This window comes from Pseudochrobactrum sp. sp1633, from assembly GCF_030376605.1.
Classification (GTDB): Bacteria; Pseudomonadota; Alphaproteobacteria; order Rhizobiales; family Rhizobiaceae; genus Pseudochrobactrum.
Genome location: NZ_JARRAE010000001.1, coordinates 346,028 through 403,698, shown reverse-complemented (window position 1 = coordinate 403,698; position 57,671 = coordinate 346,028). Strand labels below are relative to the sequence as shown.

52 protein-coding genes, 1 tRNA gene, 1 pseudogene and 1 riboswitch (2 of these 55 running past the window's edge) are annotated in these 57,671 nt (G+C 50.6%); of the genes and pseudogenes, 21 read left to right on the top strand and 33 right to left on the bottom strand.

Translation table 11 applies throughout. The annotated features are described in order from the left end of the window. From kdpA to P8H26_RS01860, 7 genes are all read right to left on the bottom strand, one after another. A protein-coding gene (gene kdpA, locus P8H26_RS01890) for a potassium-transporting ATPase subunit KdpA (RefSeq protein WP_289631153.1) crosses the window boundary here: on the bottom strand, nt 1–837 show its 5' end (the start). The gene continues 861 nt to the left of window position 1, outside the view; the window shows 837 of its 1,698 coding nt (coding positions 1–837); it begins with the start codon at nt 835–837; its stop codon lies beyond the left edge, outside the window. A gap of 83 nt (nt 838–920) precedes the next feature. Further along, a complete protein-coding gene (locus P8H26_RS01885) occupies nt 921–1,010 on the bottom strand; it encodes a potassium-transporting ATPase subunit F (protein ID WP_022711895.1) in 90 nt (29 codons plus the stop codon). A gap of 382 nt (nt 1,011–1,392) precedes the next feature. After that, nucleotides 1,393–2,529, bottom strand: coding sequence for an aldo/keto reductase (locus P8H26_RS01880; RefSeq protein ID WP_289631152.1), 1,137 nt, complete (start codon nt 2,527–2,529; stop codon nt 1,393–1,395). A 58-nt stretch (nt 2,530–2,587) separates the two neighbouring features. Then, entirely contained in the window at nt 2,588–3,427 is an 840-nt protein-coding gene (locus tag P8H26_RS01875; protein WP_289631151.1) for an ABC transporter substrate-binding protein, read from the bottom strand. 36 nt (nt 3,428–3,463) lie between these two features. Then, a complete protein-coding gene (locus P8H26_RS01870) occupies nt 3,464–4,126 on the bottom strand; it encodes an amino acid ABC transporter permease (protein ID WP_289631150.1) in 663 nt (220 codons plus the stop codon). After that, nucleotides 4,123–4,764, bottom strand: a complete 642-nt coding sequence (locus P8H26_RS01865) for an amino acid ABC transporter permease (protein WP_289631149.1) — start codon at nt 4,762–4,764, stop codon at nt 4,123–4,125. Before P8H26_RS01865 ends, P8H26_RS01870 begins: the two co-directional genes overlap by 4 nt. Then, nucleotides 4,765–5,526, bottom strand: coding sequence for an amino acid ABC transporter ATP-binding protein (locus P8H26_RS01860; protein ID WP_289631148.1), 762 nt, complete (start codon nt 5,524–5,526; stop codon nt 4,765–4,767). It lies immediately after the preceding gene. A gap of 567 nt (nt 5,527–6,093) precedes the next feature. Between P8H26_RS01860 and P8H26_RS01855 the strand changes: the two genes are divergently transcribed. Together P8H26_RS01855 and P8H26_RS01850 are read left to right on the top strand one after the other, a co-directional pair. Next, nucleotides 6,094–6,942, top strand: a complete 849-nt coding sequence (locus tag P8H26_RS01855; RefSeq protein WP_289631147.1) for a D-amino-acid transaminase — start codon at nt 6,094–6,096, stop codon at nt 6,940–6,942. Between the two features lie 417 nt (nt 6,943–7,359). Continuing rightward, entirely contained in the window at nt 7,360–8,391 is a 1,032-nt protein-coding gene (locus P8H26_RS01850) for a P1 family peptidase (RefSeq protein WP_289631146.1), read from the top strand. 55 nt (nt 8,392–8,446) lie between these two features. Here P8H26_RS01850 and P8H26_RS01845 read toward each other — a convergent pair whose 3' ends face one another. The 4 genes from P8H26_RS01845 to P8H26_RS01830 all read right to left on the bottom strand — a co-directional run bounded on the left by P8H26_RS01845 (nt 8,447) and on the right by P8H26_RS01830 (nt 14,292). Then, complete coding sequence (locus P8H26_RS01845; protein WP_289631145.1) at nt 8,447–8,872, bottom strand: OsmC family protein; 426 nt, start codon at nt 8,870–8,872, stop codon at nt 8,447–8,449. Between the two features lie 4 nt (nt 8,873–8,876). Continuing rightward, nucleotides 8,877–9,872 (bottom strand): LLM class flavin-dependent oxidoreductase, encoded by a 996-nt coding sequence (locus P8H26_RS01840; protein WP_289631144.1) that lies wholly within the window; start codon nt 9,870–9,872, stop codon nt 8,877–8,879. Between the two features lie 157 nt (nt 9,873–10,029). Continuing rightward, nucleotides 10,030–13,122 (bottom strand): efflux RND transporter permease subunit, encoded by a 3,093-nt coding sequence (locus tag P8H26_RS01835; protein ID WP_289631143.1) that lies wholly within the window; start codon nt 13,120–13,122, stop codon nt 10,030–10,032. A 9-nt stretch (nt 13,123–13,131) separates the two neighbouring features. Then, on the bottom strand, nt 13,132–14,292 hold the full coding sequence (locus tag P8H26_RS01830) for an efflux RND transporter periplasmic adaptor subunit (RefSeq protein WP_289631142.1): 1,161 nt from the start codon (nt 14,290–14,292) through the stop codon (nt 13,132–13,134). Between the two features lie 639 nt (nt 14,293–14,931). Between P8H26_RS01830 and P8H26_RS01825 the strand changes: the two genes are divergently transcribed. After that, the gene (locus P8H26_RS01825) at nt 14,932–15,237 is read left to right on the top strand and encodes a hypothetical protein (RefSeq protein ID WP_289631141.1); all 306 of its coding nucleotides are present in this window, start codon (nt 14,932–14,934) and stop codon (nt 15,235–15,237) included. A 188-nt stretch (nt 15,238–15,425) separates the two neighbouring features. Here P8H26_RS01825 and P8H26_RS01820 read toward each other — a convergent pair whose 3' ends face one another. Continuing rightward, nucleotides 15,426–15,701 carry an HU family DNA-binding protein gene (locus tag P8H26_RS01820; protein ID WP_022711909.1) on the bottom strand — a complete coding sequence of 92 codons (276 nt, stop codon included), beginning with the start codon at nt 15,699–15,701 and terminating at the stop codon, nt 15,426–15,428. Nucleotides 15,702–16,049: 348 nt separating this feature from the next. After that, nucleotides 16,050–16,649, bottom strand: a complete 600-nt coding sequence (gene wrbA, locus P8H26_RS01815) for an NAD(P)H:quinone oxidoreductase type IV (protein ID WP_289631140.1) — start codon at nt 16,647–16,649, stop codon at nt 16,050–16,052. A 262-nt stretch (nt 16,650–16,911) separates the two neighbouring features. On the opposite strand from wrbA, the gene P8H26_RS01810 reads away from it, so the two are divergent. From P8H26_RS01810 to P8H26_RS01790, 5 genes are all read left to right on the top strand, one after another. Next, complete coding sequence (locus P8H26_RS01810; protein ID WP_289631139.1) at nt 16,912–17,658, top strand: competence/damage-inducible protein A; 747 nt, start codon at nt 16,912–16,914, stop codon at nt 17,656–17,658. Nucleotides 17,659–17,837: 179 nt separating this feature from the next. Then, on the top strand, nt 17,838–18,734 hold the full coding sequence (locus P8H26_RS01805; protein WP_289631138.1) for a universal stress protein: 897 nt from the start codon (nt 17,838–17,840) through the stop codon (nt 18,732–18,734). 395 nt (nt 18,735–19,129) lie between these two features. After that, nucleotides 19,130–19,627: a xanthine phosphoribosyltransferase gene (gpt, locus tag P8H26_RS01800; protein ID WP_289631137.1), complete on the top strand. Its 498-nt coding sequence runs from the start codon at nt 19,130–19,132 to the stop codon at nt 19,625–19,627. Nucleotides 19,628–20,082: 455 nt separating this feature from the next. Further along, complete coding sequence (locus P8H26_RS01795; RefSeq protein WP_289631136.1) at nt 20,083–20,562, top strand: NUDIX hydrolase; 480 nt, start codon at nt 20,083–20,085, stop codon at nt 20,560–20,562. 186 nt (nt 20,563–20,748) lie between these two features. Next, nucleotides 20,749–20,825 (top strand) — tRNA-Arg (locus P8H26_RS01790). A 344-nt stretch (nt 20,826–21,169) separates the two neighbouring features. Here the strand turns inward: P8H26_RS01790 and P8H26_RS01785 are convergent. After that, nucleotides 21,170–22,078, bottom strand: coding sequence for a LysR family transcriptional regulator (locus P8H26_RS01785; RefSeq protein ID WP_289631135.1), 909 nt, complete (start codon nt 22,076–22,078; stop codon nt 21,170–21,172). 109 nt (nt 22,079–22,187) lie between these two features. Between P8H26_RS01785 and P8H26_RS01780 the strand changes: the two genes are divergently transcribed. The 3 genes from P8H26_RS01780 (at nt 22,188) to P8H26_RS01770 (ending at nt 25,302) form a co-directional block, all read left to right on the top strand. Next, nucleotides 22,188–22,823, top strand: coding sequence for an SDR family oxidoreductase (locus P8H26_RS01780; RefSeq protein WP_289631134.1), 636 nt, complete (start codon nt 22,188–22,190; stop codon nt 22,821–22,823). Between the two features lie 65 nt (nt 22,824–22,888). Beyond that, nucleotides 22,889–23,815, top strand: coding sequence for an alpha/beta hydrolase (locus tag P8H26_RS01775; RefSeq protein ID WP_289631133.1), 927 nt, complete (start codon nt 22,889–22,891; stop codon nt 23,813–23,815). 437 nt (nt 23,816–24,252) lie between these two features. Then, nucleotides 24,253–25,302, top strand: a complete 1,050-nt coding sequence (locus P8H26_RS01770; RefSeq protein ID WP_289631132.1) for an LLM class flavin-dependent oxidoreductase — start codon at nt 24,253–24,255, stop codon at nt 25,300–25,302. A 421-nt stretch (nt 25,303–25,723) separates the two neighbouring features. Here P8H26_RS01770 and alaS read toward each other — a convergent pair whose 3' ends face one another. From alaS to P8H26_RS01730, 8 genes are all read right to left on the bottom strand, one after another. Continuing rightward, on the bottom strand, nt 25,724–28,384 hold the full coding sequence (gene alaS, locus P8H26_RS01765) for an alanine--tRNA ligase (protein ID WP_289631131.1): 2,661 nt from the start codon (nt 28,382–28,384) through the stop codon (nt 25,724–25,726). Nucleotides 28,385–28,666: 282 nt separating this feature from the next. Next, complete coding sequence (recA, locus tag P8H26_RS01760) at nt 28,667–29,752, bottom strand: recombinase RecA (RefSeq protein ID WP_289631130.1); 1,086 nt, start codon at nt 29,750–29,752, stop codon at nt 28,667–28,669. A gap of 334 nt (nt 29,753–30,086) precedes the next feature. Continuing rightward, nucleotides 30,087–30,749, bottom strand: a complete 663-nt coding sequence (locus P8H26_RS01755) for an OmpA family protein (RefSeq protein ID WP_289631129.1) — start codon at nt 30,747–30,749, stop codon at nt 30,087–30,089. Nucleotides 30,750–30,988: 239 nt separating this feature from the next. After that, nucleotides 30,989–31,990, bottom strand: a complete 1,002-nt coding sequence (locus tag P8H26_RS01750; RefSeq protein ID WP_289631128.1) for an ABC transporter ATP-binding protein — start codon at nt 31,988–31,990, stop codon at nt 30,989–30,991. Nucleotides 31,991–32,053: 63 nt separating this feature from the next. Then, nucleotides 32,054–33,121 carry a Gfo/Idh/MocA family protein gene (locus P8H26_RS01745; protein ID WP_289631127.1) on the bottom strand — a complete coding sequence of 356 codons (1,068 nt, stop codon included), beginning with the start codon at nt 33,119–33,121 and terminating at the stop codon, nt 32,054–32,056. Beyond that, nucleotides 33,118–33,957, bottom strand: coding sequence for a carbohydrate ABC transporter permease (locus P8H26_RS01740; RefSeq protein WP_289631126.1), 840 nt, complete (start codon nt 33,955–33,957; stop codon nt 33,118–33,120). The genes P8H26_RS01745 and P8H26_RS01740 overlap by 4 nt, the downstream gene beginning before the upstream one ends. Before the next feature lie 10 nt (nt 33,958–33,967). Then, nucleotides 33,968–34,897, bottom strand: coding sequence for a carbohydrate ABC transporter permease (locus P8H26_RS01735; protein WP_289631125.1), 930 nt, complete (start codon nt 34,895–34,897; stop codon nt 33,968–33,970). Between the two features lie 160 nt (nt 34,898–35,057). Then, nucleotides 35,058–36,332 carry an ABC transporter substrate-binding protein gene (locus P8H26_RS01730; RefSeq protein WP_289631124.1) on the bottom strand — a complete coding sequence of 425 codons (1,275 nt, stop codon included), beginning with the start codon at nt 36,330–36,332 and terminating at the stop codon, nt 35,058–35,060. Between the two features lie 630 nt (nt 36,333–36,962). Here P8H26_RS01730 and P8H26_RS01725 point away from each other — a divergent pair. Both P8H26_RS01725 and P8H26_RS01720 read left to right on the top strand, forming a co-directional pair. Next, nucleotides 36,963–37,841: a BadF/BadG/BcrA/BcrD ATPase family protein gene (locus tag P8H26_RS01725; protein WP_289631123.1), complete on the top strand. Its 879-nt coding sequence runs from the start codon at nt 36,963–36,965 to the stop codon at nt 37,839–37,841. Next, nucleotides 37,841–38,233, top strand: coding sequence for a pyrimidine dimer DNA glycosylase/endonuclease V (locus P8H26_RS01720; RefSeq protein ID WP_289631122.1), 393 nt, complete (start codon nt 37,841–37,843; stop codon nt 38,231–38,233). The genes P8H26_RS01725 and P8H26_RS01720 overlap by 1 nt, the downstream gene beginning before the upstream one ends. A gap of 80 nt (nt 38,234–38,313) precedes the next feature. On the opposite strand, the gene P8H26_RS01715 is transcribed toward P8H26_RS01720, so the two are convergent. Then, nucleotides 38,314–39,717 (bottom strand): L-serine ammonia-lyase, encoded by a 1,404-nt coding sequence (locus tag P8H26_RS01715; RefSeq protein ID WP_289631121.1) that lies wholly within the window; start codon nt 39,715–39,717, stop codon nt 38,314–38,316. A gap of 877 nt (nt 39,718–40,594) precedes the next feature. Between P8H26_RS01715 and P8H26_RS01710 the strand changes: the two genes are divergently transcribed. Further along, nucleotides 40,595–41,599, top strand: coding sequence for a DUF1624 domain-containing protein (locus P8H26_RS01710; protein ID WP_289631120.1), 1,005 nt, complete (start codon nt 40,595–40,597; stop codon nt 41,597–41,599). 36 nt (nt 41,600–41,635) lie between these two features. Here P8H26_RS01710 and P8H26_RS01705 read toward each other — a convergent pair whose 3' ends face one another. Both P8H26_RS01705 and mgtE read right to left on the bottom strand, forming a co-directional pair. Next, nucleotides 41,636–42,022 carry a MerR family DNA-binding transcriptional regulator gene (locus P8H26_RS01705; RefSeq protein ID WP_289631119.1) on the bottom strand — a complete coding sequence of 129 codons (387 nt, stop codon included), beginning with the start codon at nt 42,020–42,022 and terminating at the stop codon, nt 41,636–41,638. A 326-nt stretch (nt 42,023–42,348) separates the two neighbouring features. Beyond that, nucleotides 42,349–43,770 carry a magnesium transporter gene (gene mgtE, locus P8H26_RS01700; RefSeq protein WP_289631118.1) on the bottom strand — a complete coding sequence of 474 codons (1,422 nt, stop codon included), beginning with the start codon at nt 43,768–43,770 and terminating at the stop codon, nt 42,349–42,351. A 400-nt stretch (nt 43,771–44,170) separates the two neighbouring features. Here mgtE and P8H26_RS01695 point away from each other — a divergent pair, with 400 nt between their 5' ends. Together P8H26_RS01695 and P8H26_RS01690 are read left to right on the top strand one after the other, a co-directional pair. Then, nucleotides 44,171–44,524: a hypothetical protein gene (locus P8H26_RS01695; RefSeq protein WP_289631117.1), complete on the top strand. Its 354-nt coding sequence runs from the start codon at nt 44,171–44,173 to the stop codon at nt 44,522–44,524. Beyond that, a complete protein-coding gene (locus tag P8H26_RS01690) occupies nt 44,525–44,872 on the top strand; it encodes a VanZ family protein (protein ID WP_289631116.1) in 348 nt (115 codons plus the stop codon). It begins immediately after the preceding gene. 146 nt (nt 44,873–45,018) lie between these two features. Here P8H26_RS01690 and P8H26_RS01685 read toward each other — a convergent pair whose 3' ends face one another. Continuing rightward, complete coding sequence (locus P8H26_RS01685; protein ID WP_289631115.1) at nt 45,019–46,284, bottom strand: Glu/Leu/Phe/Val dehydrogenase; 1,266 nt, start codon at nt 46,282–46,284, stop codon at nt 45,019–45,021. A gap of 401 nt (nt 46,285–46,685) precedes the next feature. After that, nucleotides 46,686–46,986, top strand: a riboswitch (cobalamin riboswitch). On the opposite strand from P8H26_RS01685, the pseudogene P8H26_RS18135 reads away from it, so the two are divergent. The 4 genes and pseudogenes from P8H26_RS18135 to P8H26_RS01670 form a co-directional block, all read left to right on the top strand. Next, nucleotides 46,970–47,148, top strand: a pseudogene (locus P8H26_RS18135) (hypothetical protein); the annotation flags it as partial. (Overlaps the previous riboswitch by 17 nt.) Nucleotides 47,149–47,157: 9 nt before the next feature. Beyond that, entirely contained in the window at nt 47,158–47,304 is a 147-nt protein-coding gene (locus tag P8H26_RS18130) for a hypothetical protein (RefSeq protein ID WP_374708198.1), read from the top strand. Nucleotides 47,305–47,573: 269 nt separating this feature from the next. Continuing rightward, nucleotides 47,574–48,428: an acyl-CoA thioesterase gene (locus P8H26_RS01675; RefSeq protein ID WP_289631114.1), complete on the top strand. Its 855-nt coding sequence runs from the start codon at nt 47,574–47,576 to the stop codon at nt 48,426–48,428. 226 nt (nt 48,429–48,654) lie between these two features. Further along, entirely contained in the window at nt 48,655–49,158 is a 504-nt protein-coding gene (locus tag P8H26_RS01670; RefSeq protein WP_289631113.1) for a Dabb family protein, read from the top strand. A gap of 70 nt (nt 49,159–49,228) precedes the next feature. Here the strand turns inward: P8H26_RS01670 and P8H26_RS01665 are convergent, their stop codons facing one another. The 7 genes from P8H26_RS01665 to P8H26_RS01635 form a co-directional block, all read right to left on the bottom strand. Further along, a complete protein-coding gene (locus P8H26_RS01665; protein WP_289631112.1) occupies nt 49,229–50,401 on the bottom strand; it encodes an iron-containing alcohol dehydrogenase in 1,173 nt (390 codons plus the stop codon). Between the two features lie 34 nt (nt 50,402–50,435). Then, nucleotides 50,436–51,821, bottom strand: a complete 1,386-nt coding sequence (locus tag P8H26_RS01660; RefSeq protein ID WP_289631111.1) for an aldehyde dehydrogenase family protein — start codon at nt 51,819–51,821, stop codon at nt 50,436–50,438. A 27-nt stretch (nt 51,822–51,848) separates the two neighbouring features. Then, a complete protein-coding gene (locus tag P8H26_RS01655; RefSeq protein WP_289631110.1) occupies nt 51,849–53,219 on the bottom strand; it encodes a glutamine synthetase family protein in 1,371 nt (456 codons plus the stop codon). Nucleotides 53,220–53,302: 83 nt separating this feature from the next. After that, a complete protein-coding gene (locus P8H26_RS01650) occupies nt 53,303–54,373 on the bottom strand; it encodes a TRAP transporter substrate-binding protein (RefSeq protein WP_289631109.1) in 1,071 nt (356 codons plus the stop codon). A 171-nt stretch (nt 54,374–54,544) separates the two neighbouring features. Next, on the bottom strand, nt 54,545–55,870 hold the full coding sequence (locus tag P8H26_RS01645) for a TRAP transporter large permease subunit (protein WP_289631108.1): 1,326 nt from the start codon (nt 55,868–55,870) through the stop codon (nt 54,545–54,547). Next, on the bottom strand, nt 55,867–56,427 hold the full coding sequence (locus tag P8H26_RS01640; RefSeq protein WP_289631107.1) for a TRAP transporter small permease subunit: 561 nt from the start codon (nt 56,425–56,427) through the stop codon (nt 55,867–55,869). The genes P8H26_RS01645 and P8H26_RS01640 overlap by 4 nt, the downstream gene beginning before the upstream one ends. Before the next feature lie 142 nt (nt 56,428–56,569). Next, nucleotides 56,570–57,376 carry an N-formylglutamate amidohydrolase gene (locus P8H26_RS01635; protein ID WP_289631106.1) on the bottom strand — a complete coding sequence of 269 codons (807 nt, stop codon included), beginning with the start codon at nt 57,374–57,376 and terminating at the stop codon, nt 56,570–56,572. Between the two features lie 191 nt (nt 57,377–57,567). Between P8H26_RS01635 and P8H26_RS01630 the strand changes: the two genes are divergently transcribed. Further along, nucleotides 57,568–57,671: the start of a MurR/RpiR family transcriptional regulator gene (locus P8H26_RS01630; RefSeq protein WP_289631105.1), read on the top strand. 736 nt of this gene lie beyond the right edge of the window; only the first 104 of its 840 coding nucleotides appear in the window; it begins with the start codon at nt 57,568–57,570; its stop codon lies beyond the right edge, outside the window.

Below are 57,671 nucleotides of genomic sequence, written 5' to 3'. Positions count from 1 at the left end.
GCCAACCATACGGCCAAACACATTGGTCATAGCGGTAGAAATCACGAAAATCGACAGCAGATGGATAAGGTTAGTCAGTGCAGTCGGGTTTTCAAACGGATGCGCAGAGTTGGCATTGAAGAAACCGCCGCCATTGGTACCCAGATGTTTGATAATCATCTGCGAGGCCACAGGCCCCTGCGCAATGGTCTGCTGTGCGCCTTCAAGCGTGGTCGCAATCGTATAATCGCTCAGGTTCTGCGGTACACCCTGCCAAACCAGCACAAGCGTGCCGACAATGCAGATCGGCAACAGCACATAGAGCGTGGCACGGGTCAGATCGACCCAGAAATTGCCGATTGTATTGCTTGAAGACCGGGAGAAACCTCGGGTAATCGCCATAGCACCGGCAATCCCCACCGCAGCAGAAACAAAGTTCTGCACAGTGATACCGGCCATCTGGGTGAAATAGCTCATCGTGCTTTCACCGGCATAGCCCTGCCAGTTGGTATTGGTCATAAAGCTGACAGCCGTATTGAAGGCAGATGTCGGCTCCACAGCCTGCATACCCGCAGGATTATAGGGCAATGCGCCCTGCAGGCGCTGCAACAGATAAAGTGCCACAAAACCGGCAATGCTGAACATTAGCAGCGAAGCCGCATAAACTGTCCAGTGTTGTTCTTCTTTTTCGTGGGTACCCGCAAGCCTGTAGAGGCCGCGCTCAACCGGTGCGATAACCGGCGAGAGCAAAGTCCGTTCACCGGTGAACACGCGGGTCAGATACCCGCCGACCGGTTTAACCAGCAGAATTGTGAGCCCGAACAGGATCGCAATCTGCAATATTCCGTTGAAAGTCATTGGAAGATACTTTCTGTCTTTTAAAGCATTTCCAGCAAAAGTGTGAAACGGTTTTGCGTAGGACAATGCGACAAAACAAAGTGTTAGAAGCGCTCAGGTCTGGCCAGTGCATAAAGCAGATAGAGGCTGAGCAATGCGGCTACCGAGCCGCCGAGAACATAATCAAACCACATGACGCACCCTCACAGCCGGTCACAAACAAGGGCGTAGAAATAGGACAGGCCGATAAATCCGGCGCCTATAGCAATCATGATGACATCCATTTTTCGAACTCCTGAAATTCAGCCCCGCATATGTGCAAGAGCCACCTCCAGCAAAACCGCGCATCGCGACATGCTGAAATCAGGCGGAACTATGGCGCCAAAGTGCATAGTGGTTCGAGAGAGGGAAATGAGGAGAGATATAAAAATCTCATATATAAAACGCTATTATTTTGCGTATCGCGCCAAGCAAATGAAACATCATTAATTATGATAATTCATGATTTTATTTTAATTTCTTAAACTATAAATTTAAAAAAAGCGGTAGTATATACCGCTCTCATAATAATAAAAATCAGCCTTTGCCATAGGTGAAATCATCCACCTTCGGCATCCATTGTGGCGGCGCGTAAGAGGCAGGCTTATCACCAACCGACGCACCGGTATTCAATACCCCTGCCTGATAATCCGCATCAAACAAAGCATAAGGTTGCGGTGAAGGCAGAGCACTTGCGGCATCCAGCTTTGCGCTCAGTTCCGCTGGCAGATGCAACTCAAAAGCCGCAATATTATCCTGCAACTGCGAGAGCTTACTCGCGCCGATAATCAGCGCCGCGATAGAAGGCCGGTTCAGCACCCAGCTCAAAGCCACTTGCGCCATCGGACGCTCAAGCTCTGCTGCCACATCCTGCAAGGCCGAGAGAATGGCGTGATTGCGTGGAGTAAACAGCCCCATACCTTTGCCGGAAGCATCCGTAGTCAGGCGACCTTTCCCAGCCCAGCGATCACCCTCAACGCGGTATTTACCCGAAAGTAGCCCCATAGACAGCGGGCTCCAGACAGTAATGCCTAACCCCATATTCTGCGCCAGCGGCACAAATTCCTGCTCAATATTCCGTTCAGTAAGCGAATATGGCAGTTGCAGACTGATCAGCGGTGTCAGTGCATGACATTCCGCCCATGTCTGCGCCCGCGCCGCATACCATGCAGGCACATCAGACAGCCCGCCGTAACGGATTTTTCCCGTTCGTACCAGATCATCCAGCGTGCGCACCACCTCTTCCGCAGGCGTTATGCGATCCCATGTATGCACCATATAAAGATCGATATAATCCGTACCCAGACGGCGCAGAGAATCCTCAACCGCCCGCATCATGGCTTTGCGGCTGTTGCCGCCTGCATTGGGATTACCTGGCTCAAGACTATTACTGTATTTCGTTGCCAGCACCAGCCGCTCGCGATTGCCTTTCTCACGCATAAACTGCCCGATCAGGCTTTCACTGGCACCCGCACCATAGGAATTGGCTGTATCAATAAAATTACCGCCCGTATCCGTATAATGGTCAAATATCGCGCGGGATGTTTCATCGGCGCTGCCCCAGCTGCCGCTGATACCGCGAATAGCTGCATTGCCGAAAGTCATAGTGCCGAGTGCCATCCGACTGACCCGCAGACCTGAACGACCGAGCGTATAATAATGATCCAGCGCCATGAGCTTACTTTCTGCAAAAGAGAGACCGGACTTTCGATCATCCGGTCTCAACATTATTTTAGTCAATCAGACGTGGCTCACCGACATCACCGGCTGAAGCTTCCATGCCATTGGCAGTCAGAATAGCCTTGATTGTACCATCCTCATGCAGCACTTTGATATCTGCATCAAGTGCGGCGCCAAGTTCAGGGTTTTTCTTGGAGTAAGGGAAACTGCCCTGTCCGGCCTCAGTCGTCGCTTTCACACGATCATCGCTCTTGGCAACTTTCACTTCAATATCCGGCATAGCTCCGGCCTTCTTAGCGACAACACCGGTTGAGAAACCGTCAATACCCACAGCAATACGACCGGCTGCCAGATCCTGCTGCATGCTCACGGAATTCGGATAAAGCTTGAGATTGCTGCCGAGCAGTTTCTTCAGGTCAGCAACCCAGAGATAGCCTTGCACTGTACCAACGCTTTTGCCCTCAATATCCTTGACCTCTTCAAAACCTTCCTTGGTATAAATACCCATCTGGTCATTATAGAGCGGCCAGGACAGGTTCATCACCTTGGCGCGTTCAGCCGTGCGGTACCAGTCACCGGTGGTAATATCGGCTTTGCCAGACAGCACATATTGAATACCCGCAGCAGTATCCACGGCAACAGCTTTAACCTTCAGGCATTCCATCTCGGCGATTTTATTGGCGATGTCGCCGTCAACGCCTTTAGCTTCACCTTCCGGCGAAAGATAGGAATAAGGTGCATAAGTGGTCACAGCGATGGTCAGCACACCTTCTTCAACAGTTTTAAAACTGTTTTTCGGTGTGCAGCTCTGCGCATTGGCCTGCATCGTTACCAGAGCTGTCGCACCGGCCAGAACCGATGCCGCGATGATCATTTTACCCATTGATTTCATAATATTACCCCTTACTGTTTATGTTTATTGTTATATTTATCGCGAGAAACGATCTGCCCGTTTTTCAACCCAACTCACCAGCATGGATGCCGGAATGCAGATCATGGCATAGAGAATGCCTGCCGCCAGCAAAGCCGGAAAATACAGGAATGTTGTTGAACCGATTTCATAGGCACGGCTGATCAGCTCCGGCATGGCAATGGTAAAGCACAAAGACGTCGCCTGAAAAATCAGGATCGAAAAGCCGAGCAAGGCAGGCACAGCCACCCGCAATCCTTGCGGCAGGATCACATAGCGCAAGCCGTCGATGCGGCTCATATTCAGCGCCATCACCGCTTCTTTCTGCCCCGCGGGTACGGATTCAAGCCCAGCACGAATGATCTCGCTGGTATAGGCACCGGTATTCCAGCTCAGAGCTGCAATCGCCGCTACAATCGAAGTCATGGTAATTCCGGCACTCGGCAATCCGAAATAGATGAATTGCAGCAGGATCAGCGCCGGTGCGCCACGCCCGACCTCAACAACCACCAGACTGAGCGCACGCATCAATTTCGACTTTGCCTGCACACCCAATGCCAGCATCAATCCGAACGGAATACCGATCGCCAGACTGGCAAGTGTAACTTTCAGGCTCAGCGCCAGCCCGCCCAGCAGTTCCGGCATCCATGAAATGACATCATCAATCGGAAAATCAATCATCGTGCCACCTTCGCCCGCAGATAGAGATCTGCAGTCCGTGACAGCCATGCAACAGGCAGGCTGAGTAGAATGTAAAGCAATGCCACCACAGCAAACACCTCAAGACCACGGAAGGTCATCTGCGACAACTGACTGCCCTGATAGGCCAGCTCTGTCACACCAATTGCCGAGGCAATCGCGCTGTCTTTGAGCAAGCCAATGGCATAGCTGGCAGCAGAAGGCAGCGATACACGCAGCATCTGCGGTGCAATCACATCTTTAAAAGCGTGATAACGGTTGAGATTAAGCGCTTCCGCCGCCTCGAACTGTCCGTGATGGACAGCCATCATACCACCGCGAAAAATCTCCGCCATATTGGCTCCGGCAATCATGCCGAAACCGGTCAGCGCCGCCATAAACGGACTGATGGTAATGGTGCCGGTGCCAAGACCGAAAAAAATCACGAACAGCCAGACCAGTGGCGGGATGCCACGCACCAGATTGATATAAGCCACCGCAAGAAGGCGAAGCGGCCAGAATTTAGAGCGGCGCATCAGCATCAGGATCAGGCCGAGCACTGTGCCAACGGCCAGAGCAGAGACCGTAAGCGCTACAGTCCAGGGCAATCCGCGAATGATATAAGAGAAATCTGCCAGCATTTAACGCTCATTCACCGCTTTGAGGAAGCGCTGTGCCCGCTCTGTCTGCGGATTGCGCATCACATCGCGGCTGGCACCGCTTTCGATCACCTTGCCATCAGCCATCACCATCACTGTGTCGGAGACGTTCTCCGCAAAGCCCATTTCATGGGTCACGACAATCATCGTCATGCCGCTGTCTGCAAGCCTGCGCATCACACTCAGCACTTCCAGCCCCAGTTCAGGGTCAAGCGCCGAGGTCGGCTCGTCAAACAGCATCACTTTAGGATCAAGCGCCAGTGAACGTGCAATCGCGATACGCTGCTGCTGCCCGCCGGAGCAACGCATCGGATATTGCGCAGCTTTATCGGCAAGGCCGACCTTCTCCAGCAAATCCATTGAGCGTTCATCTGCTTCTTTTTTAGAGCGGCCAAGCACGCGCTCCTGCGCCAAACTGACATTGCGCAGCACGCTCATATGCGGAAACAGGTTAAACGACTGAAACACCATGCCGATAGAATGGCGCAGATCATGCAATTGTTTGGCAGAGGCTTTTTTCTCGGCATGCAGGGTCACATCGCCAACCGTGACAATGCCGGCATCCGGCGGCTCGATATAATTGATGCAACGCAGCAATGTGCTTTTGCCCGAACCTGACGGCCCGATGATCGCCAGTACCTCGCCGGAGGTTACTGTCAGATCAATCTCTTTGAGAACAATATGCGCGCCATAATGCTTTTGCAGTTTTTCAAGCCGGATAACGGTTTTCTGACTGGTTTTCACCCGCAGCTTCTCCCCTTACGCAGTCTCACGGCTTAATTCTGCACGAGCAGAAAAAGTTAAAACCATGATATTTCAACGGATTACAGCGTTCTTTTGTTTCAGGTGAAACTGACGCCTTTTTCCCCTAAACAGGCTTCGCAAAAGTGCCTACGGCCCTCCGGCAAAACCTGCAATCATTCAAAAAGCTAGCAGTTTCAGCAAAAAGCGCTCCTGAGACTGCACAGCATCGTCTTTTATACATGACAGAAGACATCCCGCCATCCGCCCGTTTTATTCCTGAAAGAACAGCTTAGGCAAACTGGCCGGTGCAGCGAGAGTATAAAAATTGAGGGTATCCATAACCTCTGATTATGAGGTAGCAGTGCTTAAAAGTTATTGCTCAATTTACGACCATAAAGCGGATTATGCAGCATTATATGTCGCATACAGACCCATCGGGAATTTTTCTTTCTGAATATGCAAATCTTGCATAACATTCAAAAAACAAAGCATTGGTTCCGCAGGTGTTTTTTTCATAGCTTCACCCACAACAGATTCCCATAAAATTTTAACGCTAAGGAATGCGTTGTGAGCCGAATTGTATATGTAAACGGTGCCTATGTCCCTGAAGAAGAAGCCAAAATTTCGGTATTCGACCGCGGATTTGTTTTTGCTGACGGGATCTATGAAGTCAGTGCAGTGATCGATGGCAAGCTGGTTGACAATGATGCCCATATGGCGCGTCTCGGCCGTTCGCTGAAAATGATTGATGTACCGGCGCCGATGAGCGACGAAGACATCATCGCCATGCAGAAAGAGCTGATCAAGCGTAACAACCTCACCGAAGGTGTGGTTTATATGCAGATCACCCGCGGTGCTGCTGATCGTGACTTTGTTTACAGTAAAGATATGGCACCTACGCTGGTTGCTTACACTCAGGTCAAAAACCTGACATCTTCAGCGGGTCAGAAAAATGGCATTGCTATTCATGTTGTGGAAGACATCCGCTGGCAGCGCCGCGACATTAAAACTGTGATGTTGCTGGCACAGGTTATTGCCAAACAGGAAGCAACCGCTCATGGTTGTCAGGACGCATGGATGCAGGAAGACGGCTATATCACTGAAGGTGCCTCTTCCAGCGCATTCATCATCACCGCAGAAGGCACACTGATCGTGCGCCCGAACTCCAATGCAATTCTGCCGGGCTGCACACGTCTTGCCATGCTGAAAATTGCAGAAGAGCAGAACCTGAAGATTGAAGAACGCCGCTTTACGCTTGAAGAAGCCTTTAAAGCCAAAGAAGCGTTCCAGACCAGTGCCTCCGGCTTTGTAACGCCTGTTGTGAAAATCGCAGGAACTGTCATTGCCGATGGCAAACCGGGTGCAATTACTCGCAGCCTGCAGGAAAAATATATCGAGATTGCTAAAGCAGCTTAGAAAAAGCGGGAACCGGTTTTTCGTTAAAAACTGCGTTTCAAAAAGCTTTCATCTTAATTGACTGCTCTGAATATATAAATTTCGTCCGGCCATAATTTCGCAATTCTGGCCGGATACCGTAATGATCGCAAGCGCCCCATGAAACGGTTCTGATCTTTTGGGCCTCCCCCGGAAAAGACCGTTTTAATTCCTTGGCACTGATCATATGTCAGGCATTAGCACCACACTGAAACGGCAATACCGCCGCAGAAGTGATATTGCCGTTTCTTTTTAATGCCTGATGACAATGCGCTGACAGCCCACCGGAATCCGGTCGGGCTGTCATTCTTTATTAAGGGCTTATTGGCTTTATCAAGAGCTTATCGGCTCTACCCATCTCCTACCGACCCGCAATTACGGATTTTACAGGATTTCCCCATGTCAGCTTCAGCACGCGATTTTGGTATTGTTTGCGGCATCATGCCGACCGGCGCGCATAATGCCATTACCGATGTTCCGGGCGTTAAAGTCGGCCACACTACTATCCGTGAAGGCAATGTGAATACCGGCGTTACCGCCATTCTGCCCCATGATGGCAATCTGTTCCGAAAGAAAGTTCTGGCTGCTTCTGAATCCATCAACGGTTTCGGCAAAAGCGCCGGTCTTGTGCAGGTCAATGAACTTGGCTCACTTGAAACCCCGATCCTGTTGACCAACACTCTCAGCACCGGCACTTGCGTGAACGCGCTGATCAAGCGTGCCATTGCTGCTAACAGCGATATTGGCCGCACCACTTCAACCGTCAATGCAGTTGTCGGTGAATGTAATGACGGCCCGCTTAACGACATTCAGGCGATGGCCGTTACTGAGGAGCACGCCTTCGCGGCACTTGATGCAGCAACTTCCGGCGCGGTGGTACAGGGCAATGTGGGCGCTGGTACAGGCATGACGTGCTTCGGGTTTAAAGGCGGTATCGGCACCTCTTCCCGCCGCATCAAGCTGGACGGCAAAGACTATCATCTGGGCACTTTGGTGCTTTCCAATTTCGGCCGTAAAGGCGATCTGACACTGCCGGATGGCCGCCATCCGACGCCGGACTTCCCTGATCAACCGGAAAAAGGTTCGATCATGATGATTATGGCAACGGATATCCCGCTGGAACACCGCCAGTTGCAGCGCGTCATTCGCCGCTGCGGTGCAGGTATTGCACGTCTTGGTGCATTTTGGGGTCATGGCAGTGGTGATATTGTTATCGGCTTTACCACCGGCGTAACCATTGATCATGATCAGAAATCGGATTTGGTGACCATGCAGGCACTGAATGAAGACAAGATTGATCAGCTGTTCCGCGCGGCAACAGAATCCACACAGGAAGCCATTCTCAACTCCATGTGCGCTGCTGAAAGCTTTACCGGCCGCGACGGCAACAGCCGTAAATCGCTGGCAGACTGGCTGAAGTTGAATAGCTAAAAAAACGATAAAAAATAAAGCCTGCCGTGATAATCGCTGCAGGCTTTTTCTTAATTTATCCAGAGACCGTAAAAGCCACTTCGGCATTAGCTTTCAGCGTATTGCTGACCGTGCACATGGCTTCGGCTGTTTCTGCCAGCTCATGGCGTTCAACCTCAGAAAGATCACCGGCAAAGAGAAACTGCACATCAAACCGCGTGATGCGATATGGCTCATGCTCCGTCTTCTCACCGCTGACCTTAACCTCATAGCTGCTGATCCGCTCAACCAAACCAAGCTTGCGTGCGGCTATGCGTGCACTCATCACCAGACAAGCCGAGAGAGAGGCATAAAGCAGATCAATCGCGTTGAAACCCGCACCGGAGACAGTGTTCTCCAGTGTCAGTTCACCGCCGGTCAGCGAGTGGATTACCGGCTTCTCCTGCCCCTGCAATATTGCCACTGCGCCTGTTTCTCTGGTTCGTACTGCTAATCCAACCATGCTCTTATTCCGGTTTCAACCCAACGGCTTCCGCCAGCAATTCAAAAGAATGCAAGCGCGCCTGATGGTCGAAAATCTGCGCTGTAATCATCAGTTCGTCAACACCGGTACGCGCAACAAAAGCATCAATGCCCTTACGTACAGTCTCAACATTGCCAACAGCCGAGCAGGCAAGCGCGGCCTTGATGATCGGCACAAAGCGCGGGTCGAGATTTTCCTCATAGCCCTCTACCGGCGGCGGCAATTGCCCCGCATTGTTGGTGCGCAAATTCACAAAGGCCTGCTGGATGGATGTGAAAAGCAGTTTCGCCTCATCATCCGTGTCGGCAGCGAAAACATTGAAACCGGCCATGACATACGGCTTGTCGAGATATTGCGATGGCTCAAACCGGTGCCGGTAAAGTGCAATTGCATCATCCAGATCACCCGGCGCAAAGTGTGAAGCGAAAGCATAAGGCAGGCCAAGCATTGCCGCCAGTTGCGCACCAAACAGGCTGGAGCCCAGAATCCAAACCGGCACATTGAGGCCGGAACCCGGATAGGCGCGCACCCGCTGATCAGTGGTCGGTTGCCCGAAATAGCTCAGCAACTCCACCACATCCTGCGGAAAGGATTGCGCATCCGAACTGGAATTGCGCCGCAAGGCATAGGATGTCACCTGATCCGTGCCCGGTGCGCGGCCAAGGCCTAAATCAATACGGTCAGGATAAAGCGAGGCCAGCGTGCCAAATTGTTCGGCAATTACCAGAGGCGAATGGTTCGGCAGCATAATACCGCCTGCCCCGACACGGATGGATTTTGTGGCTCCGGCCACATGGCCGATCAGCACGGCTGTCGCCGCACTGGCAATGCCCGGCATATTATGATGCTCGGCCAGCCAATAACGCCGGAAGCCGAGTTTCTCAGTATGTTGTGCAAGCTCAACAGTGTTTTGCATGGCTTGCGCTGCGGTGCTGCCGAGTGTGATCGGCGCGAGATCGAGTACGGAATATTTGGTCATGCAATGATATATATAGCAATGACTACACAATACCAGAGGCTGCAATCATCAGACTGAATAATTTTGTATTTTTTGTCTGAATAACTCCGGATGCAATATCCTCAAACAAAAAGGCCGGTCAAAAGACCGGCCTTTTCAGTTCTTATTCTCTGTCACATCAATGATGGGCAGATTGCACTTCTGCCTTGAGCTCTTCTTCCGTCGGAACTGAAACCAGAGGTTTGACAGTTTTAGCAGAAATCAGAGTGTAGAACATCGGCACCACGAACAGTGTGAACATCGTACCGACGATCAGACCGGTGAAAATCACCAGACCCATCGAGTAACGGGCTGCCGCACCGGCACCGGTTGCCATCATCAATGGTACAACGCCGAGCGCCATAGCCGCAGTTGTCATCAGGATCGGACGCAGACGGGTTTTTGCCGAGGCAATAATCGCATCATGACGGCTCAATCCATGCTCATGGCGCTGCTGATTGGCGAACTCCACCATCAAAATACCATGCTTGGTAATCAACCCCACAAGGGTAATCAGACCAACCTGCGTATAGATGTTCAGCGTACCGAGACCAAGGTTCAGCGGCACAATCGCACCGAAAATCGACAGCGGAACGGTCATCATAATGATGAACGGATCGCGGAAGCTTTCGAACTGTGCAGCAAGCACGAGATAGATCACAACAACCGCCAGCGAGAACGCGATCAGAATTGTATTGCCCTGCTCAACTTCCAGACGGGACTGACCCGAATAGTCGATGAAGAAACCTTCCGGCAGTTTGGCATTGGCAATATCAAGGATCGTTTTCAGACCGTCACCGGTTGTAACACCAGGCAATGGCAAAGCGGAAATCGTTGAAGAGTTCAGCTGGTTAAACTGCTCAATCGCGGTCGGAGAAGCCTGATCAACAATCTTCACCACAGCAGACAGCGGCACCATCTCATTCGAAGCACTGCGAACATAGAATTCACCGAGCTTGGACGGATTGCGACGATACTCATCAGGAACCTGCATGATAATATCATAGCTGTTATTATCACGGTCAAACTGAGCAACCTTACCGCCACCGGTCATCAGACCGAGTGTCGCACCGATTTCGCTGACAGTTACGCCCATTGCGGATGCACGCTCACGGTCAACTTCAATCGTTGTCTGCGGAGAATTGAACGACAGGGAGTTCTGAACAATGATGAACTGTCCTGAAGCCTGTGCTTCATTCTTGATTTCCTCAGAAAGCTCGAAAACCTGATCAGACGAACCCGTCGACTGAATAGCAATCGAGATAGGCAGACCACCACCGGTACCCGGCAAAGACGGCGGTGCAAAGATAAACGCCTGCACACCGGTTATGTCTTTAATACGGTTGGTCAGATCCTGCTGAATCTCTTTCTGCGAGCGGGTGCGTTCAGACCAGTCTTTCAGGGCCCAAAGCGCAATACCTTCGTTTGTCGCATTGCCGAAACCGACAATGTTAAAACGTGCTTTCAGCTCTGGCAGATCTTTGGTCAGCTCATCAAGCTGGTCTGCGTAAAGCTTGGTATAATCCGTTGTCGCATATTTAGGACCACTGATAAGTGAGAACAGCGCGCCTGAATCTTCCTCCGGAGCGAGCTCCGATGAGGTGTTGACGAACAGGAATGCCATAACGCCGACCAGTGACACAACAACCAGCATAGTAACCGGACGATAGTTCAGCGAGCCTGAAACCCAACGCTCATAGCCGTTTTCAAAACGCGAGAATAGACGATCCACGAACTGGGCAAACCTGCTGGATTCACCATGCTTGAGCATGCGCGAACACATCATCGGAGAGATGGTCAACGCCGCCACACCGGAGAGAATAACAGCACCGGCCAGTGTGAACGCAAATTCACGGAACAGCGAACCGGTCAGACCACCGGTAAAGCCGAGCGGTGCAAACACCGCAGCCAGCGTAATGGTCATCGCCACGATGGAAGACGTGATCTCCTTCATGCCCACAAAAGAAGCATGGATCGGGGTCAGGCCCTCTTCAATATGACGGTGGATATTCTCAAGCACAACGATCGCATCATCCACCACAAGACCAATGGCCAGAACCATCGCAAGCAGAGAAAGAAGATTGATCGAGAAACCGAGAATGAACAGGAAGAAACACACACCGATCAGCGAGATCGGAATGGTAACAATCGGGATCAGAACCGAACGGAACGAACCAAGGAACAGCAGAATCACGATCACAACGATGATCATCGCTTCAGCAATTGTTTTGAAAACTTCAACAATCGAAGAAGAAATCTGCTCGGTGGCATCGTAAACCAATACGATATCCATGCCCTGCGGCAGGCTTCCCTGAATGCTTGGCAGTTCTTTGGTAACAGCGTTCGCCATATCAATCGGGTTAGCCGAAGGCGTCGGGAACACACCAATAAACGTACCGCTGGAACCATTGAAGGTCACAACTGTATCTGTGCTTTTCGCAGCCAGTTCCACACTGGCAACATCGCGCATACGAATAATGTCTGCGCCATCCGCACGGATCGGCATTTCCGCAAAGGCTTCAGGTGTCTGCAATGTTGAGCGCAGCGTAATTGAAGTTGCGAAATATTCGTTTTTAGTCTTACCCGGTGCCGACAGGAAGTTGGATGCTTTAATCGCCGCCAGAACTTCCGAAGCAGTCACATTACGGGCAGCCATACGGATAGGATCAACCCATACGCGCATGGAATATTCCTGACCACCGAGAATCTGCGCATCGGCCACACCTTCAATGGTGGACATGCGAGGACGGATCACGCGATCAATATATTCCGTGATCTGCTCATTGGTCATATTCGGATTTTGTACAGCCAGATACATGGTCGCAAAAGACTGACCTGTACCTTTGGAAATCACCGGATCTTCAGCTTCACTCGGCAGATCACCGCGAACCTGATTAACCTTGGAGATAACCTCAGTCAGAGCCGCATCAGGATTAGCCCCGAGCTTCATCTGAACTGTAACAGTACTGATTGACTGGCTACTTTTGGAAGTTACATAGTCAACATTTTCGGTAGTCGCCACCGCTTTCGCGATAGGCGCAGTGATGAAGCCCTGAATGAGCTCCGCGCTCGCACCGGCATAGGCGGTCGTAACGGTAATCACCGTTTCGTCCACTTCCGGATACTGCCGCACTGACAGATTGAAAATACCCTGCAAACCAAGCAGGATAATCATCAGCGCAACAACAATCGAAAGAACCGGCCTGCGTATAAAACTATCAGAAAAGCTCATCTCTCGACCTTATGGTTTCTTCTGGGCATCAGCAGGATTGACCTTATTGTCAATATGCGCGCTCATCCCGTTGCTCAGGCGGTTCTGACCGGAAGTCACAACAATGTCGCCTTCCTTCACACCACTCAGAACTTCAACATTATTACCGGTACGGCGGCCGAGTTTCACAAACACCTGATGCAGGGTCAGATTATCAGCTTTCGCAGCTGCCTCATCCTTAGGAGCATCAGCCGCTTTTGCGGCATCGGTCTTCTCAGCTTCTTTTTTCACAACCGTGAAAACATAGTCGCCGTAAAGGCTGGTCACGACAGTTGTCAGCGGCAGAACAATCACATTGTCTTCTTCCGGCAGCACAACACGAACCTGTACGAACTGACCCGGAACCAGTGACTTCTCAGAATTATCAACCTGCGCCTGAATTGAAACCAGACGGCTCGCAGGATCAATCTTCGGATCAATACCGATGATTTTACCCTTGAAAGCATAATCCGCAGCAGATTCACCGATCTGAACTTCCTGTCCGATCGACAAGTTTTTCAGTTCCTGCTCAGGAATGGTAAAGTCAACGCGCATCGTGTCAACATTCTGCAAAGTGGCAACAACTGTGCCCGGTGCCATGAACTGACCGATATCCACGCGCGAAATACCGATTACACCGGAGAAAGGTGCAATAAGCCGCTTGAGATCAAGGGTCGCCTGCGCTTTGGCAACATTTGCCTTGGCAGATGACAAAGCAGCAGCTGTTGTATCAACATTCGATACGGCACCAACGCCTTGTGTACGCAAAGTCTGTGCACGCTTGTAGTTCTGCTCGCTCAGCTCAGCTTCCGCTTTGGTGGCAACCAGATCTGCCTTCTGAATTTCGTCATCCAGCTGCACCAGCAGATCGCCTTTTTTGACCTGCTGGTTTGGCTTGAACAGAATTTCTTTAACAATACCGTCAATCTGGAATGTCAGATTAACGCCGTCTTCAGCGCGGGCCGACCCGATTGCTTCTACGCCCGGCATCCACTGCCCCGGCTTAATCTCAACTGTCGAAACAGCTTGGGAAGGCTGCTTCATATTGGCAAAGAAATCCTTGATCGACTGCGCGCGGTAAAGGTTGAACCCGATCAGGCCTCCGCAGACCAGAACAAGCAATATAATCGCGATGATGAAACGCTTAATCATCTTATGTGGCACTCCTGCCGCAGAATGGATACAGAACGAAGAATGTCCAATCGGCATGGCTGGACACACGTTAATACTAAATAGGGTGCGATAACTGTACGTTAAGCAGAAACTTGTCAACACATGCTCTGGTCACGCTATGGTCATCTGCTTTGTCCGACAAAGGAATTACCGGTTAATATCAGCTTGCCCTGCACAACAGTCTCAGGCTTGATTTATCTTCAACACGAGATATTCCGGTCAGGATTATCTGCTTTCGCCCGATATAAGCACAAGATTTTGTTAAGAAACGACCAACTCAACTCTGATTAGCACAAATTCTGCGACATTTATCAAGATTGTTCAAAGCTTAGACTAAAAAACGGGATTTTTCATCCTATATTATCGCGCACTTATTTATTAATATCACTCACGAAATTGTTATGAATTTTAATCAGCTATTCGGCCTGAGCAGCACCATAAATGCGCCGGAAATCCTTTACTGTACAATATTACGCCATGATTCATTGCTGAAGATGAATGCAGATATTCCGCAGGAATGCAGCCCGGCAGACTGAGTTTCCTGCCCGAAAGCGATGTTTTGCAGACCCTGACGGGAAAAACATTTCAGATTATTATGAAACGGACTATGCTTTCATTATGAGAAAAACACGACCGGTCATTTTTTCCGCACTCTTGTCAGGCGCCACATTATGCTTCGCCTTGCCTGTGCTTGCAGATCAGAACAGCCTCAAAAACACAAGCACACAAGAGCAGCAATCTCCGGCCTACAGTCTGCCCGGAGTGAAGCCCGCCAAACCGATTGTAACGCCTCCGCAGGCGGAGCCGGATGAAGAGCACCTGCGTGCCAATCCTGACGGTAGTTTCATGGTTGGCAAAACCAGAGTGAAAATCAGCGGTTCAGTTATTGTGGATGTCGGCACCAGTTCGGCAAGTCAAAAATAACCACATCGGGCTAGCGATAGAGCATAAAATAAAAGCCGCAAAGACTGGGCAGTCTTGCGGCTTTTTTTTCATTAAAGTGCAGAGTTTTTACCGGTGCCGGCCGCATTAAAACAAAGTGCGACAGACCTTTTTGATATTTCTGCATAACAGGAGCAATCAAAAACTCTCCTGCTTTTGGTATAGAATGATTAGCTGTTTACAGCGTCTTTCAGACCTTTACCGGCCGAAAACTTTGGTACGTTACGGGCAGCAATTTCAACTTCCTTACCGGTCGAAGGATTACGGCCTGTGGAAGCTGCACGATGCGATACGGAGAAAATACCAAAACCTGGCAGGCGAACTTCGCCGCCGTCTTTCAATGCACCGGTGACAGATTCAAGCACAGCGTCAACAGCTGAAGCAGCATCGGTCTTGGTGAGACCTGATTTTTCTGCAACGGCAGCAACCAGTTCATTCTTGTTCATGAGGTAATTCCTTTCACGTTTTTTTCCGCTGGTTACGACTCAGCCGGATTGGCGAAGTTTATTCAAAGAAAGCGGCGAACCAAGCTAAGTTTTCTCTCTAACCCCGTCAAAAAGACGGTTAAACACAGAAATAACCCCTGAAAATCGGCATTTTCCATCCAGAAGCACCTGCGACACTGCCACTGAGCGCTTCACAAGCCCAAAAAGGCCCTTGCTGCGAATCTGTAAGACAGCTGATAAATGTCCCTACCGGAGCTGCCGGAAACAGCAAAATCCGCGCAATAAAAAAGCGGCCGGAGCCGCTTTCTTCATTTTGCAGTCGGAGCAACTATTGCCCGCAGTTTAAAATCAGCCGTGTACTTTTGCTGCGATTTCAGCAACGCGCTTACCCTGGAAGCGGGCGCCGTCCAGCTCCTGCTCGGAAGGCTGGCGCGAACCATCACCATCAGCAGTTGTGGTCATTCCGTATGGAGCGCCGCCACGAACAACATCATTACCGAGCTGACCCTGATAGGCATAGGAAAGCGGCACAATAATCATGCCGTGATGCTGAAGCTGCCACTGCGTCGAAATCAGCGCCAATTCCTGACCACCGTGCTGTGTGGCAGAAGAAGCCATAACAGAACCGATCTTATTCACCAGTGCGCCCTTGGCCCACAGACCACCGGTCTGGTCAAAGAAGTTTTTCATCTGTGAAGACATGATACCGAAACGGGAAGACACACCAACGATAATCGCATCGTAGTTTTCAAGATCAGCAGGGGTCGCAATTTCAGCATCCTGATCCAGCTTAAAGCCGGAAGCCTTGGCAACTTCTGCAGGCACCAGTTCTGCAACGCGCTTAATATCCACCTGAGCACCGGCTTCGCGCGCACCTTCGGCAGCAGCCTTTGCCATCTGTTCCATGTGACCGTAAGCGGAATAGTACAGTACGAGAACCTTAGCCATATTCAAAAATCTCCGTTTATGTGTTTTGCACAAAGCCAGATAAAAAGGCGCAGTGCAGTCTCAATCAAATCTATAGCTGTAATTTAATGCAGGATTTTTAATGCACCAGTCACGACTTACAGGACGCACTGTTCAATATTCAGGACAATAACGCTGACCTTGCAGTCCGTTATGATCTTTCTGCGCAACAAATGATGACCTCAGGATCACTTGACGACCCCTGCTCTGTCCGGTCATGTTCTGCCTGTGAATGGAGTCTCCCATGACGAACAAAGAACCTGTGATTATACGTGCGGCAATGCTGGCAATCGGCGATGAGCTTTTGTCCGGACGCACCAAAGATAAAAATATCGGCTATATGGCAGACCGGCTTTATGAGGCAGGCATTGACCTGACCGAAGTCCGCATTGTTGCCGATGATCAGCCTGCTATTGTTAAGGCCGTGCGCGAACTGAGCAGAGATTACGATTATCTGTTCACCTCCGGCGGCATCGGCCCGACCCATGACGATATCACAGCAGATGCTGTTTCCGCCGCTTTTGACCTGCCATGCATCTATGATGATAAAGCAATGAACATTCTCGGTGCGCATTATAAAAGTAGAGAAGTCGAGTTCACACCGTCGCGTCAGCGTATGGCACGCATGCCCCAAGGCGCGCGGCATATCGACAATCCTGTTTCTGTGGCTCCCGGTTTTATTGTCGGCAATGTCTTTGTTATGGCCGGTGTGCCTTCTGTTTTTCAGGCAATGGTCGGTAATATTCTGCCGGAACTACGCACAGGCAGCCGCTATTATTCGCGCACAATTCTCTGCCCGTTCGGTGAAGGTGTGATCGGCATCCCCCTGCGTGACGTACAGGACGCCCATCCGGATACGATTATCGGCTCATACCCTAAATTTGAGGAAGGAAAATTCTCGACAGAGCTGGTGGTTCGTGCGCGCGATGAGCAAAAAATGAAGGCCGCAGCCATCGCCGTTGAAAAAATGCTGGCAGATATTCAGCAATAATTGCAAGCATTTGCGTTTATTCCTGACATAATATGCGTTATAATATCCATAAGCCACTCTGGTCAAGACGGACGCTATAATATGAGACGAACCCCGCGTATTTGCGGGGTCTTTGATACAAAATTTAAACCGATCTTAAATTGCGCAGCTTTCACGCGTAACGAATATGGAGTGTTACCATGTCCTATCGTACCGTCATCGCCTATATCCGCAGCACGCAGGAGTTACAGAGGATCTTCAAGGCTCTTGCGCTATTGGCGCAAGACGGAGAACCAATGCATGTTACGGGTCTCTATGTTATTCCCACGCCGGTTATTTATTCTGATGCCAGCGGTTTCATAGATGCCAGTTTTTATGAAGGCCACCTCAAATACCATCAAAAAAATGCTGAAAACGTGGCTCATTTTTTTCAAGAGCAAATTGCACGCTATGCCACAACATTTGAGTTCCTGATTGTGCGATCAGAAAGTGACAATGCCAGCCAGACTGTCAACGAATTCGGTATGGCAGCAGATCTTATTCTGGCCGGACAAGCAGACCCGGATGACCCGGACACCCAGATTACACCGCTGGATCAGCTCGTTTACAACACCAAAACGCCGACACTCATTGTGCCGTATAATTTTCATCCGCCCCGCAGCATCCGCAAACTTGCTATCGCTTTCAACGGCAAATATGAAGCCTCAAGCGCTGCATTTGATGCAATGCCACTGGCACGTCACTGCGCAACAGTGAGCATTGTATGGGTTAACGCTCCGAAACCGGAAAGCGAAGAAGCCGCGACAACCGTTATACCCGCACGGCCACACGACCCGAATGCCCCGCGCGAGGCTCCCGAAATTGCCCGTCGCCTGCAACAGGCTTATCAGCGCCACGATATTACAGCCACGATTGATCTGATCCCGTCTGAAGGCCAAACTGTTCAGGATCGGTTACGCCACTATGTGGAAGAAAATGAAATTGATGTGCTGATTATGGGGGCTTATAGCCAGTCACGGCTGAAAGAGCTTATATTTGGCGGTGTCACGCGGTCATTTCTGGCGAATATGCCCTGCATGACACTGTTTTCGCGCTGAGTAGCGTTTTTGCAAAGCACAAACAGCTTTGCAAAACTCCGCAGAAAACGAAAACAAACGAAAATAACCGAAAGACACATCATGATGCAGATTTATCTGCGTCTGTGGCAAACTTAATATTGCCAGAAAAGTGTTTTTTCGTTTATCACGGTAAATCACTTAAATCGGCAAATCTTTAGTGTTTCGCTGAATTTAAGGTCTTATTGCCCGTTGAGATGTCATCGCCCGCCTTTTATATACAACAGGGTGATAAAACTGCCCTCGGCGGATATTATGCCATCTTCAAACCTCAGAGCGGTTTGAGCGATACTGAAACGAAACAATCCCTCAGAGCCGTCGGTGCTTTCACCTGAAACAAACGGCCTGTCGACTATTATAATTGACGGAGCATTTCGATGTCCTTGCCTGATAAAGCTTTCCCGGTTTCCTGGGACCAATTTCATCGCGATGCCCGCGCACTCGCATGGCGTATTTCCGGTCAGGGTAAAGACTGGCATGCAATTGTAGCCATCACCCGTGGCGGACTGGTGCCTGCGGCCATTATCTGCCGTGAGCTTGGCATTCGCATGATCGAAACCGTCTGCATCGCGTCTTATCACGACTATAGTGAACAAGGCGAATTGCGTGTAATTAAATCCATTGGCGAAAAGCTTCTGGAAAACGGCGGCGAAGGCGTTCTCGTGATCGACGATCTTACTGACACCGGCAAGACAGCACAAATCGTGCGCAACATGATGCCAAAAGCACATTTTGCAACCGTTTACGCCAAGCCGCAGGGTCGTCCGCTGATTGATACTTTTGTTACAGAAGTATCGCAGGACACATGGATTTATTTCCCTTGGGATATGGGCTTCACCTATCAGGAGCCTATCGCCAAAGGACACCGCGGCTAAAAAACTTTATCGCCATCCGGCTTATGAAACATCCCGCGCTTGCAGGATCATTGGATGGCGATGACAAGACAACCCAATAAGCCGGAGCGTGTACCGCGATCAATTTGAACCCACGACGCTCTGGCCAAATGACGACAAGAAAATGCCGGTTCGCAACACGCGGTAAAACCGGCAGGTGCGCTAAACTGTTATTTGTGTACAATCGGCCTGAGCGCTTGCAAGCATCACTCAGACAAATTTATCAGATCTTATATGCTGAAATGGGCGGCATATATAAACACAACCAATAACATTACCAGCAGACCAAAGACAAAACACACCTCGGCCAATTTAAAACCATATTGATTGAGGATAATGAACTGCACAGAATAAGTGCGACTATAAAAATACATATAAAGACAATGCCATATATTTTAAAATGGCCAACAAAATTTATAAAAAGGCAAGAAAACTAAGTGAATATACAGGGAACCGGAATTGTCGCTACAGATAAACGGATTTTAACAGCCGCAGGACGCCTTCTGCAGGTAGCAGCATTAGTCTATCGAAATCCTGGCCCCTCTCCTGAAATCCTTTTGATTACCAGTCGCGGCACTGGCCGCTGGATTACACCCAAAGGCTGGCCAAAAGCCGGTAAAACCCTTCATGATATGGCTCTTCGCGAGGCCTTTGAAGAGGCTGGAATTCGCGGGACAGTTAATCCTGATCCGGTTGGACAGTTTGATTATATGAAATATGATTTACCTGTTGAAGCTATTCCCAGCTTTACGGTCAATGTTTATGCGGTTGAATTCAAACGCATGGCAAAGAACTGGCCGGAACGCGGGCAGCGTATCAGCGAATGGGTTAGCCCTGCAGAAGCGGCAGAACGTGTGGACGAGTCAGGACTGAAGCAGCTCCTGCTGAACCTGCCGGAATATATTCACACCAAATAATTCTGCAGAGACCACCATTATAAAAAAGCAGCTGAGCATTCTCAGTCAGACCTGCATCATTGCGGTTGCGACAAATGCTTTCGCAGATTTTATACATATTCCATAACAATTTATCCCTTGCCCCATTGATGCGGGGCAAGGCATCAGTTAGAAGCTTTGATATCCTAGGGACTATGTTCCCGATGCGCACCCGTAGCTCAGCTGGATAGAGTGCTGCCCTCCGAAGGCAGAGGTCACAGGTTCGAATCCTGTCGGGTGCGCCAAAAATTTCAATATGTTAGAGTATTTTGATAATTAGTTTAAATTATCCAACTCACCAAACACTCACATAAAAATATATCTCAATTATTTTTACTGACAAGAAACACAGCAAATATCGGATTCGTATCGGTTTTCCGAAGTCGTCCACATTGCTCGACGAAGCGCTTCTGCCTTGGCTGTATCGGCTTTATTGAAACGAATATAGTGATTGGTACAGCTACAAGCATTGATGAATTGACATACCTACGGCATGAATCAGCTATCGCCATACGGGGCGCTTCGTCATCTGGCACCCGTATATAAATGAGGCCGGTTACTCTGAACGACAAACTTCTATGTTAAGCCATCACTCCAACAGCCGCCTTTTTTCGACAAGAAAATCAACAAAGACGCGCAGTTTGGCTGGCATATGGTCTCTGGACGGCACGTAGATATTGAATCCATCGAAGGGTGGGCAATCCCCCATGACCTTAACTAAGGTGCCGGAAGCCAGATGCTGGCGCACTGCGAAGTCGAGATGCATTATCAGGCCAATTCCCTGAAGCACAGCGCTCAACATGACGTCATCATTGTTCGTTGCTAATGTTCCGACAGGCTGAAAGGTTTGCTGCTCACCTGTTTTTGGATCGGTCAACTCCCAACGAAAAATTGCCCCGCTGCTTGATTGGCGAAAACCGAGACAATTATGGCTCGCCAGATCCTTAAATTGCTTCGGTGGAGGGTAAGATACGAAATAGGCCGGAGAACCGACGATTGCCAAGGAAACCGGAGGTGTGATTGGTACAGCAATCATCGTCTCAGTGACACTCTCTCGCAATCGTATGCCAGCGTCGCAACTTTCTCGAACGATATCGCCCAAGCCGTCATCAATGAACAGCTCGACACGCACCTCAGGATACCGGCGGGAGAACTCCCCCAGATGCGGCTCTATAAAATGCTGCGAGACCACGCGTGGCACATTCAACCGGATTTCGCCACTTGGCTTTTCCCGCGCATTGCCTACCGCCACGACCGCATGAGAGATCATTGCAAGTCCGGGCTCGACTTGTGTGAGCAATTTTCTGCCATCGTCAGTTAGCGACACCGAGCGGGTCGATCGATTGAGCAAGCGGACACCAAGTTGCCCTTCCAAAGTCCGGATTGCCTGTGACAGACCCGATGGAGAAATGCCAATCCGGTTCGCGGCACGGGTGTAACTCCCCTCCCGAGCGACTTCTACAAAGGCAGCGATAGCAGGCAATAAATTACGATCCATAGGTGCCAATTTTGAACTACAGCTTCAAACTCTTTGAAGTATTAGCCTGCTTTTCTACACAGTCCAGAGCATTATATTGCTGTCATGCATAAAGCTTATGGAGCAAAACATGACCAAAACTCTTATCCTTGGTGCCAGCGGGCAAATTGCCCGTCATGTGGTCGGTATGCTGGCTGAACGTGATGATGCAGAAATGACCCTGTTTCTGCGGAATGTACAGAAGCTGGGGCGCGACGTTCCCGCCAATGCCCGTATCATCGAAGGTGACGTTCATAATACCACAAAATTACAAGAGGCTATGAACGGCCAGGATGTCGTATATGCGAACCTCTCCGGCGATGTTGATACGCAGGCTAAAACCATTATAGCAGCCATGAAGGCCTCTGGCGTCCGCAAGCTTATCTTCTGCACCACCCTTGGCATCTATGACGAAGTGCCAGGCAAGTTCGGCGAATGGAACAACCTCGAAATCGGCGAGTATTTTCCGCCTTATCGCAAGGCTGCCGATCTCATCGAGGCATCGGACCTCGACTATGCCATACTGCGTCCGGCATGGCTCACTGACATAGATGAGGTCGACTACGAGACGACCGAACGGAACGAGCCTTTCAAGGGAACGGAAATCGCGCGCAAAAGCGTTGCTGCCGTGGTTGTCGACCTGATCGGTGCGCCGGGCAAACTCGGCAACCGCAACATCGGCATTAACAAGCCCGGTACTGACGGTGAAAAGCCGTCGTTCATGTAAACAGCACCACCCCTATACAGATTGGCGATAACGCCTCTCAATCCTGAAACCAAGGAGCCCGCATCATGGAAACTGTCAAAATCCGCAATCACGATATGTATTGGGATATAGCTGCCGATATCCACTTCCCGCCGAACTTCGACATAGCAAAGAAATATCCGGCCATCATCAGCGCGCACCCCATCGGCAGCTGTAAGGAGCAAACTTCCGGCAACGTTTATGGTGCAGCACTGGCCAATGAAGGCTTTGTCGTCATTGCCTTTGACGCGAGCTTCCAAGGCGCCAGTGGCGGCGAGCCACGCTTTATTGAAGACCCAACGCTGCGTGTCGAGGATTTCCGCCATGTCGCTGACTATCTGATGACACTTCCTTATGTCGACGAAGATCGCATCGGTGTTCTCGGCATCTGCGGGGGTGGCGGGTATTCGATCAACGCCGCCATGACCGAGCGCCGCATCAAGGCGGTTGGCACTGTTACCGGCGCGAACTACGGCCGCTTGATGCGCGGCAATTTCACCGGCCTCAACCCGATCGCCGCGCTCGAAGCGATGGCGAAGCAGCGCACAGCAGAAGCTCGCGGTGCGGACGTCAAGATTGATGACCTGCTGCCACCGTCACCGGAAGAGGCAGGGCGTCTGGGTGTCACCGACCGCGACCCGTTGGAAGCGACCGAATATTACCGCACGCCGCGCGGTCAAAAGCCAAACGGTCTTAACCGTTCAGTGCCTTCGCACCAAGCCGCTGCGGTTGGCTGGGATGCCTTCCACCTCGCCGAGGTGCTACTGACCCAGCCGCTCTGTGTCGTTGTCGGCGATAAAGTCGGAGCATTCGGAGCCTATCGTGATGGCTGCGAGATCATCGAACGCGCCGCATCGAAGAAGAAAGAGCTAGTCGCCCTCGAAGGCTGGTCGCACTACGACCTCTATGACAAGCCTGAGCCGGTCAGTCTGGCACTGGCGAAGCTGATCCCATTCTACAAAGAAAATCTTTGATCACTAAGTCTGCTGACCGGTAACGAGACACCTAATACGAGCACTTTGACTAATACCGACAGGTTTTAGACGTCGCAAACAAGCTGTTGTTTGCTTTGCACTAAACCAAGAGCCCATTTTCTATAATTCCAAAGCGCACTTGGGGCGACATGTCTGTACAGGATGTATACGTCTCAAGTTCCTTGCAGAGACGGGAGAATATTTTCGCAATAAAATCAATGATTTATAGCAATTTGCGATTACAGATAAAGCGTAACTTACCAGAGCATATAATTTTTCAACACAAAATTTGGCGACTTTCCGGTTCGCATAAGCGTGTGCTCCTATGAGCCACATCATGAACACAGTGTCCTATTTGCAAGCTTTGCTCCCGCTCCCCCCACATACTATATCAAGACCAATTGCTATCGAAACCGCTTTAGCGGCAGGAGAACTCTATGAGAGCCTTTGGTTTTTTAAGTTTTGGTCACTACGTGAATGCACAGGGTTCGCAGGCGCGTACAGCCAGCGATATGCTGAAACAGGCCGTCGACATCGGCGTTGGTGCAGACGAACTTGGTGTGAACGGTGCCTATTTCCGCGTGCATCACTTTGCCCGTCAGCAAGCATCGCCAATGCCATTGCTGGCAACGATTGCTGCTAAGACAAAACATATCGAAGTCGGTACCGGCGTTATCGATATGCGCTATGAGAACCCGTTATATCTGGCAGAAGAAGCTGCTGCACTCGACATTCTTGCTGACGGACGTATTGCACTGGGAATCAGTCGCGGCTCACCGGAAACCGTGGTGCGCGGGTACGAAACCTTTGGTTATACCGGTTCAACTGATCCGCGCGGCGCTGATATTGCCCGCACAAAATTCGATCAGTTCATGCGTTCAATTGACGGCGAACGTCTGGCTGCGGGCGAACGCAGTATGACCGGCGGTCAGATGATGCCGATTGAACCGCGCTCTGCCTCATTGCGTGATCATATCTGGTGGGGCTCGGCTACCCGTGAAAGTGCTGAATGGACAGGACAACAAGGCCTGAACATGATGTCCTCTACCTTGTTAACTGAAGATGCAGGAATGCCTTTTGACGAGCTTCAGGCAGAGCAGATTGTTCGTTTCCGCGAAGCCTATCGTGAGGCTGGTCATACAGGTGCTCCGCGCGTTTCTGTCAGCCGCAGCATTTTCCCGATTGTGAACGAACAGGATGCAGCTTATTTCGGTAATGCATCTGAAAAATATGACGGCGTCGGTATGATTGATGGTTTCCGTTCAACATTCGGTCGTACCTATGCTGCCGAGCCGGACAGGCTGATTGAAGAGTTAAAGAAAGATCGTGCCATTGCACTGGCCGATACTCTTATGCTGACAATCCCGAACCAGCTTGGACCGGAGTATAATTTGCATATGTTGGAATCTTTTGCCAAGCATGTGGCTCCCGCACTTGGCTGGAAACCAAACTGGGAAGGACCGGTCACCGGCGATATCATTAAGTAACCAACAATCCCTCAAGCCAGCAATGGCTTGAGGGATTTTTTTAGTGTCCGCATCACTGCAGAGGCAAAACAGACATATCTGGCTACAAACTCTGGGATTACCCTGCCTGCATTATCTGGCACCGACTGCCGAAAAGCCAAAAGACAGTATTCAAACGACCCTCCGCCTCCATCGCAACCTCCCTGTCTTCTGCAGCTTGTTACTATGTACATGCTGTCGTCGTGGCGGAGCGGGCTTTAAATAGCATCAGCACAGTGACTTCCCCACATAAGTCTTACTCTTTTCCGTGAGATAGCTGAATTGCTCCTACTCACATCGTCAGCACAGAAGTTATGTTTCAGCGACAGTGTTAGTGACCATAAACACAAAAGCCGCCGGAATATCCGGCGGCTTTTGCAATAGCTCATATAAATTTAAAGGATCAGGCTTCGATCGCTTTAGCCAAAGCAGCAAGAGCTTCATCAGCCTTGGTACCATCTGGGCCACCTGCCTGTGCCATATCCGGACGGCCACCCCCGCCCTGACCGCCGAGCGCACTCGAGGCAACACGCACCAGATCAACAGCGCTGAAACGTGATGTCAGATCATCAGTAACAGCAACAACCGCACTGGCCTTGCCGTCTTCACTCACACCGATGAAAGCAACGATACCCGAGCCCAGAGCCTTTTTGCCTTCATCAGCCAGCGGCTTCAGATCTTTCGGTGCAACGCCGGTTACGCTGCGCCCCATGAACTGAACTCCGTTAATGGTCTTCGTTTCATTGTCAGCTTTCGATGAACCGCCGCTCAGAGCCAGTTTTTTCCGGGCTTCTGTGAGTTCTTTTTCAAGTTTACGGCGCTCATCAATCAGGCTGTTCACGCGATCCAGCGCTTCTGACGGCGTTGTTTTCAGTGCCGATGCAATCGCTTTAACGCGGTCATCCTGTTCTTCAAGATAGAGACGTGCTGCTTCACCGGTCAGTGCTTCCATACGGCGAACGCCGGCTGCAACAGCGCCTTCAGACACAATGCGTACAAGACCAATATCACCCGTCTGGCGAACATGCGTACCGCCGCAAAGTTCCAGAGAATAGGTTTTACCTGCTTTATCGCCCTGCGTAGCAGTTCCCATAGAAACCACGCGAACTTCGTCGCCATATTTTTCGCCGAACAGAGCCATAGCACCGGCTTCAATCGCATCATCAACGGCCATCAGGCGCGTGCTGACAGGAGCGTTCTGCAGGATGATCTCATTGGCAATGTTTTCAACCTTGCGCAATTCATCTTCGCTGATTGGTTTTGGATGCGAGAAGTCGAAACGCAGACGCTCAGGCGCAACAAGAGAGCCCTTCTGCGCCACATGGCTACCCAATGTTTCGCGCAGCGCCTCATGCAGCAAATGCGTTGCCGAGTGGTTAGACCGTATGCGTGTACGGCGCGAACCGTCTACAACCAGCTCAACGGCATCGCCTGTCTTGATTTCACCCTCATTGATTACAGCCTGATGAATGAAAACCCCGTCCGCTTTTTTCAGCGTATCGGTGATTTCAATCACGAAACCATCGCCATAAATGAAGCCTGTATCACCCTGCTGACCACCGGATTCCGCATAAAACGGTGTCTGATTAACAATGATGCTGACAGTTTCACCCTGAGCAGCCTTGTCAATGATCTGGCCATCGCGCACCAGAGCCGCAACAACGCCCTCAGCTTTCTCAGTATCGTAGCCGAGAAACTCTGTAGCACCGACTTTATCACGAACCGAGTACCAGACTTTTTCCGTAGCAGCATCGCCCGAACCTGACCAGTTGGCGCGTGCTTCGGCCTTCTGGCGTTCCATAGCTGTACTGAAACCATCTGTATCAACAGCAATGCCGCGCTGGCGCAAAGCATCCTGTGTCAGATCAAGCGGGAAACCATAGGTGTCGTAAAGCTTGAACGCAGTCTCACCGTCAAGGCTCTGACCTTCGCTCATATTTTCTGTGGCATCGCTCAAAAGGCCAAGACCGCGTTCCAGCGTTTTGCGGAAACGGGTTTCTTCAAGTTTCAGTGTTTCAGAAATCAGAGCTTCTGCACGCACCAGTTCCGGATAAGCCTGCCCCATTTCACGTACCAGTGTCGGCAGCAGACGATACATCAACGGATCACGGGCACCGAGCAGCTGCGCATGACGCATAGCACGGCGCATAATACGGCGCAGCACATAGCCACGACCTTCATTCGACGGCAGCACGCCATCAGCAATCAGGAAGCTGGCAGAACGCAGGTGATCTGCAATCACACGATGGCTGGCACGCTGGCCACCTTCAGCTTTAACACCGGTTGCTTCTTCCGAAGCGCGGATCAGTGCTTTGAACAGATCAATGTCATAGTTATCGTGAACGCCCTGCAAGACAGCAGCGATGCGCTCCAGTCCCATGCCGGTATCAATCGACGGACGCGGCAAATCAATGCGCTCTTCTTTCGTAATCTGCTCGAACTGCATGAAAACGAGATTCCAGATCTCGATGAAACGGTCACCATCTTCATCAGCTGATCCCGGAGGTCCACCCCAGATGTGATCGCCGTGATCATAGAAAATCTCGGAGCAAGGGCCGCAAGGACCGGTATCACCCATCGACCAGAAATTATCATTGGTGGCGATGCGAATGATACGTTCGTCGGTCAGACCGGCAATTTTCTTCCAGTAATTCGCAGCATCATCATCCGTATGATAAACGGTAACAAGCAGCTTATCTTTGTTCAGACCAAATTCCTTGGTGAGCAAATTCCACGCAAAGGTAATCGCCTCTTCCTTGAAATAATCACCGAAGGAAAAATTCCCCAGCATTTCAAAGAATGTGTGGTGGCGTGCAGTATAGCCGACATTATCCAGATCATTATGCTTACCGCCAGCACGCACGCATTTCTGCGCAGTGGCAGCGCGGCTGTAAGGACGAGTTTCAAGTCCGGTAAATACGTTCTTGAACTGAACCATACCGGCATTGGTAAACATCAAAGTCGGGTCATTGCGCGGGACAAGCGGACTTGACGCCACCGCTTCATGGCCATTCTTACGAAAATAATCGAGGAATGTTGACCTGATCTCGTTAACGCCGCTCATAGTTCACCTTTGGGTTCTGCCCGATTTTCAGCCGCACAAACACGACTTGTAACATCTTAAATAAGCAGTGGATTCAATCTGCACAACAGTCTGACAGGCATAGCCGGAGCTTGCCCAGACAGACCTGTAACAGCAGATGCCATTGCAATTGCCCTGCTTTTAAACAGATGATCAGGCACTGTCCAGATATTCGCATAAATTGCGTGACTATCTGCAACAAAATACCCCGTATTACAGAGGCAATACGGGGTATTAAAATTTCAGTCGGAAAAACCCTCAGGATTACGCTTCAGCGGCATCCGGTGCATCATCACCTTCAGGCCCGCCGTCCAGCATCTGCTCAGCAATCAGACCGGCATTCTGCCGCAGGGTCAGCTCAATCTCATTGGCCACTTCCGGATTTTCCTTCAGGAAGTTTTTCGCATTATCACGCCCCTGACCGAGACGCTGAGAATTATAGGAGAACCATGAACCGGACTTTTCAACGATACCGGCCTTCACGCCGAGATCAACTAGCTCACCGGTCTTGGATACGCCCTGACCATACATGATGTCGAACTCAACCTGCTTGAACGGAGGAGCCAGCTTGTTTTTAACGACCTTAACGCGGGTCTGGTTACCTACAATTTCATCGCGTTCTTTAATCGAACCGATACGACGAATATCCAGACGAACAGAAGCATAGAATTTCAGCGCATTACCACCAGTCGTGGTTTCAGGTGAACCGAACATTACGCCGATTTTCATACGGATCTGGTTGATGAAAATTACCATCGTATTAGACTTGGAAATCGAAGCTGTCAGCTTGCGCAATGCCTGACTCATCAGACGCGCCTGAAGGCCCGGAAGAGAGTCGCCCATCTCGCCTTCAATTTCCGCACGCGGTGTCAAAGCTGCAACGGAGTCGACAACCAGCACATCAATCGCACCGGAACGCACCAGCGTGTCGGTAATTTCCAGCGCCTGCTCACCGGTATCCGGCTGCGAGATCAAAAGATTTTCCAGATCAACACCAAGCTTGCGGGCATAGACAGGATCAAGCGCATGTTCCGCATCAACGAATGCGCAAATGCCGCCTTTTTTCTGTGCTTCGGCAATGGTGTGCAGCGCCATTGTTGTTTTACCCGAGCTTTCAGGCCCGTAAATTTCAACAATACGACCTTTTGGCAAGCCGCCAACGCCAAGCGCAATATCAAGAGACAGCGAACCGGTCGGAACAGTTTCAATTTCCACTATCTTGTCATTCTGGCCAAGGCGCATGATCGAGCCCTTACCAAATGAGCGTTCGATCTGTGACAGCGCCGCGTCCAGAGCCTTTGATTTGTCCACTGATTTATCCTCAACAAGTCGCAATGAATTCTGAGACATTTTACACCATCCCTTTGTGTCACTTGAAGTCCGCAGAATGAAACTTTATGGATAATATGTATCCCATTTGTTCTTAATTCGCAAGATGGTTAACTCATTGATTTAAAAGAATTATCATATTTTGTTCTTCTGTTGTTCTAATTTATAAATAATGCAAAGCTAAAAAATGATTTCGAAATCAAAACAAGACGGGAACGAATTTCACAGAAAGCCGATTCGACCTGAGGTGCTTTTTAAGCGTACCAGTTGTACCGATTGCACATCACCTGTCTCACAATAAAAAACCGCTCCGGCATGACCGGAGCGGTTATTATGCATACAGTCTTTAGAGACCTTACACGCCTTTGAGCGGGGAAATTTCGATTTCCACGCGACGGTTCTGCGCACGGCCATCCGGTGTTGCATTGGATGCAACCGGCTGCGTGGCACCAAAACCCATAATCGCAAAGCGGCGACCGTCGATGCCCTGACCGCTCAGATAATTGCCGACAGAAGCTGCGCGGCGCTGAGACAGATTCTGGTTATGTGAAGCAGAACCGGTCGAATCTGTGTGGCCTTTAATATCAACCAGTGTCTTGTCGAACTTACGCAGAACGATCGCAACTGAAGTCAGAGTCGGGTAGAATTGCGGCATCACAACATCCTGATCGGTGTTGAAAGTGATGCTGGAAGGCATATTCAGGATAATGCGGTCGCCATTACGGGTAACCGATACACCGGTTCCCTGCAGCTGCGCACGCAGTTCATTTTCCTGACGATCCATATAGTTACCGATTGCACCGCCACCCAGTGCGCCAAGACCGGCACCGATCAGTACAGCATTACGCTGCGCAGTGCTCGAACCGCCGACCATCAGACCGCCCAGTGCGCCGACAGCAGCGCCGATACCTGCACCACCGGCAGTATTCGACATCTTCTGTTCGCCTGTATAAGGATCTGTTGTACAACCGGCCAGAAACGTAACTGCGGCGGCTGCAATAGCAATCTTTTTCAACATGGTTCAAATTTCCTGATTCAAGATGTGCCGCAGGATAACGGCAAATACGGCACTATGTTGGTTAATTTTGGATGCAAGGTCAAATTCATATCACTTAAAAGCTAGTTTTATGATCTGTCTGGGTCAAACCTTGCCATTTGCATGACAACAGACAGGCCATTGCCCGCTATAAAGAGGGCATAGCTTTCAAATATCCGCTTTGAACTGCAGAAAATACCCGAACAAAAGAATCGCAATCCTTACCGGATCGCCCGTCCCTCGCCGTCAAAACGATGCGTTTTACCACTGTCCGGCGTCGCATAAATCACCGAACCCGGCTCAACACGATACTGGCCAAAAATACGTACAGTCAAAAGACCCGCACTTTCTGTATCCAGATAAACATTGGTATCAGCGCCGAGCTGCTCAACATGAATGACAGAGCCTTTCCACTGCCCTGAATTGCTATCCAGCGTAATATGTTCCGGCCGGATACCAATGCGCTTTGCCTGTCCGTCATTCAGCGCAGCGGCATCAACAAAATTCATTTTCGGAGAACCGATAAATCCGGCGACGAACTCATTATCCGGTGCATTATAGAGATCCATCGGCGCACCGACCTGCTCAATCTTACCGGCATTCAGCACCACAATCCGGTCAGCCAGCGTCATCGCTTCCACCTGATCATGGGTCACATAAATCATGGTGGCAGAAAGTTGGCGATGCAGCTTGGCGATTTCCAGTCGCGTATTCACGCGCAAGGCCGCATCAAGATTGGACAATGGCTCGTCAAAAAGGAACAGTTTCGGCTCGCGCACCAGTGCACGGCCAATCGCCACACGCTGACGCTGCCCGCCCGAAAGCTCTGCCGGACGGCGCTGCAAATAGCTTTCCAATGAAAGCATGCCAGAGGCCTGCTTAACCCGTTCATTGATTTCAGCGGTCGGTTTACCAGCCTGCTTGAGACCAAGCCCCATATTCGCTTCTACTGTGAGATGCGGATACAGCGCATAGCTCTGAAACACCATCGCAATGCCGCGCTTGGCAGGTGGTGTCTGATTGACAACCTGATCATCAATTTGCACTTCGCCGGAATTGGCATCTTCCAGCCCCGCAATAATGCGCAGGAGCGTAGATTTTCCGCAACCGGACGGCCCGACAAAAACGACCAGTTCACCGTCACGCACATCCAGATCGATACCTTTGATAATATCGACCTGACCATATGATTTACGGATATTATTGAGTTTCAGAGTTCCCAAAGTCGTTTTCCCGTCAGAATAATTTCAAGGCCAAAACCGCGCAGTATAAACCGCAGGCAGTTTTTATAATTTCACAGCCAGACCACTACGCACACTCTCATCAGCGGCAAGACAAATCCGCAAAGACTGCACCGCGTCATCCATATGGCGGGTCAGATCAATATTCTCTGTGATTGCCTTGAGCATGAAAGCCTGCTCGCGGTCACAGAGTTCCTGATGATCCGGCTCACCCTGCATGGACAAAAGCTCGTCCTGCTTTTTGAATTTGCCGTTAGCATCGGTTTCAGCCTGATGCACGCGGATGACCGATGTCTTGGTATGGGTGTTAATGTCAGCGGAACTCGCGCCCTCTTCCATCACAATGGAAACGCAGCCCTTTGGCGAGATCACATCTTTAACGAAGAAGGCAGTTTCCGACATCATCGGCCCCCAGCCGGCCTCATACCAGCCCACTGAGCCGTCGGCGAACAACACTTGCAGATGACCGTAATTATACATACCTTCCGCAACTTCATCGCTCAGACGCACGCCCATGCCGCGCACTTCCACAGCTTTGGCATCTGTGATCTGGCACATCACATCCAGATAATGCACGCCGCAATCGACAATCGGCGATGTGGTTTTCATCAGCTGTTTATGGGTCTGCCAATGGGCGCCGCTGGATTGCTGGTTCAAATTCATGCGGAAAACATAAGGCCCGCCGAGATTGCGCGCCTCTTCAATCAGACGCACCCATGACGGATGATGGCGCAGAATATAGCCGATCACCAGCTGGCGACCCGTCTCTTTGGCTTTTGCTACCACGCGCTCGGCATCAGCCACCGTTGTCGCCAGCGGTTTCTCGACGAAGACATCCGCACCCGCTTCCAATGCCATAACGGCATAATCCGCATGGCTGTCCGAATAGGTTGCAACGCAAACCAGATCAGGTTTCAGCTGCTGCAGAGCCTCTTCATAAGACGTCAGCAGCGGATAGGAGCGCAGTTCTTCCGGCAGATTGACCGGCGAGCGGTTGACCAGCCCAACAATCTCAAAGCCCGGATTTTTATGATAAGCAACCGCATGGCTAAGCCCCATATTGCCCAGACCGGCGACCATTACGCGCAGCTTTTTTTTCCCGACTTCACTCATTTGACTGCTCCTGCGGTAATGCCGCGAATTAACTGACGGGAGAATATGAAATACAGGATCAGCACCGGCAGGATCGCCAGCGACAGCGCGGCCAAAACCGCATTCCAGTTGGTTACATATTGCCCGATAAACATCTGTGCGCCGAGCGTAACAGTTTTGGTTTCCTCAGACGGCGCAAGGATAAGCGGGAACCAGAGATCATTCCAGATCGGGATCATCGTAAACACCGCAACCGTTGCCATCGCCGGACGCACCAGCGGCAACACAAGGCGGAAGAAAATGCGATATTCACTCAAACCATCGATACGGCCTGCATCTTTCAAGTCTTTAGACACCTGCCCCATAAATTCGGACAAGATGAAGATCGCCAGCGGCAACCCCTGCGCCGTATAAACAAGGATCAACGAGGTCAGCGTGTTGACCAGACCACTGGCCACCATCAGCTCCAGAATAGAAACCGTGCCAAGGCGGATCGGGATCATAATGCCCAGCGCCAGATAAAGCCCCATCAGTGTATTGCCGCGAAAGCGATATTCCGACAACGCAAAAGCAGCCATAGCCCCGAAGACCAGTACCAGTGCAATCGCAACGACCGTCACAATCATACTGTTTTGGAAATAGAGAAAGAAATTGCCCTGTGTCATCACCGTCTGATAGCCGACAAGACTGAAAGTCTCAGCACTTGGCAGCGACAAAGGCGAACGGAAGATTGCCGCCTTGGTCTTGAATGAATTGATGATGATGATCACCACCGGAAACAGGGCGATCATCGTATAGAGGATCAGGATCGCATGGGCTGCAATGCTGCGGACCGGTGACTGTGTTGCTCGGCTCATATTATTATCCTCAGAACTGGTAGCGACGCAGACGCCGCTGAATGCCGAACAGATAGACGCAGACACCAATCAGGATAATGAAGAACATCAGCGAGGCGATCGTAGCACCCATATTTCTGTCGCCAACCTGAAGCTGGAAACCGAAGAAGGTGCGGAACATGAAAGTTCCCAGAATATCAGTCGAGTAATTCGGCCCTGCCAGCGCACCCTGCGCAGAATAAATCAGGTCGAAAGCGTTGAAATTGCCGACAAATGTCAGAATTGAGATAATCCCGATGGAAGGCAGGATCAGCGGCAGCTTGATCTTCCAGAACTGCGATACGCCGGTAATCCCGTCGCATTCCGCGGCCTCAATAATCTCATCAGGAATAGACAGCAGTGCTGCATAAATCAGCATCATCGGAATACCGATAAACTGCCATACAGAAATCAAACCAAGCGTTGTCAGCGCATATTCTTTTTGGCCAAGCCACGGTGCGAACAGGCTTTTCAGTCCCACCAGATCAAGCATATTCGGCGCAACGCCCCAAAGCGGTGACAGAATGAGCTTCCAGACAAAGCCGACAATCACAAAGGAAAGAATAGTCGGAATAAAGATCGCCGAGCGATAGAACGCAGCATACCGGAGTTTCGGATGGCTAAGCAGCGCGGCAAGCAAAATACCAATCGGATTTTGCACCAGCATATGGATGATAAAGAACCAGGTATTATTGCCGAGCGCATTCCAGAAGCTGGCCGACCAACGCTCATCACCAAGCAAAGTGCGGAAATTATCCAGACCGACAAAAAAGCTCTGCTGGTTTTCAACACGGAACAACGACAACTGCATGGTTCCGAAAAGCGGCAGGATCATAATAGCCGTATAAACCAGCACCGCCGGTGCCAGAAAAACCGCTATATGCCAGCGGAAAGGCGTTTTGCTTGCAGAATTTCGCGCCATGCCGGTCTTACGCTTTCAAACAGAGCATTTCCGATAATACGACTGTCGTCTGCACCGGAACATGCATAAAAATCAGATGGTAAAAAAGCCACCCGCCTACTTCCGCACCACGTCATATACAGACAATGGCACGGATTGCGGCGAATGGCTTCAATTCATGTTATTTCGCAGGCTTGTACCAGCTGTCGAGGCCTTTTTGCAGCTTTTCGCCGGCCTGTTCAGGTGTTACTGTACCATTGATAACATTGGCAGATTCAATCCAGGTTTCGTTTTCCAGATTTGGTGTACCGCGTGACAGGATTTGGTAGGTCGAACGGATTGTCGACTTACAGTCCTTACGCCAGCCAACCATTTCAGCAGCCAGAGGATCTTCCAGTTTGATGTCACTTGAAGACAGGCTGAAGAAGCCAGGAAGCGCATTCGCATAAATGGTTGCGAACTCATCCGATGCCACCCAGTTCAGGAACTTCGCTGCAGCTTCCGGATTTTTGGTCTTGGCATTCATGCCAATGCCCAGATCGTTATGATCCGAGATATAGCAGGTGTCGCCGACTTTACGCACAGGTGGGGCGAAAGCACCCATTTTGAAATCAACCTGCGGGTTGAAAACGCTGATTTCCCATGAGCCGGTCGGATAGATCGCTGCACGGCCAAGTGTGAACAGGTTCTGGCTGTCCGGATAGGTCTGCGCTTCGAAACCGTCGCCCAGATAATCTTTCCATTTTGCAAGAGTTTTATATGGCTCTACCCAATCCGCATCGGTCAGTTTCTGTGTACCGGCGATCAGCGCTTTACGGCCTTCTTCACCCTTCCAGTATGTCGGGCCGATATTCTGGTAGCCCATCGTCGCGGCTTCCCAGAGGTCTTTCGTGCCCATAGCCATCGGAATGTAGTTGCCGTCAGCTTTAATCTTATCCAGAGCAGCAAAGAACTCTTCTTCTGTCTTCGGAACGGTGACGCCTACTTTTTCAAAGGCATCCTTATTATAGATGAAGCCATGAATAACAGATGCAACCGGCACGCAGAATGCGGTTTTGCCATCATCGGTCTGCCATGCGGATTTTGCCACATCGCTGAAATTCTTCATGCCTTCGAGATCGCTCAGTGAAGACAGCTGACCTTTTTCATAAAGTGCCAGCGACTTATCGAACGGACGGCAGGTGATGATGTCACCGGCAGTACCGGCATCAAGCTTGGCACCCAGCGCCGCATCATATTCGGTCGGCGTTGAAGGGTTGAAGGTAATTTTGATACCCGGATTTGCAGCCTCAAAAGCCGGAATAAGCTTTTCCTGCCAGATTGGCAGATCGTCATTGCGCCAGCTTTCAATCGTCAGGGTTACATCCTGCGCTGAAGCGACCGACACAGCACCCAGTACAGAAGCACCAAGAACACTTGATGCCAGTAATGCGGAACTGAAGTTTTTAAAATTCATTTTTCTCTCCCCGCGGCGCGCTCAATCCGGCGCGTCATGAAACTTGTTCGTTTCTGTTCTCAATGTCCGGTTTTCCGGGTATTCTCTTCTCGAGCATTTCCAGTGTGATCTGGCATCGTCTCCGGCATGCAGACAGAAAACCCTGTCCCGCAGCCTCCGAACAGAACCGATTTTTGCGTTTGAAAAACTCCCAGAGTATACGTTGTGCCGGAGGTACTATATTCCTGAAAATATTCCGCCCGTTTTCACACCGCCCCTTAAGACCTCTTCTCCCGTCTGCCCTTCCTGTCCTCACACAGAGTAATGCGTAAATATCTACGCCTGTCCAGTAAAAGCAAAGATTTTATCACCGATACTTACATTCCCCACCAGTCGTCTTATTCAAATAGTAATATTGGTTCTATTTTTATCGACCATATGGATCGCCATAAAAGACCGGACATAAATACCAATTCACAGAACAGGATTAAACCGGCACAGTGCGACTCGCCTGCACTCTTGGCGGGCGATAAATTGGAATTGCAGGAAATCTAAAACGATTTAAAACATGATATTCTCTGCCAAAGAAATCTGTGTTAGCTGCGAAAATTCTTATATCAAGGACAGGAAGCAAGAATCGGGAGTATGGATGTGGCGGACTATATCATTGGCATAGACGGGGGCGGCACCGGTTGCCGTGCTGCAATAGCGGATTGCACCGGCAAAATTCTCGGAACAGGTCAGGCCGGCCCTGCCAATATTATGACGGATATGAACAGCTCTGTCGTCAGCATTCTGGCTGCAACGGATGCTGCGCTCCTCGCTGCTGAATTGCCGGTAAAATCCTATAACCGTATCACCGCCTGCCTTGGCCTTGCCGGCGCAAATGTCTCCGGCGTTGCGGAGCAATTGCAGCAAGCCCTGCCCTTTGCCAGAAGCAGCGTTGTATCTGACGGTATTATCGCTTTGCAGGGCGCTATCGGCGATCAGGACGGCGTTGTGGTTATCCTAGGCACTGGCTCTGTCTACATCTCCCGCCGCAATCATAGTGTCACTATGAAAGGCGGCTGGGGTTTCAAAGTCAGCGATCTTGGCGGCGGCGCACGTCTTGGCCAGAAGCTCCTGGAAGAATCCCTGCTGGCCTATGACGGCATTTATCAGCGCACACCGCTCAGCAATGCACTTTTGGCGCATTTCGACAACGAACCCCATGCTATTGTGCGCTTTGCTCATGATGCGCGCCCGAATGATTTTGGCCGCTTTGCACCAATGGTGTTTGAATATGCCGCGCAGAACGATCCGCTGGCCGAAAAGATCCTCAAGCAATCGGTCGAGACCATTGAAGCCGCACTCGATGTATCCATGAGCGACGACCAGCCGGTGCTATCATTGATCGGCGGCCTCGGCGCTCTTTATGGCCCGCGCCTTTCAGCCCGCTATCAGCAGCGCCTGCGCACGCCTCAGGCAGATGCTCTGACCGGTGCTGTTGCGCTGGCGGCAAAACTGCACAGCGAATTCGCAGTATCCTGATGACCCGTATCAACTGCATCCCGCCGCAGGAGCTGACCGGCCCGCATCTGGTGGCTGAATATCGTGAATTGCCGCGGATTTTTACGCTTGCCCGCGCTGCTATTGAGCGTGGTGAGAAGCCGGATGATCCGCGCAATCCGCGCAGTTACACATTGGGAAAAGGCCATGTACGGTTTTTCTATCCGCGCTTAGGCTTTCTCGTTCAGCGTCAGCAATCTTTGATCGATGAAATGCTGCGTCGCGGCTATCAGCCATCTTACCAGTCAACAGCACATCTTATTGAAGGCGTTCCGGAACAATGGTGCGCAGACTGGCAACCGGATGAAGCGGCGATCACCATCAATAAAGCACGCATTGCCGAGCGGTTGAATAAATCTGATTCAAAAGATTAAAATATTATCATATCTTATTGATAAAAATAAAAAACTCCGCATTTATCATGCGGAGTTTTTTGTGTATTATAAAGCTGAATTCAGCACTCAACCACATTAACCGCAAGCCCGCCGAGGCTGGTTTCCTTATAGCGCTCATTCATATCCACGCCCGTCTGGCGCATGGTTTCAATACAGGCATCCAGCGGCACAAAATGTGTACCGTCGCCCTTCACGGCCAATGATGCACCGGTCACAGCCTTCACCGCGCCCAGCGCATTGCGCTCGATGCAAGGCACTTGAACAAGTCCGGCAATCGGATCACAGGTCATACCCAGATGATGCTCCAGCGCAATCTCGGCTGCGTTTTCAATCTGCTCCGGCGTACCGCCCAGCACTGCCGCAAGCCCTGCCGCCGCCATTGCCGAAGCCGAACCGACCTCACCCTGACAGCCAACCTCAGCACCGGAAATCGACGCATTATGCTTGATGATGCCGCCAACAGCTGAAGAGGTCAGCAGAAAATCACGAATGCCCTTCTGGTCCGCGTCGTCATGGAAGTGCAGATAGTAGCGCATAACAGCAGGCACAACGCCTGCTGCGCCATTGGTCGGCGCAGTCACAACGCGACCACCGGCAGCGTTTTCCTCATTCACCGCCATAGCATAAACAGAAAGCCAGTCATTGGCGAGCAGCGGGTTATGACGATTCTGGCGCCACTCTTCATTCAATCGGTCATGCAATTGCTTGGCGCGGCGGCGTACTTTCAGCCCGCCCGGCATAATGCCTTCCTGTGTCAGCCCGCGCTCAATACAACTGCGCATGGCATCCCAGATTTTGTCCAGCCCCGCGTCCAGCTCTTCACGGCTCATACGGGTTTCTTCATTAGCGCGCTTCATTTCCGCAATAGACAGCCCGCTTGCCGCAGACATTTGCAGCATCTCTTTTGCCGTCGAGAAAGGATAAGGCACATTATCATCGGTCTGCTTCTTGCCGCCGCTCACACGGGTTGCATTCAGCTCTTCCTCGGTCACGATAAAACCGCCACCGATCGAATAATAGACACGGCGCAGTAAAACGCGGTCGTCACGATCCAGCGCTTCAAAGGCCAGACCATTCGCATGACCGGGCAATGCCACTTTGCGATCCATAATCAGATCTGCTTTGGGGTCAAAATCATAGGCCGGATGACCGCTCGGGCGAATTTTATGCTCCGTGTTCACCTTGTCCAGCAGAGCATCCATATTATCCGGATCAATATTCGCCGGCAGAAATCCGCAAAGACCAAGAATAACAGCCCGGTCAGTCGCATGACCAATACCGGTAAATGCCAGAGAGCCATGAAGATAAGCTTTAATCCGCGCAACTTTAGCATTATGCGGACGCGGCCATTCACCGTCTTTAAGCTCTTTGAGAAACTGATGCCCTGCTGTCATCGGCCCCATAGTATGGGAACTCGACGGGCCAATGCCAATTTTAAACAGATCAAAAACCGACAGGAACATAGAAAATACCGTTCTTTCATTTCCAGAGCATGTCTGGCTCAAATAGACTCATTCAGCGTCCGTGAGCGTATGACAAAGTAAAAAATCTAGAGCGAGCGTTACGGGTATTATTATACGCCATACGCTCTAGAAAGTGCAGGCAAATCACTGCCCGCAAACTCCCTCACCTAAGCCCTATATAACCCGTTATGCGGTTCTGTAAAACCGGATCAGATGAGTGTCTCATTTAATATGGGTGCAACATGCGCAGATTGCACCAAAAAGCAGCAGGAAAACGACAATTATTGAAGTGTCCGCCCTGATAAAACCAATGCTGCAATAAAAAATCACCGGGCTTAGAAGCACCGGTGATCTGAACGCTCTGAAATTTCTTTTGAATATCCGTAATTACACGGAGAACAAATAGGTCAACAAAATTACAGTGGCCAATCCAATAACTGCCCAAAGGGTAACTCCCCAGCAGGACTTCTGAACTGTTTCATCCATGGAATATTTTACTCGTTTCCGGTATTTCATTCATGAGAACATGCACCGCAACCATTGCTATGCCTGTTCCTTATTTATAGTGCAGAGCTGATCCGGAAGCAATCTGCAATTGCGACGAAACCGTGACATAGCAGCTATGCAAATTTACCATAATAGATTTTATCATTCATAATCATCAGCTTAACATTAAAACCTAAACCTGCCACATTTACCAATCAGGCGAAATTCTGACAAAAACCACTCAGATAAACCAATATTAATACGCATTACCCCTCTGTTATCTGCACAAAACACGAGTTTTCACGCAGCATCAGTCCGCTTGCCATGCGAACCAAAGTCATTATAGCTAGGCGTGCAAATCCCGCATAATACCATGTGTTGAAAGTCTGCGATGAATTCGGCCAGCACCACACCTCGCGTTGAAACTGCACCTCAAACCGGTTCACGACTGGGGCGGCTGGACATTGCTCGAGGGTTTGCGCTCATCGCTATGGCCATCTATCACTTTGGCTGGGATCTGGAGTTTTTCGGCTATCTCGTCCAAGGCAGCGCAAGTCAGGGCTGGTGGCGGATATTTGCCCGCTGCATCGCTTCAAGTTTTCTGTTTCTGGTTGGTTTCAGCCTTGTGCTCGCCCACAGCCGCGCTATCCGCTGGCGCCCTTTCCTCAAGCGGTTATTGCAGGTCGTTGTTGCGGCTGCTGCAATCACTCTGCTGACATGGTTATTCATGCCGCAGGGCTTCATCTTCTTCGGCATTCTGCATCAGATTGCGCTGGCGAGCCTGCTCGGCTTGTTGTTTCTGCGTATGCCAGTCTGGCTGACTATTCCGCTGGCAGCGCTGGTGATTGCAACGCCGTACTATTTCCGTGCAGAGTTTTTCAATCATCCGGCGCTGTGGTGGGTGGGACTCTCAACCGTCAATCCGGTTTCCAATGATTATGTGCCGCTGTTTCCGTGGTTTGGCGCTGTATTGCTCGGCATGGCTGCCGCACGGCTCATGCAGGCAACCGGTTTGCTGCGCCTGCTGCAAGGCGGCATCAAACCGCAATGGCTGGAACAGGGACTGATCTTCATCGGTCGCCACAGCCTGATCTTCTATCTCGTGCATCAGCCAATTCTGATCGGACTGATGTTTGCTTTCGCCTCTGTTTTTCCGCCATCTCCGGCAATACAGGCTGCAAATTTCACCAATCAGTGCACAGTTCAGTGTAGTGAGGGCAGCGACCCGCAGCTTTGCCGGATATATTGTGGCTGTATGCTGGAAAATATTGAGAGCAACCAGCTCACCAATCTATTGAAAAGCAGCGCCGCAACAGATGAAGAACGCGAAAAACTGAATAACTTCTCAGCGCAATGCATTGCCAAAGCACAAGAGGGGCAGCTTATCTCTGAATAAGCCGCCCCTCGCATGTTGGTTCTGATATCTTTTTATTCAGGTGCGAACGCCGAGTTCAGCCATACGCCCGATGCAGGCTTCTTCCACCTGATCCAGTTCGCTCAAAGTCTCATCAATATCGCGGCGTTTCTGGCGCAGATCTTCGCGCTTTTCCTCAACACGCTTGATGAGTAAACGCAGCTGACCAGCCTCGCCCGGTGGTTCGCGATACATCTGGATAATTTCGTGAATTTCGGCGATCGAAAATCCGAGCCGTTTGCCGCGCATAATCTGCTTCAGCAAATGTCTGTCAGCGGGGCGAAACAAACGTGTCCGACCACGGCGCAAAGGATGTATCAATCCCTCATCTTCATAAAACCGCAGAGTTCGTGTGGAAATCCCAAACTCCCTCGTCAGCTCCGTAATCGAATAATATTCACGCATTCAGTTCACCAATTCGTTTTTATTTTCTTTTGTGACACCGCATTTACGTAAAAGTCAATATTTCATTCGCAATTGCTTGATACACACAGTCGGCATTGTGATCCGGATAAGATTTTTTGACTTTATTATCCCCAAACAATATCGGCTTTGTAATTATCTCTTCATCACACAGCAATGTTCCGCCCCTTCGCGGAAACCATCAAAAATACTATTTAGCATAAAATAAAAATAATTAAGCAATAAACAATCGTAAATCACATAAATAACGCAACTTATAACCGATATTCAACTGCCATCCGCTTTAATGTCGGACTTCTCTTCAGTGTTTAACTGAAAGAGAAGCCAAACCACCAGGTCGCAAGACCAAGAAACGCGAAAAATCCGATCACGTCCGTGACCGTTGTCACAAACACCGCTGAGGCAATAGCAGGATCCGCCCCCAAACGATGCAGAAGCAGCGGAATGAGAATACCGCCGAGTGCAGCCGCCAGCATATTGATAATCATCGCACTGCCGATAATGCCGCCAAGCTGCGCATTATCAAACCAGTAACCCGCTACCACTCCGATCATAATGGCAAACATCATGCCGTTGAGCAGCCCGATCAGCGCCTCACGGCGGATAACGCGCGCCGCATTATGAATATCAATATTACGGGTTGCAATTGCGCGCACAGTCACCGTCATGGTTTGCGTGGCCGCATTACCGCCCATAGAAGCAACAATCGGCATCAGCACAGCCAGTGCAACCATTTGCTGGATTGTGCCGTCGAATAGGCCAATCACCGAGGCTGACAGAAAAGCCGTGAACAGATTGACGAACAGCCACGGCGAACGGGACTTGGCAATGGTCATAAAACTATCGGACAATTCTTCATCGCCCACACCGCCGAGGCGCATAATGTCCTCTTCGGCTTCTTCCTGAATGACATCCACCACATCATCAATCGTCAGCACGCCGACAAGACGCTCATTCTCATCAAGAACAGCAGTAGAAAGCAGATTGTATTGCTCGAAAATCTGTGCGGCTTCTTCCTGATCCATCGTCGCAGGAATAGCGTGCCGCGCTTCAACCATCAGGTCTTCCACACGCACAACGCGCTGCACACGCAACAGGCGGTCAAGATCAATCGTGCCAAGCAGATGAAAAGCCGGATCAATCACAAAAACCTGCGAAAACCGGTCCGGCAGGTCGTTATCCTCGCGCATATAGTCAATGGTCTGGCCAATCGTCCAGAACGGCGGCACAGCGACAAACTCCGTCTGCATACGGCGCCCTGCACTGTCTTCCGGATATTCCAGCGCGCGGCGCAACCGGATACGCTCGGTAAATGGCAGCTTGGCCAGAATCTCATCCTGATCCTGCTGATCCATATCCTCAAGAATATAAACAGCATCATCAGAATCGAGTTCCTGCACCCCCTCAGCAATCAGCGAGTTGGGCATCGCATCCACGATCTCAAGTCGGATCGCTTCATCAACCTCGGTCAGTGCCTCAAAGTCGAATTCATCGCCGAGCAGCTCCACCAGCGACTGGCGCTCACTGCCATCCAGTGCTTCGAGCAGATGGCCCAGCTCTGAAGGGTGAAGATCACGAACTTCATCCTGCAAAACTTCAGCATCGCGCACGTCAAGTGCCTGCTCAATACGTGTAACAAGCGCTTCACTGACAGAACCGTCCTCGTCATACACATCCTCACGGACGTGCTTTTCAGAATCGTAATTTTGGGACGGGTCAGTGTGCTGCATAAGAACCGTTTCAGTAAGAGCTCGGAAAAACCGGAAAAATAATCAATTCAGAGAACAGCCTTTAACAAGGCTGTATATCCGTTTTGTGTCGTATATGTGCTGTAGCGCAATGCACACTGTATAAAAAGCCGCTTTCATAACAGCAAGCAGTTTACTCCGGTCAGGCATCCGAAAAATGCCGTTATCCTGCCGGATATGTCACTTGTGCAACACCGCAGCGATCATACTTCATTGCGCATGGCACGCACACCGACCCGCATGTCCGATCCGGATTTTCTTTAAACAGATCATCATACTTGTCAGGTTGTTTCGGCCTGACTGTGAAATACTCTAGCCGCTGCACCACCCCCGTGCTAAGGCGACAAACAGAAACCACCCAACCGTTTTAAACAGGTTCCCGATGAGAAAAACAGTCATTGCATTGATCGGTATCTGTGGTGTGGTCGCAGTGGCCGCCACCGGCACTTATTTTTATACAATGTCCATAGGCAAACAGTCTCTGAAACAACTGGCGCAAGACGGCGGCTTTTGCAAACAGCAGGATTGCGCCGATGGCATAGACTATGCCAAGTCCTTCCTCTCTACTGAGTTTGGACTGTCGCCGCGTGGTGTGCAATGGTGCATTGGCGTTGATGAAATTGCCAGCCGGAAATTTATTCTCGGCGAGACCGCCAAATCCCTGTTTACTGAACTGTTATACATTCCGTGCAATGAAGATGACAGCACGCCGCAGCAACCGACCGAAGAGGAATAAATGCGCCGTTTTCCTGTATTGCCTGTTCTTGCCTGGCTCATGCTGGCGCTGTTGCTTGCTGTAACCATCAGCCCGATCGGGTTTCGTCCGCACATTCCGGGTTATGTCACTGCCGAGCGTTTTGTGATGCTGCTGGTGATTGGCCTGCTATTCTGTCTGGCCTACCCGAAGCGCTGGGCGACAGTGCTCATCTTGCTGATAAGCGCGGCAGGTTTATTTGAACTGATGCAGCGCCTGACTCCGGACAGACACGGCGAAATTTCAGATTTTATCGTGAAATCCTGCGGCGCTATTGCAGGAGTTACTCTCGGAAAAATTATTCTTTTCTGGAAAAATTCTTTAAAATAATCAAATAGATATTTGAGTTATCTCATAAAATGAAAAAGGCCGGTTCATACCGGCCTTTTCTTTAAGCTATAAAGTCTGCTCCGTTGCTTTTTCAGGCAACAAAGTCGCCCCGTTGCGTTTCATGCAACAAAGTCACCCGTTGCGTTTTACGCAACAAAGTCACTTTGAGTTCCGTGTGCTTCAATGGCCTGTGAAAGGCGCAGCAGCGCATGCACATAAGCGGCAGTGCGCATGGTCACGCCTTTATTCTTGGCAACATTCCAGATCGCACGGCCTTCACGCTCCATAATAGTGCGCAGGCGTGAATGGATTTCTTCCAGCTCCCAGTAATAGCACTGGCGGTTCTGCACCCATTCAAAATAGGAAACGGTCACACCACCGGCATTAGCCAGAATATCCGGCAGAATGGTCACGCCCATCTTTTCCAGAATGGCATCGGCTTCCGGCGTCACAGGGCCATTGGCCAGCTCCACAATCAGCTTGGCTTTGACAGTCCCCGCATTGCGCGCATGGATCATATCTTCCATCGCCGCAGGCACCAGCACATCACAGGCAACACCAACCAGATCTTCGGAAGCCAGCGCCTCGTGCCCGCCATGACCGACAGTTGCCAGTACAGAGCGACCATTCTGTTTCGCATTAATCAGCGCAGCAATATCCAGACCTGATGCGCAATAGACCGCTCCCTCTGAATCAGACACGGCAACAATCTTATGGCCGTCGCTGGTCATGAGTTTGGCCATATGCTGACCGGCATTGCCAAAGCCCTGAATTGTAACATGCAGCTCTTCAGACAGACCAAGATCGGCCGCCAGATGGCGCACGAGGTAGAAGCCGCCACGCGCCGTTGCATCATCACGGCCAAGCGAACCGCCAAGTGCAATCGGCTTACCGGTGATCACCGCAGGCGATGACTGGCCGACAATCTGCGAATATTCGTCAGCCATCCAACCCATGATCATGGAGTTGGTGTAAACATCCGGTGCAGGAATATCGCGATCAGGCCCCAGAATACGGGCAAAAGCCTGAATATAAGCGCGCGAAAGCCGTTCAAGCTCAGCCTTAGAGAGTTTACGCGGATCAACCTGAATAGCGCCCTTGCCGCCGCCATAAGGCAGGTTCATCACCGCGCATTTGAAGGTCATCCAGAAAGCCAGTGTTTCCACTTCTTCGGCCGTTGAATCCGGATGGAAGCGAATGCCGCCCTTTGTCGGGCCGCGTGTATCATCGTAACGGCAACGCCATGCAATAAAGGATTTTCGTGATCCGTCATCCATACGGATCATCAGTCGCACCTTGGTAGTCTCTCGGGCAAATTTCAGTTTTTCAATAACATCCGCGTCAATATCCAGATGGCTGGCGGCTTCATCAAGACGAACAAGTGCATTTTCGAGAGGATTATCCTGCGACATCGAAATTTCCCTTTCTTGCGATTGCAGCATGAAAAATTACATTTTGAATAACTTTTGCTAGCCATTCACGCAATAAAAATATGGCAGCTATACTGACATTATGCAAAATCAGCACAATATCAGACCGCAAGCACATGATTAATGCGACACGCGCTGACGCGGAAATGCATATTAGAAAAATAATTTACCTGCGGCGCATCAGAACGACCGGCATTCAACTTCAACCCTGTTGATTCGCATTCATGTCCCGAATGTCATGGTGTCGGTCACATGATTTTTCTGCATAAAACTGTAAAATTATTACAATGCATAACCATATACCCATATAGATAAATCTTTATGCCATTGTTGAAATTCCATATTCCATAATGCACATTCTGCACGTCGTGGTTCTTTTATGCAGTTACGCAATCCTCCCAAGCGTTTGCCGACTGCACAAAAGCTAAGAGGGAATACGGCGCGGCCGATATGGCGGGTTTTGGCAACTGAAACCGGCATGGTCAAATTCGCAGCTGCCCCGCAACTGTAAACGGCAAGTTTTCTTTCGCCTGTTCTATGAAGACTTTCACCGGACATTTGCCCAAAAGTCTGTGCCTGCAGCACATGCTCAAGGGCAGTCCCTGAAATGACGAAATTTCGGGAAGACCGGAAGCGAATGATGCCCCACATACAAGGAGACCTGCCCGGTACCTTTACCCAATCCGACTGGGTACAGAGCTACGGCTCACACTATGTCCGCCCGCCGCTGATCTATGGTGATGTTTCCCGTCCGGTTGCCATGACCGTCGAATGGGCAAAATTCGCCCAGAGCAAAACCGACAAACCGATGAAAGGCATGCCACCGGCCCTGTCACTATGCTGCAATGATCATTTATGCGCGATGACCTGCCACGTTCCGAAGTCTGTCGCCAGATCTGGGTTAATCCGGATTGCGGTCCGAAAACCCGCGGCTGGGCAGAAACCAAACCGGCTCTGGTTAATCTGGTGGAAGCTGCCCGCCAGCTGCGCGCCGCTGCCTGACAATAAAGACAAGTATCACAAACATGATAAAGGCCGTGAAGCTCCCACTGTCACGACCTTTATTATTATGTGACAAATGCGGATTGAATATTGAAAAACAATAAGATGGAATATTTACCTGATATAATAGGTCAAAAACCGGCATCGCTATGCCTGCACCAAACCTTGTGTAATGGTCTTATGCGCCGTAAAAGCGCGGCAGATAGTGTTTAAATACCGGATAAGGACATGCCTTCTGCAACCCGACGAAGGCATGCAAGGACAAATCCATGACAGCGCCCCTGAATGATGACCAGAAAATGCAAACATCTGACGATGCAATCTATGGTCAGGATGTCCCTTTGATTTCTCGTCTGGTGACGGTTGTTTTTCCGGGAGATACCAATCATCACGGCACATTATTCGGCGGTGCGGGTTTTGCACTGATGGATCGGGTGGCATTCATTGCCGCCACCCGACACGGTCGCGTGCCTTTTGTCACCGCATCCTGCGAGCGCATTGATTATACCGCGCCGGTCAAACTCGGGCAGATTGTGGAGCTGACCGCTAAAGTCATCCGTGTCGGCCGCACTTCGCTTTCGGTTGAAGTGGAAATGGTGGCAGAGAATATGATCGGCGGCGAGCGCGTGCTCTGCACCCGGGGCTTGTTCCATATGGTAGCCAAAACCGAGCTGACACAAAACCGAGCATGGAGCCTGCCATCACTGCCGCAAGCAAGTGCTGCAGAAACGCCTGATGACCAGCCGACGCTGCTGCGTATGTCTGATGTTGTATTTGCCGATCAGGCCAATTCCTATGGCACAATGTTCGGTGGTGAAGCGATGGCACAGATGAGCAAAAGCGCCTTCATTGCCGCAACCCGCTATTGCCGATTGCCAACCGTTCTGGCCTCTTCCCGCAGGATGGATTTCAAGTATCCGGTGCGTGTAGGTTCCATTCTTGAACTGGTGTCCAAAGTTATTAAATCCGGCCGCAGCTCCGTTGTTGTCTCAACCGAACTCTGGTCTGAAGATTTGATGAGCGGTGAACGCCTGATGACCGCCAAAGGTGAGTTCACAATGGTAGCCGTTGATGAAAGCGGCCATCCGGTTCCTGTGCTTGCAGAAGAAGCCGCACACCCTTAACTGCCATCAATTTATGCCGGTAAAGTCTTATAGTGTAAAATTTTGTAATTTTGCCGGCATATCCGACGACGTAACCGCATAATATATTACAAATACAACAACTTATAAAAAACACTTTTATTTAAAGCATATTTTGTATATTTTTCAGAATTATAATATTTCACATTAAAAATCATTCATTTTCAAAATACTTACTGAATTTTATGAAATAAATTTTGAGGCCTCTATGCATCAATTCATTAAACCAATAGCAATATTACTCTTTTTCACGCCTTCTGCTCAGTCACAACCCATCTGGAACGGCAATCATATTCCTGTTGCATCTCAACAGGATGTAAAACCGGAAGTCTTTACAGCGCCGGATTATAAACCCAGCGTCATTCGCCATATTGTATTGTTTCACTACAAACCAGAAGTGAGTGATGCCCAGCGCATGGCAGTATTGCTGCGTTTTCGAAATATGAAACATACGGCACTGCGAAATGGTGAGCCTTATATTGTCTCAATTCATGCAGGCAAGCAGAACAGTTTTGAAAATCTTGGTCAGGGTTTCGATCAGGCATTTATCGTCAAATTCCGCTCCGAAGGCGACCGGAACTATTATGTCGGCACACCCGCCGTGATCGATCCCGCTTTTTACGATCCGGAGCATCAAAAATTCAAGGAATTCGTTGCACCACTATTGGCTGAACGGGGATCACTGGTCTTTGATTTTGTCTCCGACAAATAATATGCTTGCACCCAAAAAGAGGCGGAAGCTTTATGCTCCCGCCTCTTCCCGTGTATAATAGTTTATCCTGTCAGGCTGTACCGGCCAGCGCCTGATTAAGCAGCTTCAACGCGCCGTCTTTTGTCAGCTCAACCGGATTGCCGCCTGCGGTCGGGTCAACAATCGCCATTTCCGCAATCATATCCTTGCGGGCGTCATCCATTTCCAGACCTTTGATAAATTCCGGCAGGCTGTCCGGCACATTCAGCTCTTTGCGCAGCTTCATCACAGCCGCAACGAACCCGTCAAAACCGCCTGTAATGCCCAGATAATCAGCCAGACGATTAATACGGGTTTCAATGGCTGCACGATTAAATGCAAGCACATAAGGCATGAAGACCGCATTGGTCATGCCGTGATGTGTGTCATAAAGCGCACCGATCGGATGCGACAGCGAATGGATAGCGCCAAGCCCCTTCTGGAAAGCCGTTGCACCCATTGCCGCCGCAGCCATCATATTGGCACGCGCTGTAATATCGCGACCATTCGCATAGGCTACCGGCAGGTTTTCAAACACCAGACGGATACCTTCCAGCGCGATACCATCTGCCATCGGATGATAGCCTGGTGCGCAATAGGCCTCCAAGCAATGCGCCAGCGCATCCAGCCCTGTGCCAGCGGTGATGAATGGTGGCATACCAACGGAAAGTTCCGGATCGGCAATCACAGTTACCGGCAGCATTTTCGGATGGAAGATCACTTTTTTGGTATGCGTTGCTTCATTGGTCAGCACACCGGCGCGGCCAACTTCAGAGCCGGTTCCTGCTGTTGTCGGCACTGCAATCACCGGTGCAATCACCGCACTGTCTGCACGCGTCCACCAGTCGCCGATATCTTCAAAATCCCAGACCGGACGTGTCTGCTTGGCCTGAAACGCAATCAGCTTGCCAAGATCAAGCGCAGAACCACCACCAAATGCAATCACGCCGTCATGATCGCCGTCATTATAGACCTTAACACCGGCAGTCAGATTGCTCTCAACCGGATTTGGCTTCACCTCGGTAAAAGTGCCGTATTTTACACCGGCCTCATCCAGCACTGCCAGAGTTGATGCCACAACAGGCAATCTCGCTAGTCCCGGATCGGTGACGAAGAGCGGATTTTTAATGCCCGCTGCCGCCAAAACCGCAGGCAATTCTTTAATACGACCTGCGCCAAATAGCACTGTGGTCGGAAAATTCCATTTCGAGATCAATGTTGTCATTGCATTTGCTTTCACATCAAAATTCAAAGGCAGATCAGATTTTTTCACGCAGATGATAGGATTTCGGACGGGTGAGATTGCCGTAACCGATAGAAGACAGCGAAGCGCCCTTGCCCGTATCTTTAACGCCGGTCCAGACCAGTCCCGGATCGAGATAGTCACAGCGGTTCATAAACACGGTGCCGGTTTCAATCTGATCGGCGATATTAGCCGCACGATCCGTATCCGGTGTCCAGAGCGATGCTGTGAGGCCAAAATTGCTGTCATTCATCAGCGCAACAGCCTCTTCATCGCTGCGCACTTTCATAATGCCTACAATCGGCCCGAAGCTTTCTTCGCGCATCACACTCATCTGGTGATCAACATTGGTCAGCACTTCCGGCGCGATATAAGGCGACCCCGCACGGTCATTCTCAACCTGCATATTGATATGGGCTTTCGCACCCTTACGCAGCGATTCGACCTTTTGCTCTCGGATCAGATCGGCAAAACGGGCATGCGCCATCGGCCCCAGAGTTGAGGATGCATCCAGCGGATTACCCACCACATATTGGCTGGTCAGCTCAGCAAAACCGTCAACAAATTTGTCATAGACCGCCTCATGCACATAGATGCGCTCAATACCGCAGCAGCACTGGCCGGAATTGAAAAATGCACCATCCACGAGATTGGCAACCGCATGATCAACATTGACATCCGGCAGTACATAGGCAGGATCTTTACCGCCAAGCTCCAGCCCGATGCTCATGAAAGTACCCGCAGCAGCCTTTTCAATCGCACGACCACCACCGACTGAACCGGTGAAATTCACATGATCAATCGTGCCGGAAGCCAGCAACGCTTCCGTAGTCGCATGTCCCAGCACCACATTGCTGAACACACCTTTCGGCAGGCCTGCAATTTCAAAAGCCTTGGCAAAGCGCTCACCAGCCAGCAGTGTTTGCGTAGCGTGTTTGAGGATAACTGTATTACCCGCCATAAGCGCGGGAATAATTGTGTTCACTGCTGTCAGATACGGATAGTTCCACGGTGCGATTACCATCACCACGCCAAGCGGCACATGCTTCACATAGCGGCGGAAACCGTCTTTCTCTTCCGGCACCAGAGGCTTAAGCGCCTCTTCCGCTATATTAATCATATATTGGCCGCGCTCCTGCACACCGCCATTTTCCCCGCCATAGCGTACCGGCCGTCCCATTTGCCAGGCAATTTCCGGCACCAGCTCGTCATTCATCGCAGCCAGAGCAGCTAGCGCTGCCGAGCAATATCCTGCGCGTTCAGCAATGGTCAGCGCTGCCCAGCCTGTCTGTGCCTGTCTGGCCGCAGAGACAACAGCCTGCGCCTGCGCAAGATCAAGGCAGGCTCGTTCCGCATAAACAGAGCCATCAATCGGAGAAATCAGTCTCGCCACTTCGCTCATGGCTTCATTCCTTTTACAATTCTTAAATTAGTAGCGCTCGAAACCACGATGTAACTCCCAGTCAGTGACACGGCGGTCATATTCAACCTGTTCCCAATCTGCCGTATGGACATAGTGATTGAGAACTTTCTCGCCCAAAGCCTCTTTCAAAAACTCGGAGTTCTTAAGCGTCGAGATGGCATCGCGCAGCGTGTATGGAATTTCTTGCAGCTTCACCGCCGCATAAGCATCACCGACAAACGGCTCCTCCAGTTCCAGTTTTTCATCAATCCCGCGTAAGCCCGCGGCAATCAGCGCTGCAAAAGCCAGATAAGGGTTGAGATCAGAACCGCCGATACGACATTCTATGCGGATTGCCTTAGTGCCCTCGCCGCAAAGACGGAATCCGGCCGTGCGGTTATCGCGGCTCCATGTGATCTTGGTCGGCGCGAAAGTGCCTGCCTGAAACCGCTTGTAGGAATTGACATAAGGCGCGAGGAAATAGGTGTAATCAGCGGCATATTTCAGCTGTCCGGCTACCCATGAGCGCATTAAAGGCGACATGGTATAAGGCGCATCAGGATCATAAAACAGCGACTTGCTGCCATCCAGACTCCACAGCGAATTATGCACATGGCTGGAGCTTCCGGCCTTTTCATAATCATATTTAGCCATGAAGGTGATGCATTTACCCTGCGCTTCAGCAATTTCCTTCATCGCATTTTTCATAATGACATGGCGGTCGGCCATATCCAGACCTTCCGCATAGCGCACATTCAGTTCCTGCTGTCCGGAACCTGCCTCGCCCTTGGAATTCTCAATCGGAATTCCGGCCTTCGCGAGGTTATTGCGCATGGCGCGCAACACGGTTTCTTCCTTGCTGGTCAGATGGATCATATAATCCTGAATATAGGGCGAGGATGTATCCATCTGCTTCCAGTATTTATCGCGCGCAGATTTATAGGTCTCATCAAAGAGATAGAATTCAAGCTCCGAGGCAAAATAGGCGCGGTAGCCGCGCTCTTTCAACCGAGCAAGCTGTTTTTTAAGCATAGCGCGCGGTGAATGCGCGAGATCTGAATGATCATGATGATCGAGCACATCGCACAGAACCAGAGCAGTTTTTTCAAGCCAGGGCGCAAGCCGCAGCGTAGACATATCCGGTTTGATGACAAAATCGCCATAGCCTTTGTCCCAGCTCGCGGCCTCATATCCGGCAACCGGCTCCATATCAATGTCATCCGCCAGCAAATAGCTGCAGCCATGTGTTTCGTCATAGGCTGACTCGACAAAAAACTGCGCATAGAAACGCTTGCCGACAAGGCGACCCTGCATATCTGTCAGGCAGACGAGCACGGTATCAATCTCATCATTGGCGACCGCTTTTTTCAGCGCGTCAAAAGTCAGGTTTCCGGTCATTTACAACTCCGTGCTTCATCGGCATTTTATTAGAATGGAGTGTCGCCGCCCCTCCGGCGACGACAGTTTTTTGTAAATTTTAATTATGCTCCGTAGCGATACGGTGCTCCTGCCTTACGCATGGTTTCCTGATATTTCTTCAGGATTTCGACCACTTTGGCGCTGCGTTCGCTTTTCGCGGCCACTTCGTCCCAGAACTTCATAGCCTCATCTTCAACCTTGCTCCATTCCGCTTCCGGAATAGTCGTCAGTTCAAGCTTGCCACCGGTGGTGCGGTAATGGGCTTCGCCCCACCAGTACCAATGCTGGCGGTAATAATGAGAGTTATCCATGCTCAGTTTAAACAGCTGCTGCAAATGCGCAGGCACCGCATTCCATTTTTCCGTATTGGCAAAATAAGAACCCGCCCATGCGCCGCTGATATTATTGGTGAGATAATACTTATTAATATCAGCCCAACCGACCGTATAAACTTCGGTCGCACCCGACCAGCACACGCCGTCAAGCTCGCCGGTCTGAATGGCCACTTCAATATCTTCCCAAGGCAGAGTTACAGGCACTACGCCAAATCGGGTAAGGAACTGGCCGCCTGTCGGGAAGGTAAAGACGCGGAGGCCTTTGAGATCTTCCAGCGAGCGGATTGGCTTGGTGGTTGCGAAGTTACACGGATCCCATGAACCGGCGCTGAGCCATGTTACACCCGGAATTTCCTTATAGGCTTCTTCCCAGATTTCATTTAGGCCATACCAGTTAAACAGCACCGGCACATCAAGGCTGTAACGCGAGGCGAACGGGAAATACGCCCCGAAAACCGACACATCCACCGGCGATGCCATTGAGTCATCATCAGACTGCGCCGCGTCAATGGTGCCCGCCTGCACCGCGCGGAACAACTCGCCCTGCGGCACCAGCTGATCGGAGGTAAAAAGCTCGATCACCATCTCGCCATTGGCTGCCTTGTTGAAAGCATCAATGGAAGGTTTGATAACATGTTCGGCCAGAGCCGGCCCTGCATAGGTTTGCAGGCGCCATTTAATCGGGCTCTGTGCTTTCACATAAGGTGTGGCGAGTGCAGTTGCACCAACCGCCCCGACAGTGGTCAATGCAGACTTTTTAAGAAAGTCGCGCTTATTCAGAAATTTGCTGTCACTCATTTGCGTGTCTCCCGTCGCAATGGAGCAGTTTTAGGAAAAATGATAACCGGTTTTCCGTCAAAAACTGCGATAACAAACTACTTCACATTCAGGCTTAGTTCCCTTCACCGCAGTTTTGGCTTTTTGCCTTTTTTGAACTGCGTTATGCACTGCGTACTTAAACTGCGTTTATCAACGTCCCGAATACCAGTTGGGCAGCCACAGAGCGATCTGCGGGAAGATCATCAGAATGATGACCGTCAGCACCATCAGGAAGAAGAACGGAACGATAGATTTATAGATATCGAGCATAGTCACCGTGGACGGTGCCAATGCCCGCATCATAAAGAGATTGTAGCCAAATGGCGGGGTGATATAGGCAATCTGACAGGTGATCGTGTAGAGAATACCGAACCAGATCGCGTTGAATCCGAGGCTTTTGACCAACGGAATATAAAGCGGCGCCACAATAACCAGCATCGCCGTGTCATCCAGAAACATGCCAAGCACAACGAATGACAGCAGCATCAGGATGAGAATTGTCCACGGCGACAAATCAAACGTGCCAATCAGCAATTTTTCAATCGCCTTCACCGCACCAAGCCCGTCATAGACAGACGAAAAGCACAGTGCCGCCAGAATGATCCAGAGAAACATACAAGAGATCATCAGCGAGTTACGGGTTGTTGTTTCCCAAACCGCTTTGGTCATGCGTCCGGTAAACAGTGCTGCCAGTGTTGCCAACAATGCACCAACCACCGAGCTCTCCACCAGACTGGTTATACCGGTCAGGAACAGCCCCATCATCAGGCCGAAAATAATCAGCGGCAGCAGACCGGCGCGCAGCGTTGAAAACTTCTCCGCCCAAGTAATGCTGTCGAGTTCTTCTTTTGGCAAAGTTGGTCCGAGTTCCGGATTAATCCGGCAACGGATATAAATATAGGCTGCAAATAACCCTGCCATCAAAAGACCAGGGCCAATACCGGCAAGCCACAATTGCAGTACCGGCTGACGCGCAATCATCGCATACAGCACCAGAACCACACTCGGCGGGATCAGAATACCAAGCGAGCTGCCCGCCTGAATAACACCGGTCACCATAATCTTGTTATAGCCGCGCTTCAGCAGTTCCGGCAGCGCAACAGTTGCGCCAATGGCCATACCGGCAACGCTCAGACCGTTCATGCAGGAAATGATCACCATCAGCCCGATGGTGCCGAGTGCCAGACCACCACGAATACCGCCGAACCAGACATGGAACATGCGGTAGAGATTACTGGCAATGCCGGATTCCGAGAGCATATAGCCCATGAATACGAAGAACGGCACGGTAATCAGAGGATACCAGTTCAGCACCGCAAAAGTGGCATTGAACGGCATTTCAAACGCGCCATTGCCCCAGAGCAGCAGCGCCGCCAGTGAACCGACAAAGCCGATAACACCAAACACGCGCTGCCCTGTCATCAGCAGCACCATCATTGTGGCAAACATGAAAAGGGTAATAAATTCCGAACTCATACGGCTTGCCCTTCCTGCGGCGCTGCGTCAGGTACATAAGAAGCGGGTTTGATCGGCGTGCCGCGCCAGATCGCAAAATCTTTGATCAGATTGGAAATGCATTGCAGCAAGAGCAGGAAGATGCCGAGCGTCATCAGCGTTTTGATCGGCCAGAGCACCGGCGCCCATGCCGTATAATTGCGCTGATTATAAACATAGGCATAGTTGGTGCTGGATAGCCCGCCCGCAACCATGACAACGAGGTAGAAAATCACGCAGAGAATGGTGATAATATCGGTCAACGCCTTCTTTTTCGGCGTAAAGCGGTCATAAAACAGATCCATGCGGACATGCGCGCCCTGCTGCATCGCATAGGCACCGCCCAGCAAATAATAAGCAGAGAGAATGAACTGCGACATCTCCAGAACCCAGTTCACCGGCACGCCAAGAACGACCCGCGAAAAGGTGGAATAGAGCAGGCATACTGCCATCAAAAAGATGAGATACATCGCGCAGCGCCCGACCCGATAATTCAGCGCATCGACATATTTAACGAAGAGTCTGAGTATTTTCGGCACTTTTTTGTTCCCGTTGTTTCAGGCGTATCATGGCCGGTTTTCCGGCTCTTATGCCTGCATTTACCAGTTACTGGCACCATTTTACCGGTTTTCCTTATCCGTTCTCTGCTCCTCAACAGAATGCGGTTAAGGTCGTCTCTCCTTATGTAATCTCAATTTCCTGTAAGATTGACGACAGACGGGCAGCCCAAAGCGCCTGCCCTTCATCATCTGCAATTTCATTATTCCGGATTTCCACCATTGCGCAGAGATCACCGCGGTTACGCGCATGGCGCTCCACCGTGTAATAAACAAGATCATCTGGCGAATAGGGCTCGTTCACACCAACATTGATGCCGGAACTTTCGCCGTTTTTACGTAAAGCCGCGATCATCCGCGCGCCCAACCTGTCATCTGCATCATGAATGATGCCGATTTCCCACGGCCGCCCGACGCCTTTATAAACCGGCGTATAAGAGTGAATGGTTATCAGACGGCTTTCCTGCCCGCGTTTTTTGCGCGCCTCGATAACCACCTCAATTTTATCGTGAAAGGGTTTGTGAGACAGAGCAATACGCTCCTGTCGCTCCGCTTCTGACAAGTTATGATTGCCCGGAATAACCGTAAACTCGCTGATGGTTGGAATGAGATCGGGCGCAGAAAGCGGTCGGTTGCAATCAATTAGCAAGCGCGACAATCCGGCCTCAACCAATGTGGCATCCAGCGCTTTGCTTATACGCCGCGCAACCTCTGCGGCACCCGGGTCCCATGCAATATGGGCAGCCAAGTCCGCATCGCTTAATCCGAGGCGCGAAAATTTCTCAGGCATATAATTCGTGGCATGTTCACAGATCAGCAAATACGGGCTGCTGCCCTGCTCATTGACAACTGATACAGCCGCCCTGTCTCCATCCGGATTGGCGGCATGCGCATGCAAAACATCACAGGAAGAATCCCGCTTTTCCACCATCCCGTTTCCCCTCAAGCGCCGTAAGTTTTATAAACTTTACGAATGTAACTTATGTTACGTTATTTTTAGTTTTACGCTATTGTGTATCATCTCATACGCATTATGATCTTTTGTCAAATAGTATTTTTAAATTGATTAAAACCATAATCCGAAGCACAGACCGGTCATAAAAAATACCGGCGGGAGCATGAATGAACAACAGTATAGCGGAACTGATAACCGATCGGATTGACACGATGCCGCCCGGTGAGCGCAATGCGGCACAAACGCTGATCGCCAATTATCCGATGCTTGG

What these genes read in the sequence shown, in the direction of transcription:
- P8H26_RS01770 (WP_289631132.1), top strand. Translation starts at nt 24,253, where the DNA reads ATGAGAGCCTTTGGTTTTTTAAGTTTTGGTCACTACGTGAATGCACAG.
- P8H26_RS01715 (WP_289631121.1), bottom strand. Translation starts at nt 39,717, where the DNA reads ATGTTCCTGTCGGTTTTTGATCTGTTTAAAATTGGCATTGGCCCGTCG.
- P8H26_RS01710 (WP_289631120.1), top strand. Translation starts at nt 40,595, where the DNA reads ATGAATTCGGCCAGCACCACACCTCGCGTTGAAACTGCACCTCAAACC.
- P8H26_RS01785 (WP_289631135.1), bottom strand. Translation starts at nt 22,078, where the DNA reads ATGGATCGTAATTTATTGCCTGCTATCGCTGCCTTTGTAGAAGTCGCT.
- P8H26_RS01775 (WP_289631133.1), top strand. Translation starts at nt 22,889, where the DNA reads ATGGAAACTGTCAAAATCCGCAATCACGATATGTATTGGGATATAGCT.
- gpt (WP_289631137.1), top strand. Translation starts at nt 19,130, where the DNA reads ATGTCCTTGCCTGATAAAGCTTTCCCGGTTTCCTGGGACCAATTTCAT.
- P8H26_RS01820 (WP_022711909.1), bottom strand. Translation starts at nt 15,701, where the DNA reads ATGAACAAGAATGAACTGGTTGCTGCCGTTGCAGAAAAATCAGGTCTC.
- P8H26_RS01745 (WP_289631127.1), bottom strand. Translation starts at nt 33,121, where the DNA reads ATGAGTGAAGTCGGGAAAAAAAAGCTGCGCGTAATGGTCGCCGGTCTG.
- P8H26_RS01705 (WP_289631119.1), bottom strand. Translation starts at nt 42,022, where the DNA reads ATGCGTGAATATTATTCGATTACGGAGCTGACGAGGGAGTTTGGGATT.
- P8H26_RS01665 (WP_289631112.1), bottom strand. Translation starts at nt 50,401, where the DNA reads ATGACAACATTGATCTCGAAATGGAATTTTCCGACCACAGTGCTATTT.
- P8H26_RS01885 (WP_022711895.1), bottom strand. Translation starts at nt 1,010, where the DNA reads ATGTGGTTTGATTATGTTCTCGGCGGCTCGGTAGCCGCATTGCTCAGC.
- P8H26_RS01675 (WP_289631114.1), top strand. Translation starts at nt 47,574, where the DNA reads ATGACAGCGCCCCTGAATGATGACCAGAAAATGCAAACATCTGACGAT.
- P8H26_RS01780 (WP_289631134.1), top strand. Translation starts at nt 22,188, where the DNA reads ATGACCAAAACTCTTATCCTTGGTGCCAGCGGGCAAATTGCCCGTCAT.
- P8H26_RS01825 (WP_289631141.1), top strand. Translation starts at nt 14,932, where the DNA reads ATGAGAAAAACACGACCGGTCATTTTTTCCGCACTCTTGTCAGGCGCC.
- P8H26_RS01835 (WP_289631143.1), bottom strand. Translation starts at nt 13,122, where the DNA reads ATGAGCTTTTCTGATAGTTTTATACGCAGGCCGGTTCTTTCGATTGTT.
- P8H26_RS01870 (WP_289631150.1), bottom strand. Translation starts at nt 4,126, where the DNA reads ATGATTGATTTTCCGATTGATGATGTCATTTCATGGATGCCGGAACTG.
- P8H26_RS01660 (WP_289631111.1), bottom strand. Translation starts at nt 51,821, where the DNA reads ATGAGCGAAGTGGCGAGACTGATTTCTCCGATTGATGGCTCTGTTTAT.
- P8H26_RS01850 (WP_289631146.1), top strand. Translation starts at nt 7,360, where the DNA reads ATGTCAGCTTCAGCACGCGATTTTGGTATTGTTTGCGGCATCATGCCG.
- P8H26_RS01730 (WP_289631124.1), bottom strand. Translation starts at nt 36,332, where the DNA reads ATGAATTTTAAAAACTTCAGTTCCGCATTACTGGCATCAAGTGTTCTT.
- P8H26_RS01650 (WP_289631109.1), bottom strand. Translation starts at nt 54,373, where the DNA reads ATGAGTGACAGCAAATTTCTGAATAAGCGCGACTTTCTTAAAAAGTCT.
- P8H26_RS01805 (WP_289631138.1), top strand. Translation starts at nt 17,838, where the DNA reads ATGTCCTATCGTACCGTCATCGCCTATATCCGCAGCACGCAGGAGTTA.
- P8H26_RS01830 (WP_289631142.1), bottom strand. Translation starts at nt 14,292, where the DNA reads ATGATTAAGCGTTTCATCATCGCGATTATATTGCTTGTTCTGGTCTGC.
- wrbA (WP_289631140.1), bottom strand. Translation starts at nt 16,649, where the DNA reads ATGGCTAAGGTTCTCGTACTGTACTATTCCGCTTACGGTCACATGGAA.
- P8H26_RS01695 (WP_289631117.1), top strand. Translation starts at nt 44,171, where the DNA reads ATGAGAAAAACAGTCATTGCATTGATCGGTATCTGTGGTGTGGTCGCA.
- P8H26_RS01670 (WP_289631113.1), top strand. Translation starts at nt 48,655, where the DNA reads ATGCATCAATTCATTAAACCAATAGCAATATTACTCTTTTTCACGCCT.
- P8H26_RS01740 (WP_289631126.1), bottom strand. Translation starts at nt 33,957, where the DNA reads ATGAGCCGAGCAACACAGTCACCGGTCCGCAGCATTGCAGCCCATGCG.
- P8H26_RS01655 (WP_289631110.1), bottom strand. Translation starts at nt 53,219, where the DNA reads ATGACCGGAAACCTGACTTTTGACGCGCTGAAAAAAGCGGTCGCCAAT.
- P8H26_RS01645 (WP_289631108.1), bottom strand. Translation starts at nt 55,870, where the DNA reads ATGAGTTCGGAATTTATTACCCTTTTCATGTTTGCCACAATGATGGTG.
- recA (WP_289631130.1), bottom strand. Translation starts at nt 29,752, where the DNA reads ATGTCTCAGAATTCATTGCGACTTGTTGAGGATAAATCAGTGGACAAA.
- P8H26_RS01720 (WP_289631122.1), top strand. Translation starts at nt 37,841, where the DNA reads ATGACCCGTATCAACTGCATCCCGCCGCAGGAGCTGACCGGCCCGCAT.
- P8H26_RS01685 (WP_289631115.1), bottom strand. Translation starts at nt 46,284, where the DNA reads ATGTCGCAGGATAATCCTCTCGAAAATGCACTTGTTCGTCTTGATGAA.
- alaS (WP_289631131.1), bottom strand. Translation starts at nt 28,384, where the DNA reads ATGAGCGGCGTTAACGAGATCAGGTCAACATTCCTCGATTATTTTCGT.
- P8H26_RS01810 (WP_289631139.1), top strand. Translation starts at nt 16,912, where the DNA reads ATGACGAACAAAGAACCTGTGATTATACGTGCGGCAATGCTGGCAATC.
- P8H26_RS01875 (WP_289631151.1), bottom strand. Translation starts at nt 3,427, where the DNA reads ATGAAATCAATGGGTAAAATGATCATCGCGGCATCGGTTCTGGCCGGT.
- P8H26_RS01635 (WP_289631106.1), bottom strand. Translation starts at nt 57,376, where the DNA reads ATGGTGGAAAAGCGGGATTCTTCCTGTGATGTTTTGCATGCGCATGCC.
- P8H26_RS01840 (WP_289631144.1), bottom strand. Translation starts at nt 9,872, where the DNA reads ATGACCAAATATTCCGTACTCGATCTCGCGCCGATCACACTCGGCAGC.
- P8H26_RS01690 (WP_289631116.1), top strand. Translation starts at nt 44,525, where the DNA reads ATGCGCCGTTTTCCTGTATTGCCTGTTCTTGCCTGGCTCATGCTGGCG.
- P8H26_RS01735 (WP_289631125.1), bottom strand. Translation starts at nt 34,897, where the DNA reads ATGGCGCGAAATTCTGCAAGCAAAACGCCTTTCCGCTGGCATATAGCG.
- P8H26_RS01865 (WP_289631149.1), bottom strand. Translation starts at nt 4,764, where the DNA reads ATGCTGGCAGATTTCTCTTATATCATTCGCGGATTGCCCTGGACTGTA.
- P8H26_RS01755 (WP_289631129.1), bottom strand. Translation starts at nt 30,749, where the DNA reads ATGTTGAAAAAGATTGCTATTGCAGCCGCCGCAGTTACGTTTCTGGCC.
- P8H26_RS18130 (WP_374708198.1), top strand. Translation starts at nt 47,158, where the DNA reads ATGCGCGATGACCTGCCACGTTCCGAAGTCTGTCGCCAGATCTGGGTT.
- mgtE (WP_289631118.1), bottom strand. Translation starts at nt 43,770, where the DNA reads ATGCAGCACACTGACCCGTCCCAAAATTACGATTCTGAAAAGCACGTC.
- P8H26_RS01880 (WP_289631152.1), bottom strand. Translation starts at nt 2,529, where the DNA reads ATGGCGCTGGATCATTATTATACGCTCGGTCGTTCAGGTCTGCGGGTC.
- P8H26_RS01845 (WP_289631145.1), bottom strand. Translation starts at nt 8,872, where the DNA reads ATGGTTGGATTAGCAGTACGAACCAGAGAAACAGGCGCAGTGGCAATA.